Raw genomic sequence first — 48,864 nt, 5'->3', positions numbered from 1 at the left:
TTTTTTTTACCGGGGTATAGCGCAGTCCGGTAGCGCGCCTGCTTTGGGAGCAGGATGTCAGGAGTTCGAATCCCCTTACCCCGACCATATTAAAAATCCTCGTATCGAAAGATACGGGGATTTTTTTTTGCCTCAAGTTTCCTGGTTTCAGGTCACGACACATCAATTGATGTGGGTTGCGGGCCAGCCCGCTCCAGCAAGGTCTGCCGGAGTGGACTGGCCCGTCCTGCCTACGCCATCAATGCAGCTTCAGGCGCGGGTCGGTGCCTCGGCCAATGCGGCTGCCCAACATCAGCATGGCCGTGCGGAAGGCGCCATACAGGGCCATCTGGTGCATGCGATACAGCGACACGTAGAACATCCGCGCCAGCCAGCCTTCGAGCATCACGCTGCCAGTCAGGTTACCCATCAAGTTGCCCACCGCGGAAAACCGCGACAACGAAATCAGCGAGCCGTAATCGGTGTAGCGGTACTCCGGCAGTTTCTGGCCTTCGAGCCGCAGCTTCAGCGATTTGGCCAGCAGCGATGCCTGTTGATGCGCGGCCTGGGCCCGTGGCGGTACGTTGCGGTCTGTACCGGGTTGCGGGCAAGCGGCGCAATCGCCAAAGGCGAAGATGTTCTCGTCGCGGGTGGTTTGCAGGGTCGGTAGCACCTGCAGTTGGTTGATGCGGTTGGTTTCCAGGCCGTCGATGTCCTTGAGGAAGCCCGGCGCGCGGATGCCGGCTGCCCAAACCTTCAGGCTGGCAGGAATGACCTGGCCATCGGCGGTGATCAGGCTGTCGGCGGTCACTTCGCTGACAGAGGCGTTGGTCAGTACGGTGACCCCGAGTTTCTCCAGGGTTTTATGCACCGGGCCGCCAATACGTTCCGGCAGGGCCGGGAGTACGCGTGGGCCGGCTTCGATCAGGGTGATGTGCATGTTTTCCGGCTTGATCTTGTCCAGGCCGTACGCCGCCAGTTCATGGGCCGCGTTGTGCAGTTCGGCGGCCAATTCGACGCCGGTGGCACCCGCGCCGACGATGGCGACGCTGATCTGCTCCAGTTGATCGGTCTGGCCTGCATGGGCACGCAGGTAATGGTTGAGCAGCTTCTGGTGAAAGCGTTCGGCCTGCTTGCGGGTGTCGAGGAACAGGCAGTGCTGGGCCGCGCCCTGGGTGCCGAAGTCATTGGTGGTGCTGCCGACGGCGATCACCAGGCTGTCGTAGCCCAGTTCCCGGGCGGGCAGCAGCTCTACGCCGTTTTCGTCGTAGGTGGCGGCCAGCTGGATCTTCTTCTGCTCCCGGTCGAGCCCGCTCATACGGCCCAGCTGAAACTCGAAGTGGTTCCATTTGGCTTGGGCGACGTAGTTGAGTTCGTCTTCGGAGGAGTTCAGGGAGCCGGCGGCCACTTCATGCAGCAGCGGTTTCCAGATGTGCGTCAGGTTGGCATCGACCAACAGCACGCTGGCTTTACCGCGCTTGCCCAGGGTCTTGCCCAGGCGGGTCGCCAACTCCAGGCCGCCGGCGCCGCCGCCGACGATGACAATACGATGAGTCATAGGGATATCTCGCAAGGCTAAAAGAAATCGGGGCAGTTACCCGAGCGAGCGCGAGGCAGCTCATAGCGTCAGGTAACTGATAAAGCGGCTCAACAGGCCCAGTGCGACAGTGACCGTCACGACCACTACCAGGAGCAGCCAGGGCCTGAAAGGCCGGCGCTCGACTTGGTGCTGGGACAGTTGCAGGTACTCTTCGACATGGCGTTGGTCGTCGGGGTTCAGGCGGCTGCTCATATAAAGCCTCGTCAGGTAGACGTTGCGACATGTGGGGACGTTACAGTGCGGATCGAACCGTCATTGAACGCAGCATAGACGCTGGCCGGAAGGGGCTGCTCGCCTGACCGGGGAATCAGGGGAATGATTGCGCTTTGTATCATTGGTGCAGCGCCTGCGCCATGCCTGTGAGCTCCCTTTTTTGCGGTTTTTGACCGCAGCTTCAGGAGAAAGGAGGGCAGGGCGTCAGAGGCTGATGCCGACGTCGAACAGGATGCTGCGTCCCAGGTTGCTGCGCAGGAAGTCCGGGGCATCGGGATGGGCGAATAACACCCGGGCGAAGGTTGGCCCCACCAAGGACAGCGAACGCCAGCCCTGGCGCAGGTATTCGGTGGGCGGCGGGAAGTGGCTGTTGAGGTCCAGGGCTTCACGCTTCAGGCTGGCGAAGGCAATGATGTCCAACTCGCCCAGGTCCATGCCGCGTTCTTTGTAGTTGTGGGCTTTCTTGCGCAGGGTCGGGGCCAGGCGTAACAGCAACTCGTTGGCGGGAATGCGCTTGGGTTTGACTTCGCGACGTACCAGTTGGCTGAGGGAAAAGGCACTGCGTCGGCGTTGCAGCTCGTCGCGCCACTCGTCGTTCAGGCGTCGCCCTTCATCGAGGACGAAAAAGACTTCGAAGCTGGCATCGCGAAACAGCACGTCGGGCGGCTCCTGGCCGGCCGGGGTGAACTCGTCATTGCGGTAGGGAATGTTCAGGCCTTGCAACAGGCGCTGGCAGACCCAACGCTCACGCTCCCATTTGCGGGCATTGGACAGGAACGCGTTGGCTTGTTCGGCCTGAATGGTGAGCAGGCGCAAATAATCTGATTCATCCATGAGGCAAGCTTAGCGCCCAAATGCCGATTGCTGAAAGAACCGCACGCAGTCGGTCACACAGCGGCGGTGTAGACTGCTGGCCGGTACCCATGAGCGATGAGGAGTTGATGGTGAGATTTTTCGCAATCCTATGGTTGAGTCTGCTGCCCCTGTGGGCCCAGGCCCTTGAAGTCGGTGAGCGGCTGGCGCCGTGGACCTTACTCGATCAGTTCGACCAGGCCTACAGCCTCGATAACCAGACGCAAATCCTCTTGGTGGCCCGCAGCATGGATGGCGCCAAGCTGGTGAACGCAGCACTGGCGGATCGTCCGAAGGGGTATCTGGAGGCACGCCACGCAGTGTTCGTCGCGGATATCCAGCGCATGCCGGCACTGATCGCCAAGATGTTCGCGGTGCCCGCCATGCGTGACTATGCCTACCGCGTGTTACTCGACCGTGACGGACGTGTGGCGCCGCGTTACCCGGGGGCGGCAGACAAGGTGCTGTGGCTGCAACTGAACAATGGCCACCTGCAAGCGCAGCATGAGTACGCGACAGCGGCCGATCTGCGGGCAGCCCTGGATCAGCTCCAGCCATGATCAGCGCGGCGCTGCTGTCGCCGCTCACCCTGGGGGCCGGCTGGCTGCTGTATGTGCCGGTATTGGCCTGGGCAGTGCTGCGGGGGCGTTGGGTTGAGTTGTTTACCGACAGCCGGCGTCAGCATTTGCTGTTCGGCACCGTGTTTGCGTTGTTCATGTTATGGCTGGTGCGTCGGGATTTTGATACTGGGGTGTCTTACCACTTCATTGGCATGACTGCCGTTACCCTGCTGCTGGACTGGCCGTTGGCGATCGTCGGTGGTCTGCTCGCCCAGTTGGGCCTGGTGGCCCTGGGGCGCCAGGACCTGGCGGCGATGGGCGTCAATGGCGCGTTATTGATCCTGTTGCCGGTGCTGGTCACCGAATGCTGCGCGCTGCTGGTGGAGCGGGCGCAACCGCGCAACCCCTTCGTCTATATCTTCTGTTCCGGCTTCTTTGCTGCGGCCTTGTCGGCCCTGTTGTGCCTGCTAATGGGGCTGGCGTTGCTGTGGTTTGACGAGCGTTTCGCCTTGCCGGAATGGCTGGAAGATTTTGTCGGCTACCTGTGGTTGATGATCTTTCCCGAGGCCTTTATCAACGGCATGTTGGTCAGCGCCCTGGTGGTGTTCTGCCCTGAGTGGCTGGAAACCTTCAACCGCACCCGCTACCTCTCTGCGCCCTGGAAGGATGACGATCCTCGTCCTTGATCCATATCAAATACCCGCCCTGTGTACGGTCCCATGCTCTGGAAAATTTTCCGGAGGTCGGTCATGGGTGTCTACCAGTGGGCAAGGCAGGAAGTGTGCAGCAGCCTGGACAAGGCCCAGCAGGAAGGGTTTGACCCGGGGCTGAGCCTGCGCGCCCTGCTCAGCGCCGTGGTGCAGCAGAGCAAGAGCGTGCGCAGTGTCGAGGACCTGGCCGACGAGTTGCAATTTCTCGCGGAGAACCTCGACGACGATCAGGATTACGGCTTTATGCGGCCTTGAGGATCAATGGGCGCGGGGTGGCAGTTCTTCGGAAAACAGCTCGTCTTCGGCATCCGGGCTCACCGGAATCTTGTGTTCTTCCGCCGCCCAGGCGCCCAGGTCGATCAGTTTGCAGCGGTCCGAGCAGAACGGCCGGTTGACGTTGTCGGCCTTCCATTCCACGGGGGCGCCACAGGTTGGGCATTCTACGGTCAAGGGTTGGCTCATGATTGGCCTCCAGGCAAAGTCAGGTAAAAGTGATGCAGGCGTTCGACCTCGCTGTGTAACCAGGCAAGGTCGCGGTCGTTGACCAGCACATCGTCGGCGTGGCGCAGGCGTTCCTCGCGGCTGGCCTGGGCCTTGAGAATCGCCTGGACCTGCTGCTCGCTGATGCCGTCGCGCTGCAAGGTACGGGCGATTTGCAACGGCTGGGGCACATCGATCACCAGCACCCGCTGGGTCATCGCATGCTGTCCGGACTCGATCAGCAGCGGTGACACCAGAATCGCGTAAGGCGATTGGGCACGGGCCAGGTGGGCGACGATTTCCTCGGCAATCAAAGGGTGCAGCAAGGCTTCCAGCCAGCGTCGTTGTTCCGGTACTTCGAAAATCAGCTGGCGCAGGGCCGCGCGGTCCAACTGGCCGTCGGCTTGCAGCACGCCGGGGCCAAAGTGCTCGGCAATCCGCGCCAGGGCCGGGCGCCCGGGCTCGACCACCCAGCGCGCCGCGTGGTCGGCGTCGATGACATGGATACCCAGGTCGATAAAGTGCTGGGCCGCAGCGCTTTTACCGCTGCCGATGCCACCGGTGAGCCCCAGGATCCAGGGTTTGCGTACAGGGTTAGTCATTTGAAACCGACAAACTGCCAATAGAAGTCGGTCATTTGACCACCCCAGAGCAAGGCAATCCAGCCGGCAATGGCCAGAAAGGGGCCAAAGGGAATGGGCGTCGAGCCTTGTGCATTGCGCAAGCGCAGCATGACGGCCCCCAACAGAGCGCCCACCAGGGATGACAGCAGAATGGTCAGCGGCAGGATTTGCCAGCCGCCCCAGGCGCCGAGCATGGCCAACAGTTTGAAGTCACCGTGGCCGATGCCGTCCTTGCCGGTGATCAGCTTGAACAGCCAATACACCGACCACAGACAGAGGTAGCCGCAAACGGCCCCCCACAGCGCGTCATGCAGGCTGACGAACAGCTCGAAACTGTTGGCGATCAGCCCCAGCCACAAGAGCGGCAAGACCAGCGCATCCGGCAGCAGTTGGTGCTCGGCGTCGATCAGGCTCATGGCGATCAGCCCCCAACTGAGCAGCAACAACAGCCCGGCCTGCCAGCCAAAACCGAAATGCCAGGCGACAAAGGCCGAGAGCAGGCCGCAGGCCAGTTCCGTGAGGGGGTAGCGCGGGCTGATGGCGCCTCGGCAGTGGGCGCAGCGTCCCCGCAGCAGCAGGTAGCTGAGCAGCGGAATGTTTTCCCAGGCACGGATGGGCTGCGCGCAATGCGGGCAGTGGGAGTGTGGCAGCAGCAGGTTATAGGTGGGAGCCTGTGGTTCGGGTGGCAAACCGAGGATTTCGTGGGCCTGGCCGCGCCAATCGCGCTCGAGCATCTTGGGCAGGCGCCAGACCAGGACGTTGAGAAAACTGCCCACGATCAGCCCCAGGACCAGGGCGAACAACACAAAGGCCAACGGAGCGTTGGCCAGGACTTCACTCAAAGGCATGTTCAGATCGCTGTACCGAGTTGAAAGATGGGCAGATACATGGCGACGACTAGGCCGCCGACGAGAGTGCCCAGAATGATCATGATAAAGGGCTCCAGCAGGCTGGCCAGGCTGTCAGCCAGGTTATCCACTTCGGTTTCATAGTGTTGCGCGACCTTTTCCAGCATCTGCTCCAGGGTTCCGGATTCTTCGCCGATGGCCGTCATCTGGATGGCCATGCCGGGAAATACACCGCTGCTGCGCATGGCGAAGTTCAACTGCATGCCGTTGGCGACGTTCTGCCCGATGCGTTCGATGGCCTGCTGGAACACGTGGTTGCCGCTGGCTTGGGCCACCGCGCTCAAGGCCTGCAGCAAGGGCACGCCGGCGGCAAAGGTGGTGGCCAGGGTACGCGCATAACGGGCCACCGCAGACTTGTACAGCAAGGTGCCCAGCAGAGGCAATTTAAGCAGGCCGCTGTCCAGGGCATCACGCAGGCGTTTTGAGCGTCTGTGGGCATGGCGCAGGCCCAGCAGGGTACCCAGGCCGCCGAGAGCCAGCATCCACCAGCCGTGCTGCATGAGCTGCGAGAGTGCGATGACCCATTGAGTAAAGGCCGGCAGCGGGGCGTTGATGCCCGCGAACAGGCTCTGGAATTGCGGTACAACCTTGACCAGCAGAATGGCGCTGACGACCGCCGCCACGGCGACTACCGCCAATGGGTAGATCAGACTTTTCTTGACCCTGGCCTTGAGGTTCTCGCTCTTCTCCTTATAGGTGGCCACGCGCTCCAGCAGGGTATCCAGGGCGCCGGCCTGCTCACCGGCCTCCACCAGGTTGCAGTACAACTCGTCGAAGCAGCGTGGGTGTTTGCGCAATGCCGCGGCCAGGCTGTTGCCGGCTTCGATGTCTCGCTTGAGGGCCAGCACTAGAGGGCGCATGCCCGGCGTGTCCAGGCCTTCAGCGATGATGTCGAAGGCCTGCAGCAGCGGCACCCCGGCTTTCATCATGCTGGCCAGTTGGCGGGTGAACAGCGCTATGTCCCGGGCCTTGATCCTGTGCGATGGACGCAGCAGCGGTGCGGATTTGCGCCGGACCCGGTGGGGGGTGATGCCCTGTTGGCGCAGCTTGGCCCTGACCAGGGCTGGAGTCTGGGCACTCAACTCGCCGGCGAGGGGGCTACCGCTGCGGTCGCTGCCTTGCCAGGTGTACACACTGATTCTTGCCGTTCTTGGCGTCATGGTTCGGTCCTGTGTAAAGCCGTGCTCGTCCGTGAGCGCGGGGTGGCGAGCGTGTTTGGCAGACCGCCCGGCGATTGCTTTAAAGCGTAGTTGCAGGCGCCCCCGGAACGGCGCAGCGGGGTGACGGAAATTGTCAGTTTGTGCGAATCCTTGCGTGACACGGCGTCCTTAGAAAACCGTGAAAGCCTTGTTTTACGTGGCTTTCATGGCTGGCACAGGCCGTGCTTTGGCCCCCATGCAACTCATAAAACCTTTGTTTAGGCATGGAGCCTTTCTATGAAGCGTCAGTACGGTTTTACCCTGATCGAGCTACTGGTCGTGGTGGCCATTATCGGCATCCTGGCAACGGTGGCCCTGCCGCTGTATTCCAAGTACCAGGCCCGGGCCAAGGTGATGGCGGCCCTGGCTGAAGCCTCGGCCCTGAAGGTCCACTTTGAGGATGTACTCAACCAGGGCGTCGATCCGACCTTGGAACTGCTGGGCGCTATGGCCCAGAGCGCTAACTGCCTGATGACCGCGACGGGAGCGGCGAGCAGTGGAGAGGGGACGATTGCCTGCACCCTGCTCAATGCCCCTAGCCCGGTATTGAACAAGACCCTGACCCTTACACGCTCGCCGGTGACGGGGTGGGCCTGTGCCACCTCAGTCGCTGTGGATTACGTGCCCAAGGGCTGCAGCGCGGAGAGTGCTTGAAGGCTTCTCAGTCTTGAGGTTCGACCGCTAAAAGGGGGAGCCGCCACAGCGTCTCCACCAGCCCTTGGAGAAACCGCAACTTGCATGCAGGTTGGCAGCCGGTCATGCAAATTGCATGATTCCGATTTTTTGTGTTTTTTATAAGTTATTGATTTATATGTATTTTTATAGCGATCAAAAGTTGGCACAGCGCCTGCAGTATCCCTGGTAACCCTGAAGCCAGGACAACGGCTCAGGTTTTCTAAAAGAACAGGAGTTACTCGTATGAAGAAGTTCGCTATCGCTGCCGCAACTGCTACCGCTCTGACCCTGACCATGGCCAACGCAGCATTTGCGCAGACCACTCAACACACCCAGTCACCTATGGTTGTAGCTGCTGGTGAAGTCGACAAGGCTAAAGAGGCGACCTCTGACACCTGGATCACCACCAAAGTGAAAAGCGATCTGGTTACCGAGAAAGGCATTCCTGGTACCGACATCAAGGTAGAGACCAACAAAGGCGTAGTGTCGCTGTCGTCCACTGTTGCGGTCACCGATGCCCAGAAAGCCACCGCTGTTGCGATCACCAAGAAAATCAAAGGCGTTAAAGCGGTTTCCGCTGACGGCCTGAAAGCCGAGTAAGGCGCACGCTTCTTGCCTGGACAGGGAGAGGTCGCGGTAGGCAATACCGGCCTACCGCTTCTCTAAGGTTCATGCGAAGACCACAAGGATGTGGTCATTACAGGCCCCGGCACCATGTGCCGGGGCCTGTTCTATTGGCGTCGGAAAAGTCCGGGGCCGGCTGGCTGGCCGCTTGGTGACGTCGCTTAGGTTTAATGGGCGTCCCGGTTTTACTCAGCGTCCAAATGCAACGGGGTCACGACGCGACCATCACTTTCCGCTTGCCCCAGGTTGGCGTCGATGAAGTACACACGGTCGTCCGCGAGTTGGCCTTTATCCACCAGGAAGTCCTTGATGCTGCTGGCCCGCTCTTGGCCCAGTTGGCGCAACAGCACGTCACTGGAACTCCAGAACTGAATCACCCCTTCGCGCAGCTTGGCGCTGCGTTCGTCGCGGCCCAGTTGAGCCCATTCGGCCGGCGGTTGCTGCTTCAGGCGGGTGCGGTAGATGCCTTCCAGCAGCGGCGCTTTTTCATTCTCTGGCACTTGCAGCAGGGATGCCTGCGCCGGGACTTTATCGCCACGACGCTGGAGCATCTTGTAGTAGTTGTACTGGTACTCACGCTCAAGGCGTTGTTCGGCGATAAACGGGCCGTCGCTGCTTTGCGCGCTGGTGCCTTCGATCTCCAGGCGCAGGGTTGGCCGTTCCTTCAGGGCTTTGGACAAGGTGGTCAGCGCCGACTCGGATTCTTTACTCAACTCACTGGAACCCGGGGCGAAGGACACGTTGCCAAGGTCTTGCGCACCGCCCCCGCCGATCAGCCCGCCAATGAATTTGAACGGTGCCTGGGCTGCCCGCAGGACCAGGTTGCGCAGGGTCTGCCAGACGATCGGCATGACGCTGAACTGCGGGTTATTGAGGTCGCCGGAAATCGGCAGCTCGATGGAAATCTTGCCATCGGTGTCCTTGAGCAGCGCCACTGCCAGGCGGATCGGCAGGTCCACCGCATCGGGGCTGTCGACCTTCTCACCCAGTTGCAGTTGTTCCACCACCAGCTTGTTTTCAGCTTTGAGCTGGCCCTTGGTGATCATGTAGTGCAGGTCGAGGTTGAGCCGGCCTTTGCGAATACGGAACCCGGCAAACTTCCCCGAGTAGGGGGTCAGGGTGGTCAGCTCGACCCGTTTGAAACTGGTGGCGATGTCCAGCGCTGCCATCGGGTCGAAGGGGTTGACGCTGCCTTTGATGGTGACCGGTGCATAGCGGTCGACCTTGCCCTTGACGTCGACACTGGCCGGTTCGGCCTTGCGGCTGTCGATGGTGCCGATCTGGCCGTTGAGCTGTTGCACGGCGGTGGCGAAGTTGGGCGTCAGGCTAAGGTCGGCAAAGTTCGCCGAGCCGTCGTTGATGGCGATTTCACCGATGTGGATGCCCAGCGGCTTGCTGCTGCCCGACGACTTCTTAGCGCTGGACGAGCTGGCGCCGCCAGCCGGCTGCGGAATCAGCAGGTCATCGACGTTGGTGGTGCGGTCGTCGTTGATGATGAAACGGGCATAGGGCTGGATCAGGTTGACCCGGGTGATGTCGAGGCGGTCACCGTGCTGATAGTTGAGGCCCTCGACCACCACCTGTTTCCACTTCACGAAGTCGCGGGTCTTCAGGGTGTCCAGGGTGTGCAACTGATTGATCTCGGCGCGGCCGGTGATGCTGAAGGTCAGCGGCTCCAGCTTTTTCAGGTCCACCGCAAGGTCGCTGCCGAGCATGCCGCTGCGCAGTTCCAGGCGAATGAACGGGCTGATGTAGGACTGGGCCACCCGCAGGTCGATGTCTTTGCTCTGCACCTTGAGCTTGGCGCTGACCGGCTGCAGATTGACTTCGCCGGTGGCGAGAATCTTGCCCTGCTTGCCCAGGCCGGTATCGAGCTTGAGGGTGAAAGGCGACTGGTTGAGGCTGTCGAAATTTTGCAGGTCGAGGTTCAGCGGCCCGACTTCCAGGGCGACTGCGGGTTTGGCCTGGCGATCGGCCAGGTGCACCTGATAGTTGCGCAGTTGCACATCCTTGAGCAGCACTTGCCAAGGCTTGCTCGGCGCAGCAGGAGCCGGCTTGGGTGAATCGGCAGCGGCCGGGGTAGGCGCCGGGGCCGGCTTGGCCGGTTGGCTGGCGAAGAGCTTCTGCCAGTCCAGCTGACCGTCGGCTTCCAGGGCTGCCCAGGTTTCCAGTTTCTGGCTGCGGACCTTGCCGACGATCACCTGTTGCTTGGCCAAGTCCACCGTGGTTTCACTGACGTCCAGGCGCTCCAGGCGTGCCAGGGGGCGGCCGTCTGGCGCCTTGATGGCGAATGGCGCGACGCTCAGGGAGGTGTTGTCGAGCAGCAGTTCGGTGTTCTTCGACAGGTTGAATTTATAGTGAGTATTGAAATTCAGCACCCCGTCTTCCAGTACCAGCGGCACCGCATCGCGGACGTAGGGCCACCAGGCTTTCATCTTGCCGTCGGTGACCTTCAAGGTACCTTCAGAGGCGATGGGAGCCAGGCTGAAGTTACCGGCCCAATCGATCTGTCCACCTTCGGGGCCGGCCGCCACCAGGGTCATGTCGGCGCTGTCATCGGGCAGGGTGCTGAGGTTTTTCAACTCGAAATCGAGTTTGTCGTAAAGGAATTCGATGGGCTCGCTGGGGCGCAGGTCCTGGAAGTGCACATAACCACCGGCCAGTTTGATGCGCTCGATTCTCAGGGGGAAGGGCTTGGCTTCCGGATCGGCCGGGGTCGGTTCGCTGGCTGGCAGCTTGAACAAGCTCAGCAGGTTGAGCTTGCCAGCCTTGTCGAAGAGGATCTCGGTCTTGGGCTTGTCCAGTTCGACATCCGCCAAGTGCAGTGCGCGGGTCCACAGACTGTCCAACTGCAGGTTGGCGTACAGGCGTTCGAAGGCCACATGTTCCTTGCCCGGTTCGCCCAGGGTCAGGCCCCAGACGGTCAGTTCAAGGCTGAACGGGTTGAGTTCGATGCGTTGGATATGGGCCGGTGTGGTCGCGTAGTTGGCCAACTGCTGGTTGGCCACTCGCAAGGCGATGCCCGGCAAAATCAGAAAGCCCAACAGACTGTAAAGGGCCAGGGCAGTCAACAAGGCGCCGATAGCGCGAATCAATCCTTTGGTCATGCGAGGCTTCATCTGTCTGATATCGGAAGTGCCTTGGAGTATGGCACGCGTTTCCGGTTCCGAAACAATCCCTTGGATCAGGATTGTTCAGATTTCACGGGCCGTATTCACAACTGCAGGATCAAGGTTTTCAAGGGGGGCTGTTGGTCGTTGGAGGGGAAATCCAGGCCCGGGGTCAGCACCTGGCAGTCGCGGACCGGCGCCCGGCTTTTTCCGCACAGCGCAGCACTTGGTCACGCCAATCGTCCATGGCGACTTTTGCCAGGTTGTTGCAGCAGATCAGCACCCCGTCCTCGGCCGTGGCCAGCAGTGCCGGCTTGAGCAGGCTCTGATAGTCACGCAGCAGGTCGACCGTGCCGAACGCACTCTTGGCCCAGGCGGGCGGGTCGAGCAGCACCAGGTCGTATTGGCGCTGCTCCAGGCGTGGATAGCTCGGCAGTTTGTGCCCGCGCCGCTGGGTGATGGGCAGGCCGGCCAATTGGCGAATAGCCGGGAAATAATCGGACTGCACGAATTGCATCTCCGGCAGCGCGGGGTTTAGCGCACCGTTCTCTCGGCCTACTGCCAGGTTGCCTTCGGCGAAGTCCAGGTTGCACACCTCCCGCGCACCGCCGGCCGCAGCACTCAGGCCGACGCCGCAGGTGTAGGCAAAGAGGTTGAGCACGCTTTTGCCGGCGCTGTGTTGCTTGACCCAGCCCCGGGCGTTGCGCAGGTCGAGGAACAGCAGCGGGTCTTGCCCGGCATGGCGGCCGCGGACCCGATAATTCAGGCCCCACTCGTGACCGACCAGGTCTTGCAGGGCCGCGTCTTCAGCGCGGTACACCGTGTCTTCGCGATCGATGCGTGAGTTGCCGCGGGAGCGGTCGTTGTAGACCAGCAGGCTGGGCAGGTCCAAGGCCTGTTCGACCGTGGCATGCAGCTCCAGCAGCGCCTCGCGTTCCAGAGGCTGGTGGAAGCTTTGCACCAGCAGTTGCGGGCCATAGCGGTCGATGGTCAGGCCGCCGGCGCCTTCCTGGCTGCCGTGGAACAGCCGGTAGCAGTCGGTGCCTTGCTGATGCAGCTCGGCGAGCAGGTCCTGGCGATGATCGAGGGCGGCGCGCAGCGCCTGATTCAAGGAAGACATGCGTGGCGCCTTGCGATGGATTGGGCGCGGCAGTTTAACAGCGTCGGCGAGTGGGGCGATGTTTTTGCAGCCCTACAGCCCCATGCGCCGCTTTGCTCGTTGCACCGAACCGTTGCGCACCGCCCAGCGCAGCATCGGCGCACTGCGATTGACGCTGGCGCGAATCAGTTTGCGTTGCAGAGGGCTCTGGGTGATGTCGAGCATGGCGCTGGCCCAATCCGGCAACAGGTCGATACCGGCCTGCATCATCAGGGCGCCGAAGGGCTTGGCCAACTGGCTGGGGGCGGGCGCAGCCAGCAGCAGGCGCAGCACCTCGCGGCTGCGCTCGTCGCACAGCAGTTCGGGGCGCAGGCGTTGCAAGTAGTCGGCCACCTCCCGGCGCGAGCGAGGAACCTCCCGGGCACCCAGGCGTTCGGCAATCAGGGCGATTTCGGCATAGTAACGATCCTGGTCGGCCGCCGATAACTGTGGGTTGCGGTAACGCAGGTGAGCGGCAAGAAAACTGCTGACTTCGGCGACATGCACCCAGGTCAGCAAGTCCGGATCGCTGGCCGCGTAGGGCCGGCCATCGGGGGCCGTGCCGACGATGCGCAAGTGAATGGTGCGCACCTTGTCGATCAGCCATTCGGCGTCCTGGCGCGAACCAAAGGTGGTGCCGGAAATGAACTGGCCGGTACGGCGCAGGCGCCCGAGCATGTCCTGGCGAAAGTTCGAGTGGTCCCAGACACCGGCCAGGGCCAGCGGGTGCAAGGCCTGCATCAGCAGGGCACTGATGCCACCGATCAACATGCTGCTGAAGTCGCCATGCACCTGCCAACTGACCGAGTCCGGGCCGAACAGGCCGGGGTCGCCCTTGGGGTTTTCGAGGTCAAGTTGGCCCAGTGACAGGCCGGACAAACTCATCACCTGGTGTTCGATGCGACTGCGGATGAATTCCATAAGGGTTCGATGCGTGGCTGGAAAAGTAGGCGCGGCTTGCACCGCGCCGCCATCAGATCAGGCGTTCAGGCGTTTGTCGATCAGCCCGTCGACCACGCTCGGGTCGGCCAGGGTCGAGGTGTCACCCAGGGTATCGAGTTCGTTGCAGGCGATCTTGCGCAGGATGCGCCGCATGATTTTGCCCGAACGGGTTTTTGGCAGGGCCGGAGCCCACTGGATCAGGTCCGGTTTGGCGAAGCTGCCGATTTCCCGGCTGACCAGTGCCAGCAGTTCCTTCTTCAGTGCCTCGTCGGGTTCAACGCCCTGCATCGGTGTGACAAAGGCATAGATGCCTTGGCCCTTGACGTCATGGGGGTAGCCCACCACCGCCGCCTCGGCGATGTTGTCGTGCAGCACCAGGGCGCTTTCCACTTCTGCGGTACCGATGCGGTGCCCGGACACATTGATCACGTCGTCAATACGCCCGGTGATCCAGTAGTCCCCATCCTCATCGCGGCGGGCGCCGTCGCCGGTGAAGTAGTAGCCGGGGTAGGGGGCGAAGTAGGTTTCGACCATGCGTTTCGGGTCGCCGTAGACGCTGCGGATCTGCGCCGGCCAACTGGCCTTGATCGCCAGGATGCCGCTGCCGGCGCCCTGGATTTCCTGGCCCTGGTCGTTGAGCAGCACCGGTTGTACGCCAAACATCGGGGTTGAGGCGCAACCGGGTTTGATCCGGGTGCTGCTGACCAGGGGGCTGAGCATGATGCCGCCGGTCTCGGTCTGCCACCAGGTATCGACGATCGGGCAGCGCTGCTGGCCGACGGCATTGAAGTACCACTCCCAGGCTTCCGGGTTGATCGGCTCGCCGACACTGCCCAGCAGGCGCAGGCTGCTGCGCGAGGTTTTTTCCAGCGGCCCGGAGCCTTCACGCATCAGCGCACGCAAGGCGGTGGGCGCGGTGTAGAAAATATTGACTTGGTGCTTGTCCACCACTTCCCAGAAGCGCGAACTGCTGGGGTAGCTGGGCACGCCTTCGAACATCAGGGTGGTGGCGCCATTGGCCAGGGGGCCGTACAGAATGTAGCTGTGCCCGGTGACCCAGCCAACGTCGGCGGTGCACCAGAAGATTTCGCCGTCGCGGTAGTCCAGCACGTACTTGAAGGTCATGGCTGCTTGCAGCAGGTAACCGCCGGTGCTGTGCAGTACGCCCTTGGGTTTGCCGGTGCTGCCGGAGGTATAGAGGATAAACAGCGGGTCTTCGGCGTCCATCGGCTCGGCGGGGCATTGGTCGCTGGCGTCGTTGACTGCCTGTTGGTACCACAGGTCGCGGCCCTGCACCCAGTCCACGGGGTTGTTGGTCCGTGCGACCACCACCACGCTGCTGACATCCGGGCAACTGAGCAGGGCTTTGTCGACGTTGCTCTTCAAGGGCACGAACTTGCCTCCGCGCACGCCTTCATCGGCAGTGATTACGGTCCGGCAGTCGGCATCGCGAATCCGGTCACGCAGGGCTTCGGGTGAGAAGCCACCAAAGACCACCGAGTGCACCGCGCCGATACGGGTGCAGGCGAGCATGGCGTAGGCCGCTTCGGGAATCATTGGCATGTAGATGCACACGCGGTCGCCTTTTTTCACGCCACAGCTTTTCAGTACGTTGGCCAGGCGGCAGACCCGTTGGTGCAGTTCTCGGTAAGTAATGCGCTGGGAGTCGTTTGGGTTGTCACCCTCCCAGATGATCGCAGCCTGATCGCCGCGTTTTTCCAGATGACGGTCGATGCAGTTGTCGCTGACGTTGAGTTGGCCACCGCTGAACCAACTGGCGGCACCGGTGCGCATGTCGTGGCTGTGGACCTGAGTCCAGGGTGTGCTCCAGCGCAGGAAGCGCTTGGCCTGTTCGGCCCAGAAGGTGTCGGGCTGCTCAATCGACTGGCGGTAGAGGCTTTGGTAGTCGTCTTGGCTGAGTTGTGCCGCCTGGCGGACGGCATCGGCGTGTGGAAAACGGCTGATATCGAACATGACGGATCCTTATTCTTGTTTTACGACAAGGCATAAGGGTGCGCAGAAAGGCGGGCAAGGTTCAAGGGGGAGGGTTGCAGGGGGCGGCGGGCCGGCCCCTGCAAAGGCAAAGCGCGGATCAGCCGCGGTGACGACCGCGGAAGTAGTTGATCAAGCCTTGGGTGGACGCATCTTCGGCCGGGGTTTCTTCGCTGCCGGTGAGGCGGCTGTAGACGCCCTTGCCCAGTTCCTTGCCCAGCTCCACGCCCCACTGGTCGAAGGCGTTGATGCCCCAGATCACGCTCTGCACGAAGACTTTGTGTTCGTACATCGCCACCAGCGCGCCCAGGCGCCGCGGGCTGATGCGCTCGACCACCAGGGTGTTGCTCGGACGGTTGCCCGGGATCACCTTGTGCGGTGCAAGTTTCTGCACTTCGTCTTCGCTGAGGCCTTTTTCACGCAGCTCGGCTTCGGCTTCGGCGCGGGTTTTGCCGAGCATCAGCGCCTGGCTTTGCGACAGGCAGTTGGCGTACAGCCATTGGTGGTGATCGGCCACCGGGTTGAAGCTGACGATCGGCACGATGAAGTCGGCCGGGATCAATTGGGTGCCTTGGTGCAGCAACTGGTGGTAAGCGTGCTGGCCGTTGCAGCCGACGCCACCCCAGATCACCGGACCGGTGTCGGTGGACACGGGCGTACCGTCCTGGCGCACGCTCTTGCCGTTGGATTCCATGTCCAACTGCTGCAGGTGCTTGGTGATGTTACGCAGGTAGTGGTCGTACGGCAGGATCGCGTGGGCCTGGGAGCCCCAGAAGTTGCCGTACCACACGCCAAGCAGGGCCAGCAGCACCGGCATGTTCTGTTCGAACGGCGCGCTCTGGAAATGCTGGTCCATGGTGTAGGCGCCGGACAGCAGCTCCTTGAAGTTGGACATGCCGATGGCCAGAGCGATAGGCAGGCCGATGGCCGACCACAGCGAGTAGCGCCCGCCGACCCAGTCCCACATCGGGAAGATGTTCTCTTCGCGAATGCCGAAAGCCACCGCCGCCGCATTGTTGCTGGAAACGGCGATGAAGTGCCGGTACAGCTCGGCTTCTGAACCGCCCTGGGCCAGGTACCAAGCCCGGGCTGCCTGGGCGTTCTTCAGGGTTTCCAGGGTATTGAAGGACTTGGACGAGACGATGAACAAGGTGGTTTCAGCACGAATCTTCGCCGACAGCTCATGGAACTCACTGCCGTCGATGTTCGCCAGGTAGTGGCAGCGCACGCCTTTGTGGGCGTAGGACAACAGCGCCTCGGACACCAGTTCCGGGCCCAGGAAGGAGCCGCCGATGCCGATGTTAACCACGTCGGTGATCGGTTTTTCGCTGTAGCCGCGCCACAGGCCGTCGTGGATGCGGCCGACCAGCTCGGTGATCTGGTTCAGTACCTTGTGCACTTCGGGCATCACGTTGACGCCGTTGACCGACAGCTTGTCGCCCACGGGACGGCGCAGCGCGGTGTGCAGGGCTGGACGCCCTTCGGAGGAGTTCACGGTCTCGCCGGAAAACAGTGCCTTGATCGCATCCTTCAGGCCGACTTCGTCGGCCAGGCCCACCAGCAGGTCGCGGGTTTCGCTGCTGATCAGGTTTTTCGAGTAATCCAGAAACAGCCCACAGCTGCTCAGGCTGAAGTGATGAAAGCGCTGTGGGTCGGCATTAAAGGCCTCGCGCATGCTGAAATCCTGCATGGCTTGGCGGTGGTCATTCAACGCTTGCCAGGCGGGCAGAGCGGTAACGTCGTGAGGAGTGCGGTAGTACGCCATCGCTGCGGTTTTCCTTTTGCTTGAACTGCCTTTTGGACACTGAATAGCCCGGAACGTCCTGCGTGGGGGCAGGGTCCAGGTTCGGTCAACCCTGCGCTGACACGATTCATCACGCAGGGCGATTACAGTAACTCCCGCGTGCCGATCTGTCTTGGCTTTGTCTAACCGCTGGCCAGTACTTTTTTATACCGGTGCAGGCTTCCAGAGCTCCAGGCGGGTTTGCGGATGAAGAAATCGGGGGAAGGGCTCAGGCCAACTGAATAGCAAGCGTGCGGCTGGTGTGGCTCAGTTCGTTGCCGGGGTCCTGTGCAGATGCGCGGCTTGAAGTTGAGCCTGATGGCGTGCCTGAGTGTTCCCGGGGCAGATCCTTGAACGGGGCCTGGCAGTTGTGGCTGCAGGCCCCGGCGGGCGGCAGTTTGCCCGAAGGTGTGACGCCGGGCAATCCGGCGTTTACGCCGGTGTGTCGAGGTTCAGGTGCAGGTTGTCGATCAGCCGTGTGGCGCCCAGGTAGGCGGCCACCAGAATCACCAGGTCGCGATCATCGGCAGTGGCTGGACGCAGGTTCATGGCCTGGCGAATTTCCAGATAGTCCCGACGGAACCCTTGGGCTTCGAGCTGTTGCTGCTGTTCGGCCAAGAGCTTCGGGTAGTCCCGCTCGCCATCGCGAATGGCCTGGGCGATCTGGCTCAGGCTGCGATACAAGGCCGGGGCGATGGCCCGCTGTTCTTCGTTGAGGTAACCGTTGCGTGATGACAGGGCCAGGCCGTCGGCAGCACGCACGGTGGGCTCGCCAATGATCTGGATCGGCAGGTTCAGGTCGTGGGCCAGGGCGCGGATGACCGCCAGTTGCTGGAAGTCCTTCTGGCCGAAGACAGCGAGGTCCGGCTGGACCATGTTGAACAGCTTGCTGACCACCGTGGCCACGCCTTCAAAGTGCCCCGGACGGCTGGCGCCGCACAGGCCTTCGGAGAGCTGGGGCACGCTGACCCGGGTCTGCCCGGCCATGCCATCGGGGTACATCTCTTCAACGCTGGGGGCGAACAGCAAATGGCAGCCTGCTTCCAGCAGCTTTTCCTGGTCGGCAAGCAAGGTGCGCGGATATTTGTCCAAGTCTTCGCCAGCGCCGAATTGCAGCGGGTTGACGAAGATGCTCGCGACCACGAAGTCCACACGCTGGGCGGCCTTGGCCACCAGCGCCGCGTGGCCGCTGTGCAGATTGCCCATGGTGGGCACGAAGCCGATGCGTTTGCCTTCATTGCGCGCACGGGCAACAGCTGCGCGCAGTTCGCGCACGGTTTTTACAGTGTTCATGCGGAAAACCCGTGCTCGACGCCTGGGAAGGTCCCGGCTTTGACTTCAGCGACATACGCGCTGAACGCGGCTTGGATACTGTCTTGGCCTTCCATGAAGTTCTTCACGAATTTTGGCGCACGACCGGTGAGGGACAGCCCCAGCATGTCGTGCATGACCAGCACCTGGCCGTCGGTGGCACTGCCGGCACCGATACCGATCACCGGGATTTTCACCGCTTGGGTAATTTCTGCTGCCAGCTCGCTGGGTACGCATTCCAGCAGGAGCATGGCTGCGCCGGCCTGTTCCAGTGCAATGGCGTCAGCGCGCATCTGCCGCGCCTGGTTTTCATTGCGCCCCTGGACCTTGTAGCCGCCGAGGATGTTCACCGCTTGTGGGGTCAGGCCCATGTGGGCGCACACCGGAACACCGCGCTCGGCCAACAGGCGAATCGACTCCGCCAACCACACGGCACCTTCGACCTTGACCATGTGCGCACCGGCCTGCATCAGCTGGGCGCTGTTGTTCAGCGCTTGTTCGGTGGTGGCGTAGGCCATGAAGGGCAGGTCCGCGAGGATCAGGGCACCCTGGTTGCCGCGTTTCACCGCCGCCACGTGGTAGGCCATGTCGGCAGTGGTCACTGGCAGGGTGCTGTCGTGCCCCTGCAGGACCATGCCCAGGGAGTCGCCCACTAGCAGGACTTCGACGCCAGCCTGGCAGCAGGTGTGGGCGAAGGTCGCGTCATAGCAGGTCAGCATGGTGATCTTTTCACCTTTCTGCTTGAGGCTTTGCAGGGTGGTCAGAGTGATGTCTGGCATGAAAAGGGGTCCTCATTCAGGCGCTTTGGAAACTACTGCGAGTAACGCGCGTGATTCTTCGTTATTCAGGCGCACGGTCTTGTGTCGTGCTTATAGAGCCTGGTTTCAAGCGATGTGCCTCAATGGCAGGCGTTCGGCCTGCGCTGCGTGCACCTGACCCGGTGCTCGGCGCAGCTGTAAACAGCGGGTGCCACCGCCCTTATGCAGCTGTGGATGCCGGTTCTTCCCTGGGGTTGCTACGCCTACACATAGCTTGAATTGCGCCCTGTAACGCCATGACGGCGGCAACGGGACGCCTATAGTCGTGAGGAGAACTCGGGAAGTCAATTAGATGTGTTACCGCCTTGTTACGCCGTGGATGTTACCGCCGTTACTGATGCGATTCAGCTTTCAGGCGAGGCGTTCCAGGCCGACAAATGGGCAGGCAGCAAGCAAATCCTTGAGGTGGCGGCCATCGGCCAGTTGCAGGTTTTCCGGGGCCAGCTCCGCCAGGGGATAGAGGACGAAGGCGCGCGCCTGCATATGGTAGTGGGGGACCTTGAGGCGGGGTTCGTCGATCAGACGATCGCCAAACAGCAAGATGTCCAGGTCGAGGGTTCGCGGTCCCCAGCGTTCAAGGCGCTCGCGGCCTTGATCGTTTTCGATGGCTTGCAGCGCATCGAGCAGTGCCAGGGGCGCGAGGTCGCTGTCCAGGACCGCCACCGCATTGGTGTAGCGCGGCTGGCCGGGCAGCAGGGAGTCGCTTTGATAAAAGGCTGAGGTCCCGACCAATCGGCTTTGCGGCAACTGCGCCAGCGCGTCGATCGCGCTGCGCAGTTGTGCTTCCGGGGCCGCCAGGTTGCTGCCCATGCCGATGTAGATGCGTTCCATCACTTATTCGCCTGATGCACCCGGGGTGCCGGCGGCACGTTTGCGTTTGCTGCCACTGCTGCGGCGACGCTTACGCGGTGCGCCGCTGGCGCCTTCGTCCTTGCCGCTGAGGTCGCGGATCATGTCCCGGCGCCCGGCTTCGTTGGCGTCCTGGTAGTCGGTCCACCATTCACCCAGGCCGTCGGTCTGCTCGCCGGCGCTTTCGCGCAGCAGCAGGAAGTCGTAGCCAGCGCGGAAACGCGGGTTGTCCAGCAACTGGTCGGCCCGTTTGCCGCTGCGCCGCGGCAGGCGCTCCTGCATGTCCCAGATCTCGCGGATCGGCATGGTAAAACGCTTGGGGATGGCGATGCGTTGGCATTGCTCGGCGATCAGTTCGTGAGCCGCTTCCTGCATGGCCGGGATCGGCGGCATGCCGCGTTCCTGCAGGCGCAGTACGCGAGTCGGCAGGGCGGGCCAGAGCAGGGCCGCGAACAGGAAGGCCGGTGTTACCGGTTTGTTCTGCTTGATGCGCAGGTCGGTGTTGGCCAGGGCTTCGCTGATCAGGGTGTGGGTGTACGTCGGGTTGTGCTCCAGCGCCTCGGCACTGGCCGGGAACAGCGGATCGAACAGTTGCAGGTCCACCAGCATTTCGAAGGTGTCGGCGGCATGCCCCGAAAGGAACAGCTTGAGAACTTCTTCGAACAGGCGCGCCGAAGGAATTTCCCGCAGCATGGGCGCCAGTTCACGAATCGGCGTGGCGGTGTGTTTCTCGATGCCGAAATCCAGCTTGGCGGCGAAACGCACGGCCCGCAGCATACGCACCGGGTCTTCCTGGTAACGCTGACGTGGGTCGCCAATCAGGCGCACCAGATGATTGCGGATGTCGTGCACGCCGTTGGCGTAGTCGAGAATGCGCTCGCTGACCGGGTCGTAATAGAGGGCGTTGATGGTGAAGTCGCGGCGCTGGGCGTCCTCTTCGAGGGTGCCGTAGACATTGTCCCGCAGAATGCGCCCGCTCTCGTTGCGCGAGGACTGGTTGCTGTCCTCCTCGTCTTCGTTCTGCGGGTGATTGGCGCGGAAGGTCGCGACTTCGATGATTTCTCGACCAAAGTGGATGTGCACCAGTTTGAAACGACGACCGATGATGCGCGCGTTACGAAACTCGGCCCGCACTTGCTCCGGCGTGGCGCTGGTGGCGACGTCGAAATCCTTGGGGGTGATATTGAGCAGCATGTCGCGCACGCAACCGCCGACCAGGTAGGCCTGGTAGCCGGCGTTCTGCAGGCGCTCGACGATATTCACCGCATAACGGCTGAACTGGGCGCGCTGCAGCGAATGTTGGCTGCTATTAAGCACTTCAGGCGTGCTGCGTGGGTGTTGCGTACGACGCAAGGGAGAACGGAATGACTGGAACAACTTCTTCAGCATGGGATGCACTGTTTGAAGGAATGTTCGGCCAAAACGAAGAATGACCGCATGATGGGCGGGGATTCTAGCATTTAGTCAGAGGATGGTGTAGGAAGCTGCGGCGAGTTGTGCGGGGCGTCTGAAAGGGCCGTGTTACCTGGCGTTCAGAGCTTATGGGGGGGAGTTGCGTGAATGACGGAAACTACAAGGGGAGCCGAAGCTCCCCCAGAAGTAGTTGCGTGCTCTATTTTTATTATTGGTTTCGGGCTTCTTGTTTTTGTTAAACGCCCTTGTCACCCGGTTAACCCGAAGTGACCCTCCCAATCGGGAGCCAAGAGCAAACGGATTGCTTTGATCGCTGTGTTGCAATGATCTATCGATCCAACCAGTTCAGGCTCTGTCTTAGGACAGTTTTTGTTGTTCTCGGCCTGGTTGTGGGGCTAGCCCCAAGTACAACGCCTCTCCAAAAGAATCAGTTAGCTGCGCCTCCGCCGTGTTGTTTTTATTGTGCGTGAGTCGATTCGTCTTATTTTTATTGTCTTGTGCATTGCTTGTTATTGTTTTTGTACTAAGCATATAGCAGATGCCGTGCCAACTTTTTCAAAGCCCAGTAAAACAAGGGGTTAGGGCTAAGAGGGGGTGTTTTGCAGGGCAAAAAAAACCGGGGCTTCGTTACCTTTAGCCCCGGCTTTTGTTACGTGGAATGTTGTGGGTAACAGTTTTTTGCAAAAAATCGAGTGTTACCCACACTCCGGACAGCCCCCATTCAGCTTTCGCTGGCCACCCCGGTCTTGCGCCGTGGAATGCCCAGGCGCTGACGTCGTTCCCACAGGCACTTGCGGCTGACGCCTAGTTTGCGCGCCAGCTCGGTCTCGGTCATGTGGTCCTGATGCTCAAGGACGAAGTGCTGGAAGTAGTCTTCCAGGGACAGGTCTTCGGTGGGTTCGTGGCTGGTGTTACCGGCTTGCGGTGCCAGGCCGATGAACTCCTCGTCCTCCAGATCGCTCAGCTCGATGTCGATGCCCAGCAAGTCGGCGGAGATTTCCGGGCTTTCGCACAGGATGACCGCACGCTCCACCGCGTTCTCCAGTTCGCGCACGTTACCGGGCCAGGAGTAGTGGCGGATCGCCTGTTCGGCATCGGCCGCAAATTTCAGGTCGGTACGGCCTACGCGAGCACTTTGGCGTGCAAGGAAGGCATTGGCGATCTCGTTGACGTCGGCGCCGCGCTCACGCAGGGCTGGCAGTTTCAAGGCGATCACATGCAGCCGGTAAAAAAGGTCTTCGCGGAACTGGCCGATCTTCGACAGGCTCTTCAAGTCCCGGTGAGTTGCCGCAATCAGGCGCACGTCGACTTTCTGCGACTGCACCGAGCCCACCCGACGAATTTCGCCTTCCTGCAGCACCCGCAGCAGGCGGGCCTGGGCTTCCAGGGGCAGTTCGCCGATTTCATCGAGGAACAGGGTGCCGCCGTCCGCCGCTTCGACCAAGCCGGCGCGGCCGGCACTGGCACCGGTAAACGCGCCTTTTTCATGGCCGAACAGTTCGGACTCGATCAGGGTTTCCGGAATGGCCGCGCAGTTCACCGAAATCATCGGTGCCTTGGCGCGTTTGGACAGGTTGTGCAGGGCGCGAGCCACCAGTTCCTTCCCGGTGCCCGACTCGCCCTGGATCAGCACATTGGAGTCGGTGGGCGCCACTTTTCGGATCTTGCTGTACAGGTCCTGCATCGGTGGGCAGGAGCCGATGATGCCGATCTCGCCGTTGCTGTTGTTGGCACCGGCCTTGTCGGCGGTGTTGGCGGCCTTGCCTGCCGGGCGTTCGGCCGGATTGCTCTCGGCGCTTTGCCGGTCACGCAGGATGCGCGCTACGGCCTGGAGCATCTCGTCGTGGTCGAACGGCTTGGCGATGTAATCCACCGCGCCCATTTTCATCGAGTCCACGGCCGAGCGCAGGCTGGCATAGCTGGTCATGATCAGCACCGGCGTGCCTTCGCCGAGTTTGATCAGCTCGGTGCCGGGGGCACCGGGAAGACGCAGGTCACTGACAATCAGGTCGAAGGTGGGGATGCTGAAGCGCTCCTGTGCTTCCTGCACCGAGCCGGCTTCGCTCACTTGATACTGGTTACGCTCCAGCAGGCGACGCAAGGCAGAGCGGATGATGGTTTCGTCTTCGACGATCAGAATATGCGGCATTGATTCAATTCTCTCGACGGTCTCAGTTCACAGCGGACGTCGCTTCGACATGACGCGGTAAGGTCACCCGAATACGGGTGCCGCGTTGGCTGTGTGGATCAGCCGGGCTGTCGATGGTGATTTGTCCATAATGCTCTTCAACGATGGAATAGACCAGTGCAAGGCCCAGTCCGGTGCCTTCGCCAGGGTCCTTGGTGGTGAAGAAGGGTTCGAACAATCGGTCCATGATGTTCTTCGGAATGCCACTGCCTTCGTCCTCCACAATCAGGTCGACCGTGTGTTCGAAAGCCTCGCTCTTGACCCGTACCGCGCTGCCCGCCGGTGAGGCGTCGCGAGCGTTGGACAACAAGTTGATCAGCACCTGGGCGAGCCGTTGCGGATCACCATCGACCCAGTGGTCGGGATCGCACAGGTTGAAAAACTGCACTTCAAAATTGCGCCGGTTCAGGGCCAGCAGACCAATGGCATCTTGGGCGACCTCGGCCAGGCACACCGCTTCGTCATTGTGTTGATGGCTGCCGGCATGGGCGAAGCTCATCAGCGACTGAACGATGCGGGATATGCGCTTGGTCTGCTCGAGGATCTGCCCGCTGATTTCGGTGAGTTCGCCGTCGTCCTCGCGTTCTTCCCGCAGGTTTTGCGCCAGGCAGGCAATGCCGGTCACCGGGTTGCCGATTTCGTGGGCCACCCCGGCGGCTAGGCGGCCAATGCTCGCCAGGCGTTCAGAGTGCACCAGTTTGTCTTCGAGCATTTGGGTTTCGGTGAGGTCTTCCACCAGCAGTACCAGGCCGCTGTTACCCGGTGCCAGGGGCTCGTCGATCGCAGCTTTGTGCAGGTTCAGCCAGCGGGTCTGGCCGTCGAGGGCCAAGTGCTGCTTGTGCAAGTGTTCATCGGGCAGGTTGATAAAACCTTGCAACAGTTCTTTCCAGGGGTTGGCGATGGTGATCAGGCGCGAGCCGACCACGTGCTGGGCCGGGATCCCGGTCAGCTCCTCCATGGCTTTGTTCCACATGAGGATTTCCTGGTCCTTGGCCAGGGAACAGACGCCCATGGGCAGTTCCTGCAGGGTTTGCCGGTGGTAGCGGCGCAGGGCGTCGAGTTCTGCGGCCAGGCCGGTGAGGCGCGAGTGGTAGTCCTCCAGCCGGCTTTCGATGAAGTGGATGTCCTCGGTGACGTAGTTTTCGCCGCCTGCCTTATAAGGCAGGAAGGTTTCCACCATGTCCTGGGCGACGCTTGGGCCCATCAGCCCCGAGAGATTGGCCTCGATGCGGTCACGCAGGCGGCGCAAGGCATAAGGCCGGCGTTCATCGAAGGGCAGGTACAGGTCGCGCAGCGCTTGCTCGACTTCTTTTTGCGCAGCCTTGGCACCCAGGGGCTTGGCCAACTGGGTGGCGAACTCTTGAGGTGACGCCGCATGCAGTTCCCGGCGTTGTGGCCTGCGCACGTTGTCCACCGCGCAGGCTTCGGCAGCACTGGCTTCCTCGGCACTGGCGTTGGTGAACAGTGAGATCAGGGTGAACATCAGCACGTTGGCGGCTAGCGAGGCGATGGCCGCCATGTGCCAACTGGTGTCGTCGAGCACGTAGATCATGTTCAGCAGGGGGATATAGAAGCCCTGCAGGTTACCGATCAGCGGCAGCAGCATGGTCACCAGCCAGACCAGCACCCCCGCCAGCAAGCCGGCGATAAAACCCCGGCGGTTGGCGGTCGGCCAGTAGAGCACCGAAAGCACGCCTGGAAGGAATTGCAGGGTGGCGACGAAGGCGACGATGCCCAGGTTGGCCAGGTCCTGCTCGGCCCCCAGCAACAGGTAAAAGCCATAGCCGGCCATGATGATGGCGACGATCAGCGCGCGGCGGGTCCACTTCAGCCAGCGATAGATGTTGCCCTCTGCCGGCGGCTGGTACAGCGGCAGCACCAGGTGGTTGAGGGCCATGCCCGACAAGGCCAGGGTGGTGACGATGATCAAGCCGCTGGCCGCCGACAGGCCGCCGACATAGGCCAGCAACGCCAGGGCCTTGCTGTTGGCGGCAATGCCGATGCCGAGGGTGAAGTATTCGGGGTTGGTGGTGGCGCCCAGCTTCAGCCCGGCCCAGAGAATCAGCGGCACCGCCAGGCTCATCAGCAGCAGGAACAACGGCAGCCCCCAACTGGCGCTGACCAGGGCGCGGGGGTTGAGGTTTTCGGTGAAGGTCATGTGATACATGTGCGGCATCACGATCGCCGAGGCGAAGAACACCAGCAGCAGGGTGCGCCACGGACCTTCCTGCAACGGCGTGTGCAGGGCGGCGAGGGCCGTCTGGTTTTGCAGCAGCCACAGTTCCAGCTGTTGCGGGCCGTCGAAGACGCCATACAAGGCATAGAGGCCGACACCGCCGATGGCGATCAGCTTGATCACCGATTCGAAGGCAATGGCGAAGACCAGGCCTTCGTGCTTTTCCCGGGTGGCGATATGCCGTGAGCCGAAGAAGATAGTGAACAGGGTGATCAGCGCGCAAAAGCTCAAGGCCACCCGGTGCTGCACCGGTTCATGGGTCAGGATGCTGATGGAGTCGGCCACCGCCTGGATCTGCAAGGCCAACAACGGCAAGACCCCCACCAACATGAAGATAGTGGTCAGGGCACCGGCCCAAGTGCTGCGAAAGCGGAAGGCGAACAGGTCGGCCAGGGAAGACAGCTGGTAGGTGCGGGTGATCTTGAGGATCGGGTAGAGCAGCACTGGCGCCAGCAGAAAGGCCCCGGAGACCCCGAGGTAGCTGGAGAGGAAACCGTAGCCGTACTGATAGGCCAGCCCGACCGTGCCATAGAACGCCCAGGCGCTGGCGTAGACCCCCAGCGACAGGGTGTAGGTCAGCGGGTGGCGAATGATCGAGCGCGGGATCATGCCGCGTTCGCTGATCCAGGCCACCCCGAACAGCACCAGCAGGTAGGCGGCGCTGATCAGGATCATCTGGGTCAGGCTAAAGCTCATCGGCATCTTTTTGGCTCTGCAGGATAAAGGTCACGACGATCAGAATCAGCCAGAGCAGATACGGGCGATACCAGGCGCCTGTAGCATCGATCCACCAATCCATGATGGCGGGGGAGAACAGATAGATCCCCACTACCAGGAGCAGGACCAAGCGATAGATGTACATCTCGGCCTCTCTTTATTGTGTGCGTGCCCGAAAACGTGCGGCGATGGTAACGGATGGGCGCCAAGCTGCAAGGGGCGTCAGCGTATTTGCGCTTCGGGGATGCTCAGTGTGCGTGGAATCTGCGTGGGGGCCCAATGGGCGATGCCCCAACCGAGGACTTCCCGGGGGCTGGCGCCCTCCAGTTCGGGCCCCGGGTTTTGCCCAAGGGCGCGCAGGGCCCTGAGTAACAGTGGGGTGGCTTGGTCTTGCGCCAGCGGCGGCGAGCGGTAGGACTTGCCCAGTTTGTTGCCATCCGGCTGGGTAATCAGCGGCAGGTGCAGGTAGCGCGGTTGCGGCAACCCCAGCAGCTCTTGCAGGTACAGCTGGCGGGGCGTGGAATCGAGCAGGTCGGCCCCGCGCACGATATCGGTAACACCTTGCCAGGCGTCATCCAGCACCACCGCCAATTGATAAGCATAGAGACCATCGCGACGGCGAATCACGAAGTCCCCGACTTCCCGGCCCAGGTGTTGGCGGTACTCGCCCTGTACCCGGTCCTGGAAGTGGTAATCGAGTTCCGGTACCCGCAGGCGGATCGCCGCGCCGTCCTGAGCGTGCCCGAGGTTACGGCACAGCCCTGGGTAGATGCCCTGGTAGGGCTCCAGTTGTTTGCGCGAACAGGTACACGCGTAGGCCAGGCCGTGGTTGAACAGGCGATTGAGCACCTCGGCGTAGGCGTCGTGGCGTTCGCTTTGGCGGACCATCTCGCCGTCCCACTCAAAACCGTAGCGTTCCAGGGCATTGAGGATCGCCGACTGGGCACCGGGTTCTTCACGGGGTGGGTCGAGGTCTTCCATGCGCAACAGCCAGCGGCCGCCCACGGCGCGGGCATCGAGGTAGGACGCAAGGGCCGCCACCAGGGAGCCGAAATGCAAGTGGCCGCTGGGCGTGGGGGCGAAGCGCCCGATGTATGAAGGGGATGTGGAGGCTGTCATGGGGGCGGATGCTATGGGGTCTGGCCCCGGCGTGACAAGCGTGTCGGGGGGATTGCCGTGGCGGGCAAGCTTGCTCCAGCAGGGGAAGGCAAGGATGGCAGAAACAAAAACGGAGCGTTTTCACGCTCCGTTCTGTGTTCAAGGCGGCGATTACTTGCCGACTTGTTTTTCCTTGATTTCCGCCAAGGTCTTGCAGTCGACGCACATGTCGGCGGTAGGACGGGCTTCCAGACGGCGGATGCCGATCTCGACGCCACAGGATTCGCACCAGCCGTATTCTTCGTCTTCGATCAATTGCAGGGTCTTGTCGATCTTCTTGATCAACTTGCGCTCGCGGTCGCGGGCACGCAGCTCAAGGCTGAACTCTTCTTCCTGGCTAGCACGGTCGGCCGGGTCGGGAAAGTTGGCTGCTTCGTCTTTCATGTGGTCAACAGTGCGGTCGACTTCCTGCATCAAGTCCTGTTTCCACTTGTTCAGGATCTTGGTGAAGTGCTCGCGCATGGGTTTGCCCATGTACTCTTCGCCTGCCGTTTCAACATAAGGTTCGAAACCGCTGATCGATTGATTCTGTTGCTTTGCTTGGGTGGGCATGAATGGACCGCCTCTACTCTTGTAATCCATTGCGCAGGATTGCTCCATCTCCGACACTTGCCGGCCCTGCGGCTGCAAGCGGGCGAACTTACCAGATCAAATCCGAGCGCGCTACTCCCGGTTGTCGAGCCTGCGCCTGCCGTGGCCCGGGAAAACGGGCAAAGGCCGATCCGATAAGTTGATGGGTCTGATCAAACGTTGATTTTAGTCAAACTTGATCCAAGTGTTGAGGTTCCTCAGCTCCAGCAAACCGAGGGCTCTGATTGCTTTTGGTTCTCGGGAGTTCCATGGGGTGGGTAGAATCGGTGTTTTGCTCCCTCAATGTAAGGAAGGCTAATGGCTCTGCCCTACAGTGCGCGCAGCCGCGCTATCGAACCGTTCCATGTCATGGCCTTGCTGGCCCGCGCCAATGAATTGCAGGCGGCGGGTCATGACGTTATCCACCTGGAGATCGGCGAGCCAGACTTCACCACCGCCGAGCCGATTATCCAGGCTGGCCAGTCTGCGCTGACGGCGGGCAAGACCCGTTACACCGCAGCCCGCGGGATTCCCGAACTGCGCACGGCGATCTCGGGTTTCTATCAGCAACGCTACGGCCTGGACATCGACCCTGAGCGAATTCTGATCACCCCGGGTGGTTCCGGTGCGCTGCTGCTGGCCAGCAGCCTGCTGGTGGACCCGGGCAAACACTGGCTGCTGGCGGACCCGGGCTACCCCTGCAATCGGCACTTCCTGCGCCTGGTGGAAGGGGCGGCACAACTGGTGCCGGTGGGCCCCGATGTGCGTTATCAACTGACCCCGGATTTGGTCGCGCGCTATTGGGACCAGGACAGCGTGGGTGCCTTGGTAGCGTCTCCCGCGAACCCGACCGGGACCATCCAGACCCGCGATGAGCTGGCCGGCTTGTCCGCCGCCATCAAGGCGCGCAACGGTCATTTGGTGGTGGACGAGATCTACCACGGCCTGACTTACGGCACCGATGCGGCCAGCGTGCTGGAAGTCGATGACAGTGCCTTTGTCCTTAATAGTTTCTCAAAATATTTCGGCATGACCGGTTGGCGCCTTGGTTGGCTGGTGGCGCCACCGGAAGCGGTGGGTGAACTGGAGAAGTTGGCGCAGAACCTCTACATCAGCGCGCCGAGCATGGCCCAATACGCGGCCTTGGCCTGCTTTGAGCCGGCCACCCTGAGTATTCTTGAAGAGCGTCGGGCCGAATTCGGTCGTCGTCGTGATTTCCTGCTGCCGGCCCTGCGAGAGCTAGGGTTCGGCATCGCCGTGGAGCCTGAAGGCGCGTTTTACTTGTATGCCGATATCAGTGCCTTTGGCGGCGATGCTTTTGCCTTCTGTCGGCATTTCCTGGAAACCGAGCACCTGGCCTTCACGCCGGGCCTGGACTTTGGCCGGCATCAAGCCGGGCACCATGTGCGCTTTGCCTACACCCAAAGCCTGCCGCGACTCCAGGAAGCGGTTGAGCGGATCGCCCGTGGCTTGCGGAGCTGGCAAGCTGATGCGTTTCCATCCTCCTCTCGAAGAAGGGCGCTTGTTGCGTCGCTACAAGCGTTTCCTGGCGGATATCGAGACCGCCAGCGGTGAGTTGCTGACCATTCACTGCCCCAACACCGGCTCGATGTTCAATTGCATGGTCGAGGGCGGGCAGGTCTGGTTCAGTCGCTCCAATGACCCCAAGCGCAAATTGCCGGGCACCTGGGAAATCAGCGAAACCCCACAAGGCCGGCTGGCATGCGTTAACACGGCGCGGGCCAATGCCTTGGTCGAAGAGGCGCTACGGGCTGGCCTGATCACCGAGCTCAACGGGTTTGTCGGGCTCAAGCGGGAAGTGCCTTACGGCCAGGAAAACAGTCGTATTGATTTCCGCCTGGACTTCCCCGACGGCCCGGCCTTTGTCGAAGTCAAAAGCGTCACCCTCGGGTTTGCGGAGTCGGCAGTTGCAGCCTTTCCGGATGCCGTGACCCAGCGCGGCGCCAAGCACCTGCGTGAGCTGGCCTCTCTGGCCCGGGAGGGCGTGCGTGCCGTGCAGTTGTACTGCGTCAACCTGACGGGCATCGAGGCGGTGCGGCCGGCGGTGGAGATCGACCCGGGTTATGCCGCCGCCCTGCGAGAAGCTGTGGCCGCCGGTGTTGAAGTGCTGGCTTACGGCGTGCGCCTGACGCCTGAGGAAGTCTGCATCGAGCGTCGGCTCGAGGTGCTGCTCGACGTTTAAAGTTCGACCCAGATTCCCTGGCGGTCTTCGCGGCATTCAAGACTGCTCAGGGCCTGCCCGGCGCACGGGCCTGAGACGCACTCACCGTCTTCGATCAAGAACAATGCACCGTGGGTGGCGCACTGGATCAGGCTGGCACTGGCGTCGAGGAATTGATCGGCCTGCCACTCCAGGGCCACCCCGCGATGGGGGCAACGGTTGAGGTAGACGTACACCTGGCTTTGGCGGCGCACAGCGAAGAGCTTCACGCCGTCGAGTTCAAAACCTCGGCTGCAGCCTTCGGGCAGGTGGTCTGGGGGGCAAAGCAACTTCATGTCTGTCCTTGGTCCGGAGGCTCTAGGCTCGGGTTGTGGTGAATATCACCAGGTGGTTTGAGGAAACATGTCGACCCTTGACGGCCAAATGAAAACAATTATCAAATGACCGCCGCGCCCCATAGCGGCACTCGCTGGTTCTGATGCCTGGGTTGAAGGTTGTGTCACAGCGAACGCGGCTTTTCAGTGGGCCCTTCTTCATTCAAGGAAAGCTTTCTATGCGCCCAAGTGCCAGCGCCATTGCGTTCTGTGTCGCCCTGTTGACGAGCCATTGTGCGAGTGCCGATTCATCGCCGCAGCGCTGGGTGAGCGCGGGCGGTGCGTTGTCCGAGTGGGTCAGTGCGCTGGGCGCCGAGTCGAAGCTGGTGGGGGTGGATACTACCAGCCAGCACCCGTCCTCACTCAAGGCACTGCCGAGCATCGGTTATCAGCGGCAGTTGTCTGCAGAGGGGGTGTTGAGCCTGCGCCCGCAGATTCTGGTGGGCACCGAGGAAATGGGGCCGCCACCGGTGATCTCGCAGATTCGCGGTGCCGGGGTTCAGGTCGAGCTGTTTTCCGCTCAGGCTGACCTGCCGACCCTGCAGGCGAACCTGCAACACCTGGGGCGGCTGTTGGCCCTTGAGGATCGGGCCGGGCAACTGTTCCAGGGTTATCAGCAACAATTGCAGCAACAACAAGCCTGGGTCGCGTCGGCCCAGACTCGGCACGCAGCGCCGGGCGTCTTGCTGTTGCTGGGGCATGCCGGCGGTAAGCCATTGATTGCCGGCCAAGGCACGGCGGCCGATTGGCTGCTGCAACAGGCTGGCGGTCGCAACCTGGCCACGCACACCGGTTACAAGCCGTTCTCGGTGGAGTCCCTGGCCAGTCTTCAGCCTGATGTGCTGGTGTTCTCCGACCGCAGCCTGGCGGGGGAGGCGGCGCGCACAGCCTTGTTCAAGGAAAACCCAATCCTCGCCTCGACGCCTGCTGCCAAAGCCGGTCGAGTCCTGGAGATCGACCCGACTTTGTTGGTGGGCGGGCTGGGGCCGCGCTTGCCGGACAGTATCAAGGCGCTGTCCGCGGCGTTTTATCCCCTTGAGCCAGCCCAGGCCAGCACGACGCAATGAGTCATCAGTTGGCGCCACGCGGGCTGTATCTGGGATTGGGCCTGCTATGCCTGGTGGCGATTTGGTTGTCATTGGCCTTGGGGCCGGTCAGCCTGCCGCTGCTGGATACCCTGCGCGCTGCCCTGCGCTTGCTCGGCGTGCCCATCGATGGGCAGGGGCTGGAGCAGGCTGAGTTGATTCTCGGGCAGATCCGGCTGCCGCGAACCCTGATGGGGTTGGCGGTGGGAGGTGTGCTGGCGCTCTCCGGGGTGGCCATGCAAGGGCTGTTTCGCAATCCCTTGGCCGACCCTGGGCTGGTGGGGGTTTCCAGTGGTGCAGCCCTGGGGGCGGCCGTGGCCATTGTCGGCGGCTCGTTCATGGGCGGTTTGCCGGAGGCGTTCGGTCCCTATTTGCTGTCGTTGTGTGCCTTTCTCGGCGGTCTGCTGGTAACGGCGCTGGTCTATCGCCTGGGGCGGCGCAACGGTCAAACCCACGTCGCCACCATGTTACTGGCGGGGATCGCGCTCACGGCGCTGGCGGGCTCGGCGGTCGGTCTGTTCACTTACCTGGCGGACGATGCCACGTTGCGCACCCTGACTTTCTGGAACCTGGGAAGCCTCAACGGCGCCAGTTATCAGCGTTTGTGGCCGCTGTTGCTGGTCAGCGGCGCTGTGGCCCTGTGGTTACCCCGTCGGGCCAAGGCCTTGAATGCCCTGTTGCTGGGGGAGTCGGAAGCCAAGCATTTGGGGATCAATGTCGAGCAACTGAAGCGCGAGCTGGTCTTTTGCACCGCACTTGGGGTGGGAGCGGCGGTGGCTGCGGCGGGAATGATCGGTTTTATCGGGCTGGTGGTGCCGCACCTGATGCGCCTGCTGGCCGGACCGGATCATCGGACCTTGTTACCGGCGTCGATCCTGGCCGGGGCCAGCCTGCTGTTGCTGGCAGACCTGGTGGCGCGCCTGGCCCTGGCGCCCGCTGAGTTGCCAATCGGCATCATCACCGCGTTTATCGGGGCGCCGTTCTTTCTGTATCTGTTGCTGCGAGGGCGCCCTGATGCTCCGGGCAGAAAACCTGCACATTCGCCGCGCTCGGAAAACCGTCCTGGCGGGGATTGACCTGCAACTCCACCCCGGTGAGGTCCTGGGTGTGCTCGGGCCCAACGGCGCCGGCAAGAGCACCCTGTTGGGAGCCTTGAGTGCGGAGTTGCCTGCTGATCAGGGCCAGGTCTGGCTCGACCAGCGGCCTTTGGCCCAATGGGAAGGGGCTGAGCGCGCGCAACGTTTGGCGGTCCTGCCCCAGGCGTCGAGCCTGGATTTTGCCTTTCGGGTCGAGGAAGTGGTCGCCATGGGGCGTTTGCCTCACCAGAGCGGGCGAGTACGTGACGAGCAGATTGTCGTTGCCGCATTGCAGGCGACTGACGCAGTTCATCTGCTGGGTCGCAGCTACCTGGCGCTGTCCGGTGGCGAGCGTCAGCGGGTGCATCTGGCAAGGGTGCTGGCGCAACTCTGGCCGGGTCAGGCGGGGCAGACCCTGTTGCTCGACGAGCCGACGTCGGCCCTGGACCCCTTGCACCAGCACCTGACCTTGCAAGCTGTTCGGGCCTTTGCCGATCGTGGGGTCGCAGTGCTGGTGATCCTGCATGACCTGAACCTGGCCGCCCGTTATTGTGATCGTCTGTTGTTGCTGCAGGATGGGCGCCCTTACTCGCTGGACACTCCTGCCCATGTACTGCGCGCCGAACCGCTGAAGGCCGTGTTTGGCCTGGACGTACTGGTGCAGGAGCATCCCGAGCGGGGGCACCCCCTGATCATTGATCGCTGACGTGATACCTGGAGCCCGTCGATGCGCGTACTTCTATTGCCGGTGCTGTTGCTGCTTTTTGCCTGCCAAAGCCGGCCCACATTGCCGGTGCTGTCCCAGCTTGAGGAGCCGGGGCAGATTGTTGATCTGCAAACGGGGCAGCGTCTCAGTCCTGATGAATTGATTTCACGCCTTGCCGCCGCGCCGCGGGTGATCGTCGGTGAACAGCACGACCACCCCGATCACCATCGCCTGCAGTTGTGGCTGCTGCAGGCGCTGGCAGCCCGACGTCCCCAAGGCAGCTTGCTCCTGGAAATGCTCACCCCTGAGCAGCAACCCAAGGTCGATGGGCTGCGCCAGGCTATGGCCAGGCAGGGGCTGCCGGCGGACCTGCCCAAGGCTTTGGCCTGGCAACCGGGGTGGGACTGGTCCTTGTACGGCCCCATCGTGAGTTTTGCGTTGGTGCAGCCTTATCCGCTGTGGGCCGCCAACCTCGATCGTCTTGAGGTCCGTGGGATTTACGCCACGGCACCGGTCCTGAGTGGCTCCCATGCGAATGCGCCTTCGGTCAGGCAGGCGTTGCTGGCTCAGGTGCGAACCTCTCATTGCGGGTTGCTGCCGGAGGCGCAGTTGCCGGCGATGCTGGCGGTGCAACAGCAGCGCGACCGGAGCATGGCCCAGCGTTTGCTGGATGCGCCAACGCCGGCACTTCTGTTTGCCGGAGCCTTTCATGCGCGCAAGGATGTCGGTGTGCCTGTGCACCTGGCGGATCTGCCACCGCCCCGGGACGCCGTGGTGCTGATGCTGGCCCAGCGAGGCGCTGAGGTGATGCCTGCAACGGCGGATTACGTCTGGTACACCGCACCGATGGCGGACAAGGACTACTGCGCACAACTGCGCCAGTAAAGGCCTCAATGGTGCTTTTTTCCAGGCAAAAAAAGACCCGGCAAGAGCCGGGTCAAATAACCGTGATTAGCCTGATGAGGAGATAATCTGAGAGCCCGAACCACCGGTCTTCCAGGTTATCAACTGGCCTCGCGACCAGTGGTGATAATCATAACGATTCTCATTTCTAAGTCAATGCGGCATTTTGGCTTTTCTGCGTTTTTCATCAAACAAGTGTTTGAAAGCGCTGGGGCGGGGTTTTAGCGCGCCTGCAGCTGGGTGTTGAGGCGGATGACTTCCTTGTTCAGCAGGTCGATCCGGCGCGCCATGCTTTCAATCAGGCTCTGGGCGATACGCGGATTGCTTCGGGTCAGGCTGAGGAATTGCTCCTTGGGGATCAGCATCAAGGTGCTGGGCTGGCTGGCAATCACGGTGGCGCTGCGCCTCTCCCCGGTGAACACCGCCATGGCGCCGAAGATTTCGTCCTTGGGGACCTCGCCAACTTTATGCCCGTCGACAAACGCCTCGGCGTGCCCCTCGATGATCACGAAAACGTGATCGGCAACGTCGCCCTGGTGGATCAGTGTCTCGCCCTCAAGGACCCGCTTGAAGCTGTTGTTACTGCGAAACTCCGGTTGCTTGAGGCGGGCGATGGCATCCGACAGCAGGGCGGTCTGGCCGATCAGGTACTGCAGGAACAACTCCGAACGCTGCTCATCGGCATACACATGCTGGAACACCGCCGAGCGCAGAAAAGGGATCAGCTTCAGGGGCGTGTCGCAACTGAGGTGCCAGTGAGGCTGTTCCAGCCCTCGACGCAGCCCGAGCAGGTCGCCTTCGTGCAAATAGAAGAGTGGACGCTGATCGATGCTGGCCTGGACCTGGCCGTCTTCCAGCAAGAACAGCCGGTCGCTGGGTAGCGCCTGGGCGAGATCGTCAGTGGGCTCAAGCAATAGAGGGGCGCCCGCCGCCGGCAAACCCGCGAGTAATTGCGCCGGAATGCTTTGCAGGCGATTGATTAAGGTGTCGGCGTATGCCGGTTGCTCCCCCAGTAGATACATGGCGACCTGCCGGATCAGTTCTTGTGGCGTGAGGAAATAGCATCCAGTTGCTTGTTCAGGGCGTCCTTGCGCTCGGCGGGGATATCGTTCCAGTGCACGTCCATCAAGGCGCCTTCGATGGCGTAAAGCAGCACTTTCGAGGCGCGAAAGCCGCGAGTGCGCACTGCTCGATAGGCATCCACCGCCCCCAGGCGGCGCAAATCCGACGCGCTATGGATGCCCACTGCATGCAGCCATTGTGCGGATGTCTTACCGAGGTTCTTCAGGTGTTGCAGTTCATCATTCATCAAGCCTCCTTGCGACGGCCGAATGCTGAGTGGGCAAGCCTCTGAGGAGTGTAGCGCTCAGCAGGAAACGCGCTGTTCGTTGGTCGGTTTCAACGCAAAAGCTTCTAAGGGGAGGGGAAACAGGCATGACGGCGCAGGCTGAAAGCCTGGGCAATCCAGCGCAAAGCGGGGGCGCTGGATTTGAGGCAACGGTGTCGGTTAGCGGGTGCGGTAACGCAGGCGCGTGCCGAAGTTGACCGACATGAGGATTTCGTCGGCGCTCAACTCCGGAGGGAAGTAGGCACCGGAAATCTGCGCGTGGGACAGGCTAGCGCCTTCCAGGGGGACGTCGCGCAGGTCGAGGCCGCGCAAGTCCGCAGAACGGAAATAGGCGTCGGTGAAGTCGATGCCGTCGGTGTTCAAGTCGCGCAGATCGAGGCCACGGAAGTCACCGCCGCGCAAGTCGATGGGCTGACCTTGTGGGCGCTCGCGATTGAAACCGGTGATGTCGTCTTTGCGTAACAGCTCGTACAGCGGGGTGTCGAGTAGCTTCGGTTTGCACATGGCGGCTTTCTCGGTGTTGGTTTTATGGCGCCAGTATAGTGCCACTATTTTTCAGCCGTGAAGTCTTTACACTTCACGGCTGAAAATACCGGTTTAGAGGCCTGGCAGGCGCTGACGGATGTTCGCTACCAGAGCATCCAGGCTGCCACTTTCATTGGTCTCGACCCGCTTGCTGCGCAGCAGTTCTTCGGCGCTGAGCGCTTCGCGGTTGGCTTGTTGGGCTGCGATCACTTCCAAGGTGGCGTCCGACGGGTCATTGCTGTCGGCTTGGCGTTGCGCCAGCCAGCTGGCGATGACGGCTTCGGGGGCGTTGCAGTCGATGATCAGGCACGGGGCGCCCGTGTGCTCTGCGACTTCGGCGGCGGCGTCGCGTTGGGCACGTTTGAGGTACGTGGCGTCGATTACCACCGGGAAGCCGGCACGCAGAATGACGTCGGCGATTTTATGCAGGTGCGCGTAGGTGGCGGTGCTGGCGTCGCTGCTGTAGATGCCGGCGTTGGGATCGTTCTGCACGCTTTGCTCGCCAAACAGACGCTTGCGTTCTACATCGGAGCGCAGGCGGACAGCGCCCAGGGCTTCGACCAGGCGCAGGGCGACGTGGCTCTTGCCTACCGCAGAAACCCCGGAGGTGATGGCCAGGAAGCGCGAAGGGATGGTGCTGTAGCTTTCCGCCAGGTTGGCGTAGTTGCGGTACTGGCGCAGTGAGGTGGCGCGTTGTACGGGGGTGGCATCGGCGGGCATGCTGAACAGGCTGACTTTGGCCCGTACCAGCGCCCGATAGGCCTTGTAGAAGTTCAGCAGTTCCAGGCCTTGATAGTCGCCGGTCAGCTCCAGGTACTGGCTGATAAAGCGCCGGGCCAGGCTCTTCAGACCGCGGTCTTCCAAGTCCATGGCGAGGAAGCCGGTATCGGCGTAGACGTCAGTGAAGCGGAAGGGCTCGTTGAACTCGATGCAGTCGAAAATCACCACGCGACCGTCGATCACCGTGGCATTGCCCAGGTGGATGTCACCGTGGCATTCGCGGATGAAACCGTCGTTCTTGCGCTGGGCGAACAGCGGCTTGAGGCGTTCGAAGCTGCTTTCGGCCCAGGCTTCCAGGGCTTCCAGTTGTTGCAGGTCGGTCTTGTCGCTGAGGAACGGGCGGATCTGTTCGAAGTTCTGCCGCACCGGCGCCATGACGCTGTCCGGGGTGCCTGCGTCGTGGGCAGCGGGCACGCGTGGCGCGTCGAGGTGGAACCGGGCAATCTGCTGGGCCATCTCATCGATGTGCTGGGTGGTCAGTTCCCCATTGGCTTGCAAGGTGCTGAGCAGCCCGCTCTGAGGGAACTGGCGCATTTTCAGCGCGTATTCGATGACCGGGCCGGTGCCGGCCAGCTCCGGGGCCTCGGCGGTACCAGTGATCGGCAACACTTCGAGATACAAATCCTGGGTCAAACGCTGGTTCAGGCGCAGTTCTTCGCCGCAGAAGTGTTCGCGGGCATCCAGGCTGGTGAAATCGAGGAAACCGAAGTTGACCGGTTTTTTCACTTTATAGACGTAGGGGCCGGTGAGCAGCACCCAGGAAATGTGAGTCTCGATGACCTGAAACCCATCGACGGGGTGCGGGTACAAGGCCGGGTTTTGCAATGCGGCGATCAGTGACTGGCTCACAGGCGATCCTTCAGAGTCGTGGAAAATTCAAGGGCGTCATTATGGCCGCTGGCAGGGTCAACGCAAACCTCGGGTGGCTCCTGTTGAGGATGAATAAAGTGCGTATAATCCGCCGCCATGACTCGTACCCGATCCCCCCGTTCCGCTAAAAAAACACCGTCTCGCGGCCTGCGCCCCTGGCTGGGCTGGGCCCTGAAGCTCAGTCTGGTTGGCTTGGTAGTGCTCGCCGGCTTCGCGGTTTATCTCGATGCCGTGGTCCAGGAAAAATTTTCCGGCAAACGCTGGACCATTCCTGCCAAGGTCTACGCGCGCCCGCTGGAGCTGTTCGTCGGACAGAAGCTCAGTAAAGAAGACTTCCTCACCGAGCTGGACGCCCTGGGCTATCGACGCGAAAGCGTGGCCAATGGGCCGGGCGCGGCCTCGGTCAACGGCAACACCATAGATCTCAATACCCGCGGCTTCCAGTTCTACGAAGGCCTGGAAAAAGCCCAGCCGGTGCGCGTGCGATTCTCCGGCGACTATGTGGCAGGGCTGTCTGGGGCCGAGGGCTCGAAAGTCGCCGTGGTGCGCCTCGAGCCGCTGCTGATTGGCGGCATTTATCCGAAGAACCTTGAAGACCGCATCCTGATCAATATCGATCAGGTGCCGCCGTACCTGCTGGAAACCCTGGTGGCCGTAGAGGACCGGGATTTCTACAGCCACTTGGGGATTTCGCCGAAGTCCATTGCCCGTGCCATCTGGGTCAACATTTCGGGCGGCAGGATGAGCCAGGGCGGCAGTACGCTGACCCAGCAGTTGGTGAAGAACTTCTACCTCACCAGTGAGCGTAGCCTGACGCGCAAGCTGACCGAAGCCATGATGGCCATGTTGCTTGAGCTGCATTACGACAAGCGCGAAATCCTTGAGGCGTACCTCAACGAGGTATTCGTCGGCCAGGACGGCCAGCGCGCGGTGCACGGTTTTGGCTTGGCCAGTCAGTTCTTTTTCGGCCAGCCCCTGTCCGAGCTGAAGTTGCATCAAGTGGCGTTGTTGGTGGGCATGGTCAAGGGGCCGTCCTACTACAACCCGCGGCGCAACCCTGAGCGTGCTCTGGAACGGCGCAACCTGGTGCTTGATGTGCTTGAGCAGCAAGGCGTGGCGACGGCAGAGCAAGTGGCCGCAGCGAAGAAAATGCCATTGGGGGTGACCACCCGCGGCAAGTTGGCCGACAGTTCCTTCCCGGGCTTTATCGACCTGGTCAAGCGTCAGTTGCGCGAAGACTACCGCGACGAAGACTTGACCGAAGAAGGGCTGCGGATCTTTACCAGCTTCGATCCGATTCTGCAGATGAAGGCCGAAGCGTCGGTCACTGACACCTTCAAGCGTCTGGCCGGTCGCAAAGGTTCGGATGAGGTCGAAGCGGCGATGGTGGTGACCAATCCGGAAACCGGTGAGGTCCAGGCCATGATCGGCAGTCGCCAGGCGAGCTTCGCCGGCTTCAATCGGGCGCTGGATGCGGTGCGGCCGATCGGCTCGCTGATCAAGCCGGCGGTCTACCTGACGGCCCTTGAGAAGCCAAGCCAATACAGTTTGACCAGTTGGTTGTCCGACGAAGCCTTCTCGGTGAAGGGCGCGGATGGCCAAGTTTGGAAGCCGCAGAACTATGATCGCCGCTCCCATGGCACGATTTTCCTGTACCAGGGGCTGGCCCATTCCTACAACTTGTCCACTGCACGGCTGGGCCTGGAAGTGGGCGTGCCCAATGTGCTCAAGACCTTGAGCCGTTTGGGGGTGACTCGCGAGTTTCCAGCCTTCCCTTCGATGTTGCTGGGGGCGGGTGGTATGAGCCCGATGGAAGTGGCCACCATGTACCAGACCCTGGCCAACGGTGGTTTCAATACGCCGATGCGCGGGATTCGTAGCGTGCTGACGGCCGAGGGTGAGCCGCTCAAGCGTTATCCGTTCCAGATTCAGCAGCGCTTCGATCCGGGTTCCATCTATCTGATCCAAAGCGCCATGCAGCGAGTCATGCGTGAAGGCACCGGCAGCTCGGTCTACAACGTGTTGCCGAAAACCCTGGCGTTAGCCGGCAAGACCGGCACCAGTAACGATTCGCGCGACAGCTGGTTCGCCGGTTTCAGCCAGGACCTGTTGGCCGTGGTGTGGCTGGGGCGTGACGATAACGGCAAGACGCCGTTTACCGGTGCCACCGGTGCCCTGCAGGTCTGGACCAGTTTCATGCGTAAGGCCGACCCGCTGCCCCTGGATATGCCGCAGCCGGATAACGTGGTGCAGGCCTGGGTCGATTCCCGGACCGGCCAGGGTTCCGATGCCAACTGTCCGGGCGCGGTACAGATGCCGTATATTCGCGGCAGCGAGCCACCTCCTGGCCCGGCATGCGGCGGCGAAAGCCCTGCTTCCGGCGAGTCGGTGATGGATTGGGTCAAAGGCTGGATGAACTAAGCAAAGAGGGTTTGACGTGAACAAGTGGTGGGTTCCAGCTATTACAGCTCTGGCTCTGCTCAATGGTTGTGCCAGCGTGCAACGCGGTTCGATCCCCGTGGTGGATGCCGGCACTGCCGTGTCCAACAGCGAGCGGATTTCGGCCAATGGCGGCTTCCGCCAGACGACCATCAAGCGTCCGGCCCAGGCCCAGGCGATTCCGGAAGATTCCGGCGTGGTGGTGATGGTCCCAGGTGGCGGCGCCACGACATCGGCACCGATCAGCACGGCGCCGATCACGCCGGGGCCAATTATCCCGGGCCCGGTGGATGCTGCGCCTATTCAGTCGGCACCGATCAACCAGGGCACCTACAACATGCCTTCCACGTCGGGCAGCATTCCTTCGTCGAGCGTCGGCGGTTTGTCCGCCGATGAGCAGTTGGATGGGCCGGTCCTGGCTTTGCTGACCACCGCACAGCAGCAGCAATCCAATGGCGACCTCAATGGTGCCTCCTCGAGCCTTGAGCGCGCCCAGCGCGTAGCGCCCCGCGAGCCGCAAGTGCTGTACCGCCTGGCTCAGGTGCGCATGGCCCAGGGGGACGCGGCCCAGGCTGAGCAGTTCGCCCGCCGTGGTCTGTCGTTCGCGGGTGGCCGTCCGGACCTGCAGGCCAGCCTTTGGGGTCTTATCGCCCAGGCGCGTGAGAAGCAGGGCGATGCCGCCGGCGCTGCTGCGGCGCGCCAGAAAGCCAAGGTTGCCTTGTGATGGATGGGCGTTTCCTGCAGATTGCCGAGCAATTACTGCTGATCGAGCGGGAGTTGCGGGTGCAGGGCTGGTGGGACGAAGTCGCTCCAAGTGCCGAGGCCTTGTCCAGCCAGGAGCCCTTCAGTGTCGATACCCTGGATTTTGAACAGTGGCTGCAATGGATCTTCCTGCCGCGGATGAAGCACATCATCGAGCAGGATTTGCCCTTGCCCAATGCGTCGGGGATCCTCGCCATGGCCGAGATGGTGTATGCCCAGCGGCCGGGGCAGGGGGGCGAGCTACAGCGCCTGCTGGCGGAGTTCGATCGGTTGATCGGCGAAGCGGCCTGAGTCCGCCGGGTAGAAGCCGTGTGGTGAGCCTGTGAGGGTTCATCGCGCGGTTTCCTTTCGCAGGCGGCAAGTTGCAACAAGTTGTACAGGCCCGTAAGGGTTTTCTCCTGCTTTCTCATGCGCTTAGTTGTAATAAAGCTCAGAGATTACTTGACTTGGGCAGGACGAATCAGAACAATCCAAAGTCCGCTGTAGAGGGACTGCCAGAAGCAGACCCACTCAGCAGATCATGAGGCGCACATCCGCGCCGACCTGCTACACCCGCAACGCGTTACCTCGCGCTGGGTGGGAAACCCCCGCAACACTTTGGGGCGCTCCCAATACTTGCTCAGTCAGTGCTGACGTAGTCGGCGACCACCGTCGCTCATGCTCTGCTGAGAAGTAAACCTATTAAGACCCGCCTCCTTTAATGAGGGCGGTATTCTGGCGTTTTAGAGGTGAACAACGTGGAGCTTTTATCTGGCGGTGAGATGCTCGTCCGCTTTTTGCGTGACGAAGGCGTCAAATATATCTATGGGTACCCGGGTGGTGCTCTTCTTCATGTCTACGATGCCCTGTTCAAAGAACCGGAAGTGACCCATATCCTGGTACGTCACGAGCAGGCTGCTACCCATATGGCTGACGGTTATGCCCGTGCCACCGGTAAAGCCGGTGTGGTACTGGTGACGTCCGGCCCAGGCGCGACCAATGCCATTACCGGCATTGCCACCGCCTACATGGACTCGATTCCGATGGTGATCATTTCCGGTCAGGTGCCCAGCACCATGGTCGGTACCGATGCGTTCCAGGAAACCGACATGATCGGTATCTCCCGGCCGATCGTGAAGCACAGCTTCATGGTCAAGCACGCTTCGGAAATCCCGGAAGTCATGAAGAAGGCCTTCTACCTGGCGCAATCCGGTCGTCCGGGCCCGGTGGTGGTCGATGTCCCTAAAGACATGACCAACCCGGCTGAAAAGTTCGAATACGTTTTCCCCAAGAAAGCCAAGCTGCGCTCCTACAGCCCAGCTGTGCGCGGTCACTCCGGGCAAATTCGCAAGGCGGCAGAAATGCTCCTGGCGGCCAAGCGTCCTGTGCTTTATGCAGGCGGCGGCGTGATCCTCGGTGGCGGTTCTGCACCGCTGACCGAACTGGCCAAAATGCTCAACCTGCCGGTCACCAATACCTTGATGGGCCTGGGTGCCTATCCGGGTACCGACCGTCAATTCGTCGGCATGCTCGGTATGCACGGCAGCTACACCGCCAACCTGACCATGCACCACGCTGACGTGATTCTGGCTGTTGGCGCGCGCTTCGACGACCGTGTAATCAACGGCCCGGCGAAGTTCTGCCCGAACGCCAAGATCATCCATGTCGATATCGACCCGGCGTCCATCTCCAAGACCATCAAGGCAGACGTGCCGATCGTGGGTCCTGTGGAGAGCGTGTTGACCGAAATGGTCGCGGCACTCAAGGACATCGGCGAGACCCCGAACAAAGACACGGTTGCCAGCTGGTGGAAGCAGATCGACGAGTGGCGCGGTGATCGCGGCCTGTTCCCTTACGACAAGGGCGACGGCAGCATCATCAAACCGCAAACCGTGATCGAAACCCTCTGCGAAGTGACCAAGGGCGATGCCTTTGTGACCTCCGACGTGGGCCAGCACCAGATGTTCGCGGCGCAGTACTACCGGTTCAACAAGCCCAACCGTTGGATCAACTCGGGCGGTCTGGGCACCATGGGCTTCGGTTTCCCGGCGGCCATGGGCGTCAAGCTGAGCTTCCCTGAGTCCGATGTGGCCTGTGTCACTGGCGAAGGCAGTATCCAGATGAACATCCAGGAACTGTCGACCTGCCTGCAGTACGACTTGCCGGTCAAGATCGTCAACCTGAACAACGGTGCGCTGGGTATGGTGCGTCAGTGGCAGGACATGAACTACGGTAGCCGTCACTCGCACTCCTATATGGAGTCGCTGCCTGACTTCGTCAAGCTGGCCGAGGCCTATGGTCACGTGGGCATGCGCATCACGTCGCTGAAGGATCTGAAGCCGAAGATGGAAGAAGCGTTCGCCATGAAAGATCGCCTGGTGTTCCTCGATATCCAGGTTGATACCAGCGAGCACGTCTACCCGATGCAGATCAAAGACGGCTCCATGCGCGATATGTGGCTGAGCAAGACGGAGCGTACTTAATCATGCGGCACATTATCTCCTTGCTTCTGGAAAACGAACCGGGCGCCTTGTCCCGCGTTGTCGGGCTGTTTTCCCAGCGTAACTACAACATCGAAAGCCTGACCGTGGCGCCGACCGAAGACCCGACCCTGTCGCGTCTGACCCTCACTACGGTAGGGCATGATGAGGTCATCGAGCAGATCACCAAGAACCTGAACAAGTTGATTGAGGTGGTCAAGCTGGTGGACCTGTCGGAAAGTGCTCATATCGAGCGCGAACTGATGCTGGTCAAGATCAAGGCCACTGGCGCCCAGCGCGCCGAGGTCAAACGCACTACCGATATTTATCGTGGGCAGATCGTTGATGTCAGCGCCAGCGTGTATACCGTTCAACTGACCGGTACCAGCGACAAGCTCGACAGCTTCATTCAATCGATCGGCACCGCTTCGATTCTGGAAACAGTACGCAGTGGCGTCACCGGGATTGCCCGTGGCGACAAAGTACTGAGCATCTAACTCAAATTAGCGAATGGCCTGAACGGCCGGATATAGGGGAAATTCATGAAAGTTTTCTACGATAAAGACTGCGACCTGTCGATCATCCAGGGTAAGAAAGTTGCCATCATCGGTTACGGTTCCCAGGGTCACGCTCAAGCGTGCAACCTGAAAGACTCCGGCGTTGACGTGACCGTTGGCCTGCGCAAAGGCTCGGCTACCGTTGCCAAGGCTGAAGCCCACGGCCTGAAAGTGACTGACGTTGCTTCCGCTGTTGCTGCTGCCGACCTGGTCATGATCCTGACCCCGGACGAGTTCCAGTCCTCGCTGTACAAGAACGAAATCGAGCCGAACATCAAGAAAGGCGCCACCCTGGCCTTCTCCCACGGCTTCGCGATCCACTACAACCAGGTTGTGCCGCGCGCTGACCTCGACGTGATCATGATCGCGCCGAAAGCCCCGGGCCACACCGTGCGTTCCGAGTTCGTGAAGGGCGGCGGTATTCCTGACCTGATCGCTATCTACCAGGACGCTTCCGGCAACGCCAAGAACGTTGCTCTGTCCTACGCAGCTGGCGTGGGCGGCGGCCGTACCGGCATCATCGAAACCACCTTCAAGGACGAGACTGAAACCGACCTGTTCGGCGAGCAAGCTGTTCTGTGTGGCGGTACCGTTGAGCTGGTCAAAGCCGGTTTCGAAACCCTGGTTGAAGCTGGCTACGCGCCGGAAATGGCCTACTTCGAATGCCTGCACGAACTGAAGCTGATCGTTGACCTCATGTACGAAGGCGGTATCGCCAACATGAACTACTCGATCTCCAACAACGCCGAGTACGGCGAGTACGTGACCGGCCCAGAAGTGATCAACGCCGAATCCCGTCAAGCCATGCGCAACGCTCTGAAGCGCATCCAAGACGGCGAGTACGCCAAGATGTTCATCAGCGAAGGTGCTACCGGCTACCCATCGATGACCGCCAAGCGTCGTAACAACGCTGCGCACGGTATTGAAGTCATCGGCGAGCAACTGCGTTCGATGATGCCGTGGATCGGTGCCAACAAGATCGTCGACAAAGCCAAGAACTAAGTTCGAGACTTGTCAGGGAAAACGCGGCTTCGGCCGCGTTTTTTCGTTTGGGCGGACAGGTTCTGGTATAAAGCTGCATCCCTTGTGGCTGAGTCAGGCCCTTGGGTGCCGTCGAAATTTTTCACACCCGTTGCAAGGTAATGTCCATGAGCGAACGTCCCGAAGAGCCAAACCAGGCCTCTGACGCCGAAAGCCTGCTGCCCATCGATGAACATGTCGAAGAAGGGCATGACGCGGAAGGCCGTAAAGTCCGGCATCGTGGTATCTATCTGCTGCCGAATCTGTTCACCACTGCGAACCTGTTCGCGGGGTTCTATTCCATCATCAATTCCATGAGTGCCCAGAGTGCCTTGAGCGCCGGGGACTCAGCGTCTGCGAGCAAGTACTTCGCGTTTGCTGCGATCGCGATTTTCGTCGCCATGGTGCTCGATGGCCTGGACGGGCGCGTCGCTCGGATGACCAATACCCAGAGCGCCTTTGGTGCCGAGTATGACTCGCTGTCTGACATGGTTGCGTTCGGCGTCGCGCCAGCACTGCTGGCTTTCGGTTGGGCCTTGGGCGACATGGGTAAGGTCGGCTGGATGGTCGCCTTCATCTATGTAGCAGGCGCGGCGCTGCGTCTGGCGCGCTTCAACACTCAAGTGGGGACGGCGGACAAGCGCTACTTCATCGGCCTGGCCAGTCCGGCTGCAGCGGGTGTGGTGGCCGGTATTGTCTGGGCGTTCAGTGACTACGGTATCCAGGGTTCGAAGATGTCATTCCTGGTGGCGCTGATGGTGGCGGCTGCGGGCATGCTGATGGTCAGCAATATCAAGTACAACAGCTTCAAGGATCTGGATCTGAAGGGGCGTGTACCCTTTGTTGCGATCCTGGCGGTGGTATTGGTGTTCGCCGTGGTGTTCAGCGATCCTCCGCGTATTTTGCTGCTGATCTTCCTGGTCTACGCGGCTTCGGGTCCTATCCAGTATTTATTGCACCTGCGTCGTCGCAAAAGCGTCGAGTGATGTAATTTCCCCCATACTCCGCAGTCTATTGGTACATCTGTCCTCCAATACTGCGGAGTTGCCATGTTGATCAAAGTCTCCAAATCGTCTGACTGTAAAGAGTCGGATGTCACGCCAGAATCCCTCTATTTTTCTCGTCGCAGTCTGTTGGGCGCGCCGTCGCCGGTTTGGCACTGGGCAGCGTTCCAGGGTGGGCGATTGCCGACGAAGTGGCGCGCTATGCCGACGTCGAGCCGGGCAAGGCGCCTGCATGGTTCACCGAAAAGCTGCCGGCCACTCAATGGCAGGCTGTTACGGTCAAGAACGAGGCAATCACGCCGTTCAAGGATGCGACGCACTACAACAACTTCTATGAGTTCGGTACCGACAAAGGGGACCCGGCGGCTAACGCGGGTTCACTAAAGACCGAGCCTTGGAGTGTTGTTGTCGATGGGGAGGTGGGTAAGCCCGGTCGTTATGCGTTGGAAGACTTCATGAAGCCTTATCAACTGGAAGAGCGGATTTACCGTCTGCGCTGTGTCGAGGCGTGGTCAATGGTGATTCCCTGGATCGGCTTCCCCATTTCGGCGTTGCTCAAGCAAGTGGAGCCAACGTCTAAAGCCAAGTTCATTCGTTTTGAAACGCTCCAGGATCCCAAAAGCATGCCGGGCCAGCGCTCGGGTTTCGCCTTGATTGATTGGCCTTACGTAGAAGGGCTGCGGCTGGACGAGGCGATGAATCCGTTGGCGATTCTTGCGGTGGGTATGTATGGGCGTGAACTGCCTAATCAGAATGGGGCGCCCCTGCGTTTGGTTGTTCCGTGGAAATATGGCTTCAAGAGCGTGAAGTCCATCGTGCGTATCAGTCTGGTGGCCGAGCAACCCAAGACCACTTGGCAAAGCATTGCTGCCGATGAGTATGGGTTCTACGCCAACGTGAACCCGACAGTCGATCACCCTCGCTGGACCCAGGCGCGCGAACGTCGGCTGCCCAGCAGTCTGTTTAGTCCTAACGTGCGTGAGACGCAGATGTTCAACGGCTACTCGGATGAAGTGGCTGCTTTATACAGTGGGCTGGATCTGCGGAAGAACTACTGATGCGTTATCCACTTTGGCGTGTGGGCGTTTTTATCGCGGCAGCGATATGGCCGTTGTTTTGGTTGTTTCAAGCCTTGGCGTCTGCTTTGGGGCCGGACCCGGGGAAGGTGCTGGTCGATCGTCTGGGGTTGGGGACGTTGATCCTGTTGTTGGTGACCCTGAGCATGACGCCGTTGCAAAAGCTAACGGGGTGGGCTGGGTGGATCGCGGTGCGGCGCCAAGTGGGCTTGTGGTGTTTCGCTTATGTGGTCCTGCATTTGAGCGCTTACGCGGCGTTTATTCTTGGGTGGGATTGGTCGCAGCTAGGCGTGGAGTTGCGTAAGCGGCCGTACATTATTGTCGGTAGCCTCGGTTTCCTTTGTTTGCTCGCTTTGGCGGTAACGTCCAATCGTTACAGTCAACGTCGACTTGGAGTGCGCTGGAAGAAGTTGCATCGACTGGTTTACTTGATTCTCGGGTTGGGGTTGCTGCACATGCTCTGGATTGTTCGGGCTGATCTCAAGGAGTGGGCTATCTATGCCTTTATAGGAGCCTTGTTATTGCTGTTGCGTGTGCCGCCAGTGACTCGACGAATTCCTCGTCTGATCGCTAAAAAAGCATCTTCTGCAACAAAAGTGTAATTAGGTGTTGACGGCAGATTCTATGGGCCTATAATTCGCCCCACTTCCGGCGTAGTCGAAACGGAAAACTCCTTGAAACTCAACGAGTTACGCAGTTTTCGACAGCGACTTGCTTCAGTTCATCGAAGCTCAGAAGGGGTTGGTAGAGCGGTTTAGTTGGGCTCTATTAACGTTTCGATCTTCTCGGTCGAAAGCGGAGATAAAGAGGTGTTGACAGCAAGCGTGTAACGCTGTAGAATTCGCCTCCCGCTAACAGTGATCGGAAGCGCAAGTGGTTAAGTTGTTAAGGAAATCCTTGAAAACTTCTGAAAATATCACTTGACAGCAAATGAGGCTGCTGTAGAATGCGCGCCTCGGTTAGACGAAAGATCTTAACCAACCGCTCTTTAACAACTAATCAAGCAATTCGTGTGGGTGCTTGTGAGTCAGACTGATAGTCAACAGATTA

42 protein-coding genes, 1 tRNA gene and 4 pseudogenes are annotated in these 48,864 nt (G+C 61.1%); 21 read left to right on the top strand and 26 right to left on the bottom strand.

The genetic code is table 11. The features are described 5' to 3' along the window. The first annotated feature begins 10 nt into the window (after nt 1–10). A tRNA-Pro gene (locus M1B34_RS09145) sits at nt 11–87 on the top strand. Between the two features lie 151 nt (nt 88–238). Here M1B34_RS09145 and M1B34_RS09140 read toward each other — a convergent pair. From M1B34_RS09140 to M1B34_RS09130, 3 genes are all read right to left on the bottom strand, one after another. Then, nucleotides 239–1,537 (bottom strand): NAD(P)/FAD-dependent oxidoreductase, encoded by a 1,299-nt coding sequence (locus M1B34_RS09140; protein ID WP_123334917.1) that lies wholly within the window; start codon nt 1,535–1,537, stop codon nt 239–241. Nucleotides 1,538–1,597: 60 nt separating this feature from the next. Continuing rightward, on the bottom strand, nt 1,598–1,771 hold the full coding sequence (locus M1B34_RS09135; protein ID WP_123334919.1) for a DUF3094 family protein: 174 nt from the start codon (nt 1,769–1,771) through the stop codon (nt 1,598–1,600). Nucleotides 1,772–1,996: 225 nt separating this feature from the next. Continuing rightward, nucleotides 1,997–2,626, bottom strand: coding sequence for a DUF1780 domain-containing protein (locus tag M1B34_RS09130; protein ID WP_123334921.1), 630 nt, complete (start codon nt 2,624–2,626; stop codon nt 1,997–1,999). Nucleotides 2,627–2,733: 107 nt separating this feature from the next. Here M1B34_RS09130 and M1B34_RS09125 point away from each other — a divergent pair, with 107 nt between their 5' ends. The 3 genes from M1B34_RS09125 to M1B34_RS09115 all read left to right on the top strand — a co-directional run bounded on the left by M1B34_RS09125 (nt 2,734) and on the right by M1B34_RS09115 (nt 4,169). Continuing rightward, on the top strand, nt 2,734–3,204 hold the full coding sequence (locus M1B34_RS09125; RefSeq protein WP_425273503.1) for an FAD/FMN-containing dehydrogenase: 471 nt from the start codon (nt 2,734–2,736) through the stop codon (nt 3,202–3,204). After that, nucleotides 3,201–3,890: an energy-coupling factor ABC transporter permease gene (locus M1B34_RS09120; RefSeq protein WP_268264906.1), complete on the top strand. Its 690-nt coding sequence runs from the start codon at nt 3,201–3,203 to the stop codon at nt 3,888–3,890. Before M1B34_RS09125 ends, M1B34_RS09120 begins: the two co-directional genes overlap by 4 nt. A 63-nt stretch (nt 3,891–3,953) precedes the next feature. Continuing rightward, on the top strand, nt 3,954–4,169 hold the full coding sequence (locus M1B34_RS09115) for a hypothetical protein (RefSeq protein WP_268264905.1): 216 nt from the start codon (nt 3,954–3,956) through the stop codon (nt 4,167–4,169). 3 nt (nt 4,170–4,172) lie between these two features. On the opposite strand, the gene yacG is transcribed toward M1B34_RS09115, so the two are convergent. Genes yacG through M1B34_RS09095 form a run of 4 tightly spaced genes read right to left on the bottom strand, consistent with a single transcriptional unit; the run spans nt 4,173 to nt 7,085 of the window. After that, a complete protein-coding gene (gene yacG, locus M1B34_RS09110; protein ID WP_123334927.1) occupies nt 4,173–4,376 on the bottom strand; it encodes a DNA gyrase inhibitor YacG in 204 nt (67 codons plus the stop codon). Next, complete coding sequence (gene coaE, locus M1B34_RS09105; RefSeq protein WP_268262788.1) at nt 4,373–4,996, bottom strand: dephospho-CoA kinase; 624 nt, start codon at nt 4,994–4,996, stop codon at nt 4,373–4,375. Before coaE ends, yacG begins: the two co-directional genes overlap by 4 nt. After that, nucleotides 4,993–5,865, bottom strand: a complete 873-nt coding sequence (locus M1B34_RS09100) for a prepilin peptidase (protein ID WP_268264904.1) — start codon at nt 5,863–5,865, stop codon at nt 4,993–4,995. The genes coaE and M1B34_RS09100 overlap by 4 nt, the downstream gene beginning before the upstream one ends. Before the next feature lie 2 nt (nt 5,866–5,867). Beyond that, on the bottom strand, nt 5,868–7,085 hold the full coding sequence (locus M1B34_RS09095) for a type II secretion system F family protein (RefSeq protein WP_123334933.1): 1,218 nt from the start codon (nt 7,083–7,085) through the stop codon (nt 5,868–5,870). A gap of 276 nt (nt 7,086–7,361) precedes the next feature. Here M1B34_RS09095 and M1B34_RS09090 point away from each other — a divergent pair, with 276 nt between their 5' ends. Beyond that, complete coding sequence (locus tag M1B34_RS09090) at nt 7,362–7,778, top strand: pilin (RefSeq protein WP_123334935.1); 417 nt, start codon at nt 7,362–7,364, stop codon at nt 7,776–7,778. 264 nt (nt 7,779–8,042) lie between these two features. After that, entirely contained in the window at nt 8,043–8,399 is a 357-nt protein-coding gene (locus M1B34_RS09085; protein ID WP_123334937.1) for a BON domain-containing protein, read from the top strand. 209 nt (nt 8,400–8,608) lie between these two features. Here the strand turns inward: M1B34_RS09085 and M1B34_RS09080 are convergent, their stop codons facing one another. The 14 genes and pseudogenes from M1B34_RS09080 to dksA form a co-directional block, all read right to left on the bottom strand. Then, a complete protein-coding gene (locus M1B34_RS09080; protein ID WP_268264903.1) occupies nt 8,609–11,530 on the bottom strand; it encodes a DUF748 domain-containing protein in 2,922 nt (973 codons plus the stop codon). Nucleotides 11,531–11,637: 107 nt separating this feature from the next. After that, nucleotides 11,638–12,653, bottom strand: a pseudogene (locus M1B34_RS09075) (class I SAM-dependent rRNA methyltransferase). A gap of 72 nt (nt 12,654–12,725) precedes the next feature. Beyond that, on the bottom strand, nt 12,726–13,592 hold the full coding sequence (locus tag M1B34_RS09070) for an oxygenase MpaB family protein (protein WP_123334942.1): 867 nt from the start codon (nt 13,590–13,592) through the stop codon (nt 12,726–12,728). Between the two features lie 57 nt (nt 13,593–13,649). After that, nucleotides 13,650–15,587 (bottom strand): acetate--CoA ligase, encoded by a 1,938-nt coding sequence (acs, locus tag M1B34_RS09065; RefSeq protein ID WP_268264902.1) that lies wholly within the window; start codon nt 15,585–15,587, stop codon nt 13,650–13,652. Between the two features lie 118 nt (nt 15,588–15,705). Beyond that, on the bottom strand, nt 15,706–17,370 hold the full coding sequence (pgi, locus tag M1B34_RS09060; protein ID WP_123334947.1) for a glucose-6-phosphate isomerase: 1,665 nt from the start codon (nt 17,368–17,370) through the stop codon (nt 15,706–15,708). Between the two features lie 450 nt (nt 17,371–17,820). Continuing rightward, on the bottom strand, nt 17,821–18,681 hold the full coding sequence (panC, locus tag M1B34_RS09055; RefSeq protein ID WP_123334948.1) for a pantoate--beta-alanine ligase: 861 nt from the start codon (nt 18,679–18,681) through the stop codon (nt 17,821–17,823). Next, complete coding sequence (gene panB / locus M1B34_RS09050) at nt 18,678–19,478, bottom strand: 3-methyl-2-oxobutanoate hydroxymethyltransferase (protein ID WP_123334950.1); 801 nt, start codon at nt 19,476–19,478, stop codon at nt 18,678–18,680. The genes panC and panB overlap by 4 nt, the downstream gene beginning before the upstream one ends. A gap of 390 nt (nt 19,479–19,868) precedes the next feature. Continuing rightward, nucleotides 19,869–20,348 carry a 2-amino-4-hydroxy-6-hydroxymethyldihydropteridine diphosphokinase gene (gene folK, locus M1B34_RS09045; protein WP_268264901.1) on the bottom strand — a complete coding sequence of 160 codons (480 nt, stop codon included), beginning with the start codon at nt 20,346–20,348 and terminating at the stop codon, nt 19,869–19,871. Nucleotides 20,349–20,351: 3 nt separating this feature from the next. Further along, on the bottom strand, nt 20,352–21,755 hold the full coding sequence (locus M1B34_RS09040; protein WP_268264900.1) for a polynucleotide adenylyltransferase PcnB: 1,404 nt from the start codon (nt 21,753–21,755) through the stop codon (nt 20,352–20,354). Between the two features lie 745 nt (nt 21,756–22,500). Continuing rightward, complete coding sequence (locus M1B34_RS09035) at nt 22,501–23,928, bottom strand: sigma-54-dependent transcriptional regulator (RefSeq protein WP_123334957.1); 1,428 nt, start codon at nt 23,926–23,928, stop codon at nt 22,501–22,503. 22 nt (nt 23,929–23,950) lie between these two features. Further along, complete coding sequence (locus M1B34_RS09030; RefSeq protein WP_185039332.1) at nt 23,951–26,905, bottom strand: sensor histidine kinase; 2,955 nt, start codon at nt 26,903–26,905, stop codon at nt 23,951–23,953. Then, entirely contained in the window at nt 26,889–27,065 is a 177-nt protein-coding gene (locus M1B34_RS09025; protein ID WP_003176118.1) for a hypothetical protein, read from the bottom strand. Before M1B34_RS09025 ends, M1B34_RS09030 begins: the two co-directional genes overlap by 17 nt. A gap of 77 nt (nt 27,066–27,142) precedes the next feature. Continuing rightward, complete coding sequence (gene gluQRS / locus M1B34_RS09020; RefSeq protein ID WP_268264899.1) at nt 27,143–28,039, bottom strand: tRNA glutamyl-Q(34) synthetase GluQRS; 897 nt, start codon at nt 28,037–28,039, stop codon at nt 27,143–27,145. A gap of 150 nt (nt 28,040–28,189) precedes the next feature. Then, nucleotides 28,190–28,630: an RNA polymerase-binding protein DksA gene (dksA, locus tag M1B34_RS09015; protein ID WP_007924645.1), complete on the bottom strand. Its 441-nt coding sequence runs from the start codon at nt 28,628–28,630 to the stop codon at nt 28,190–28,192. Between the two features lie 336 nt (nt 28,631–28,966). Here dksA and M1B34_RS09010 point away from each other — a divergent pair. Next, a pseudogene (locus M1B34_RS09010) lies at nt 28,967–30,133 on the top strand (pyridoxal phosphate-dependent aminotransferase); the annotation flags it as partial. 4 nt (nt 30,134–30,137) lie between these two features. Continuing rightward, nucleotides 30,138–30,851 (top strand): DNA/RNA nuclease SfsA, encoded by a 714-nt coding sequence (sfsA, locus tag M1B34_RS09005; RefSeq protein WP_268264898.1) that lies wholly within the window; start codon nt 30,138–30,140, stop codon nt 30,849–30,851. Here sfsA and M1B34_RS09000 read toward each other — a convergent pair. Beyond that, nucleotides 30,848–31,165 carry a Rieske (2Fe-2S) protein gene (locus M1B34_RS09000; protein WP_123334967.1) on the bottom strand — a complete coding sequence of 106 codons (318 nt, stop codon included), beginning with the start codon at nt 31,163–31,165 and terminating at the stop codon, nt 30,848–30,850. The two genes, sfsA and M1B34_RS09000, sit on opposite strands and share 4 nt — an antisense overlap. Before the next feature lie 218 nt (nt 31,166–31,383). On the opposite strand from M1B34_RS09000, the gene M1B34_RS08995 reads away from it, so the two are divergent. From M1B34_RS08995 to M1B34_RS08980, 4 genes and pseudogenes are all read left to right on the top strand, one after another. Beyond that, complete coding sequence (locus M1B34_RS08995; RefSeq protein WP_268264897.1) at nt 31,384–32,271, top strand: heme/hemin ABC transporter substrate-binding protein; 888 nt, start codon at nt 31,384–31,386, stop codon at nt 32,269–32,271. Nucleotides 32,272–32,321: 50 nt separating this feature from the next. Next, nucleotides 32,322–33,299, top strand: a pseudogene (locus M1B34_RS08990) (FecCD family ABC transporter permease); the annotation flags it as partial. 4 nt (nt 33,300–33,303) lie between these two features. Continuing rightward, the gene (locus M1B34_RS08985) at nt 33,304–34,071 is read left to right on the top strand and encodes a heme ABC transporter ATP-binding protein (protein WP_268264896.1); all 768 of its coding nucleotides are present in this window, start codon (nt 33,304–33,306) and stop codon (nt 34,069–34,071) included. 21 nt (nt 34,072–34,092) lie between these two features. Beyond that, a complete protein-coding gene (locus M1B34_RS08980; RefSeq protein WP_268264895.1) occupies nt 34,093–34,956 on the top strand; it encodes a ChaN family lipoprotein in 864 nt (287 codons plus the stop codon). Between the two features lie 239 nt (nt 34,957–35,195). On the opposite strand, the gene M1B34_RS08975 is transcribed toward M1B34_RS08980, so the two are convergent. The 4 genes from M1B34_RS08975 to M1B34_RS08960 all read right to left on the bottom strand — a co-directional run bounded on the left by M1B34_RS08975 (nt 35,196) and on the right by M1B34_RS08960 (nt 38,476). Then, nucleotides 35,196–35,996, bottom strand: coding sequence for a Crp/Fnr family transcriptional regulator (locus M1B34_RS08975; protein ID WP_268264894.1), 801 nt, complete (start codon nt 35,994–35,996; stop codon nt 35,196–35,198). A gap of 14 nt (nt 35,997–36,010) precedes the next feature. After that, the gene (locus tag M1B34_RS08970) at nt 36,011–36,283 is read right to left on the bottom strand and encodes a TfoX/Sxy family protein (RefSeq protein WP_064392505.1); all 273 of its coding nucleotides are present in this window, start codon (nt 36,281–36,283) and stop codon (nt 36,011–36,013) included. A gap of 198 nt (nt 36,284–36,481) precedes the next feature. After that, nucleotides 36,482–36,826: a pentapeptide repeat-containing protein gene (locus M1B34_RS08965; RefSeq protein ID WP_123334978.1), complete on the bottom strand. Its 345-nt coding sequence runs from the start codon at nt 36,824–36,826 to the stop codon at nt 36,482–36,484. A gap of 93 nt (nt 36,827–36,919) precedes the next feature. Beyond that, complete coding sequence (locus M1B34_RS08960; RefSeq protein ID WP_268264893.1) at nt 36,920–38,476, bottom strand: bifunctional aminoglycoside phosphotransferase/ATP-binding protein; 1,557 nt, start codon at nt 38,474–38,476, stop codon at nt 36,920–36,922. Nucleotides 38,477–38,593: 117 nt separating this feature from the next. Between M1B34_RS08960 and mrcB the strand changes: the two genes are divergently transcribed. From mrcB to msrQ, 9 genes and pseudogenes are all read left to right on the top strand, one after another. Further along, entirely contained in the window at nt 38,594–40,918 is a 2,325-nt protein-coding gene (gene mrcB / locus M1B34_RS08955; RefSeq protein ID WP_123334982.1) for a penicillin-binding protein 1B, read from the top strand. Nucleotides 40,919–40,934: 16 nt separating this feature from the next. After that, nucleotides 40,935–41,660 carry a tetratricopeptide repeat protein gene (locus tag M1B34_RS08950; RefSeq protein WP_123334984.1) on the top strand — a complete coding sequence of 242 codons (726 nt, stop codon included), beginning with the start codon at nt 40,935–40,937 and terminating at the stop codon, nt 41,658–41,660. Then, nucleotides 41,660–41,989, top strand: a complete 330-nt coding sequence (locus tag M1B34_RS08945) for a YqcC family protein (RefSeq protein WP_123334986.1) — start codon at nt 41,660–41,662, stop codon at nt 41,987–41,989. Before M1B34_RS08950 ends, M1B34_RS08945 begins: the two co-directional genes overlap by 1 nt. 446 nt (nt 41,990–42,435) lie before the next feature. Continuing rightward, entirely contained in the window at nt 42,436–44,160 is a 1,725-nt protein-coding gene (locus tag M1B34_RS08940) for an acetolactate synthase 3 large subunit (protein WP_123335004.1), read from the top strand. 2 nt (nt 44,161–44,162) lie between these two features. Then, a complete protein-coding gene (ilvN, locus tag M1B34_RS08935; RefSeq protein ID WP_123334988.1) occupies nt 44,163–44,654 on the top strand; it encodes an acetolactate synthase small subunit in 492 nt (163 codons plus the stop codon). Between the two features lie 45 nt (nt 44,655–44,699). After that, nucleotides 44,700–45,716 (top strand): ketol-acid reductoisomerase, encoded by a 1,017-nt coding sequence (gene ilvC / locus M1B34_RS08930; RefSeq protein ID WP_007909969.1) that lies wholly within the window; start codon nt 44,700–44,702, stop codon nt 45,714–45,716. Nucleotides 45,717–45,862: 146 nt separating this feature from the next. Next, nucleotides 45,863–46,720 (top strand): CDP-diacylglycerol--serine O-phosphatidyltransferase, encoded by an 858-nt coding sequence (gene pssA / locus M1B34_RS08925; protein ID WP_123334990.1) that lies wholly within the window; start codon nt 45,863–45,865, stop codon nt 46,718–46,720. A gap of 63 nt (nt 46,721–46,783) precedes the next feature. Beyond that, a pseudogene (gene msrP / locus M1B34_RS08920) lies at nt 46,784–47,796 on the top strand (protein-methionine-sulfoxide reductase catalytic subunit MsrP). After that, entirely contained in the window at nt 47,796–48,416 is a 621-nt protein-coding gene (msrQ, locus tag M1B34_RS08915) for a protein-methionine-sulfoxide reductase heme-binding subunit MsrQ (RefSeq protein WP_123334994.1), read from the top strand. Before msrP ends, msrQ begins: the two are co-directional and overlap by 1 nt. Nucleotides 48,417–48,864 lie beyond the last annotated feature (448 nt).

It is taken from the genome of Pseudomonas morbosilactucae (genome assembly GCF_023241715.1).
Taxonomy (GTDB): domain Bacteria; phylum Pseudomonadota; class Gammaproteobacteria; order Pseudomonadales; family Pseudomonadaceae; genus Aquipseudomonas; species Aquipseudomonas morbosilactucae.
The sequence above is the reverse complement of the archived record's forward strand: the minus strand, read 5'-3'. Positions and strand labels throughout refer to the sequence as shown.

Coding starts and splice junctions, on each gene's coding strand:
- M1B34_RS09130 (WP_123334921.1), bottom strand. CDS start 2,626: ATGGATGAATCAGATTATTTGCGCCTGCTCACCATTCAGGCCGAACAA.
- M1B34_RS09120 (WP_268264906.1), top strand. CDS start 3,201: ATGATCAGCGCGGCGCTGCTGTCGCCGCTCACCCTGGGGGCCGGCTGG.
- ilvC (WP_007909969.1), top strand. CDS start 44,700: ATGAAAGTTTTCTACGATAAAGACTGCGACCTGTCGATCATCCAGGGT.
- M1B34_RS08965 (WP_123334978.1), bottom strand. CDS start 36,826: ATGTGCAAACCGAAGCTACTCGACACCCCGCTGTACGAGCTGTTACGC.
- sfsA (WP_268264898.1), top strand. CDS start 30,138: ATGCGTTTCCATCCTCCTCTCGAAGAAGGGCGCTTGTTGCGTCGCTAC.
- M1B34_RS08970 (WP_064392505.1), bottom strand. CDS start 36,283: ATGAATGATGAACTGCAACACCTGAAGAACCTCGGTAAGACATCCGCA.
- M1B34_RS08995 (WP_268264897.1), top strand. CDS start 31,384: ATGCGCCCAAGTGCCAGCGCCATTGCGTTCTGTGTCGCCCTGTTGACG.
- M1B34_RS09070 (WP_123334942.1), bottom strand. CDS start 13,592: ATGGAATTCATCCGCAGTCGCATCGAACACCAGGTGATGAGTTTGTCC.
- mrcB (WP_123334982.1), top strand. CDS start 38,594: ATGACTCGTACCCGATCCCCCCGTTCCGCTAAAAAAACACCGTCTCGC.
- M1B34_RS09080 (WP_268264903.1), bottom strand. CDS start 11,530: ATGACCAAAGGATTGATTCGCGCTATCGGCGCCTTGTTGACTGCCCTG.
- M1B34_RS09125 (WP_425273503.1), top strand. CDS start 2,734: ATGGTGAGATTTTTCGCAATCCTATGGTTGAGTCTGCTGCCCCTGTGG.
- M1B34_RS09000 (WP_123334967.1), bottom strand. CDS start 31,165: ATGAAGTTGCTTTGCCCCCCAGACCACCTGCCCGAAGGCTGCAGCCGA.
- ilvN (WP_123334988.1), top strand. CDS start 44,163: ATGCGGCACATTATCTCCTTGCTTCTGGAAAACGAACCGGGCGCCTTG.
- M1B34_RS09030 (WP_185039332.1), bottom strand. CDS start 26,905: ATGCCGATGAGCTTTAGCCTGACCCAGATGATCCTGATCAGCGCCGCC.
- M1B34_RS09140 (WP_123334917.1), bottom strand. CDS start 1,537: ATGACTCATCGTATTGTCATCGTCGGCGGCGGCGCCGGCGGCCTGGAG.
- panC (WP_123334948.1), bottom strand. CDS start 18,681: ATGAACACTGTAAAAACCGTGCGCGAACTGCGCGCAGCTGTTGCCCGT.
- msrQ (WP_123334994.1), top strand. CDS start 47,796: ATGCGTTATCCACTTTGGCGTGTGGGCGTTTTTATCGCGGCAGCGATA.
- yacG (WP_123334927.1), bottom strand. CDS start 4,376: ATGAGCCAACCCTTGACCGTAGAATGCCCAACCTGTGGCGCCCCCGTG.
- M1B34_RS09135 (WP_123334919.1), bottom strand. CDS start 1,771: ATGAGCAGCCGCCTGAACCCCGACGACCAACGCCATGTCGAAGAGTAC.
- acs (WP_268264902.1), bottom strand. CDS start 15,587: ATGTTCGATATCAGCCGTTTTCCACACGCCGATGCCGTCCGCCAGGCG.
- pssA (WP_123334990.1), top strand. CDS start 45,863: ATGAGCGAACGTCCCGAAGAGCCAAACCAGGCCTCTGACGCCGAAAGC.
- M1B34_RS09040 (WP_268264900.1), bottom strand. CDS start 21,755: ATGCTGAAGAAGTTGTTCCAGTCATTCCGTTCTCCCTTGCGTCGTACG.
- M1B34_RS09085 (WP_123334937.1), top strand. CDS start 8,043: ATGAAGAAGTTCGCTATCGCTGCCGCAACTGCTACCGCTCTGACCCTG.
- M1B34_RS09100 (WP_268264904.1), bottom strand. CDS start 5,865: ATGCCTTTGAGTGAAGTCCTGGCCAACGCTCCGTTGGCCTTTGTGTTG.
- M1B34_RS08980 (WP_268264895.1), top strand. CDS start 34,093: ATGCGCGTACTTCTATTGCCGGTGCTGTTGCTGCTTTTTGCCTGCCAA.
- M1B34_RS08985 (WP_268264896.1), top strand. CDS start 33,304: ATGCTCCGGGCAGAAAACCTGCACATTCGCCGCGCTCGGAAAACCGTC.
- gluQRS (WP_268264899.1), bottom strand. CDS start 28,039: ATGACAGCCTCCACATCCCCTTCATACATCGGGCGCTTCGCCCCCACG.
- panB (WP_123334950.1), bottom strand. CDS start 19,478: ATGCCAGACATCACTCTGACCACCCTGCAAAGCCTCAAGCAGAAAGGT.
- M1B34_RS08975 (WP_268264894.1), bottom strand. CDS start 35,996: ATGTATCTACTGGGGGAGCAACCGGCATACGCCGACACCTTAATCAAT.
- M1B34_RS09095 (WP_123334933.1), bottom strand. CDS start 7,085: ATGACGCCAAGAACGGCAAGAATCAGTGTGTACACCTGGCAAGGCAGC.
- folK (WP_268264901.1), bottom strand. CDS start 20,348: ATGGAACGCATCTACATCGGCATGGGCAGCAACCTGGCGGCCCCGGAA.
- M1B34_RS09025 (WP_003176118.1), bottom strand. CDS start 27,065: ATGTACATCTATCGCTTGGTCCTGCTCCTGGTAGTGGGGATCTATCTG.
- pgi (WP_123334947.1), bottom strand. CDS start 17,370: ATGGCGTACTACCGCACTCCTCACGACGTTACCGCTCTGCCCGCCTGG.
- M1B34_RS08945 (WP_123334986.1), top strand. CDS start 41,660: ATGGATGGGCGTTTCCTGCAGATTGCCGAGCAATTACTGCTGATCGAG.
- dksA (WP_007924645.1), bottom strand. CDS start 28,630: ATGCCCACCCAAGCAAAGCAACAGAATCAATCGATCAGCGGTTTCGAA.
- M1B34_RS09035 (WP_123334957.1), bottom strand. CDS start 23,928: ATGCCGCATATTCTGATCGTCGAAGACGAAACCATCATCCGCTCTGCC.
- M1B34_RS09090 (WP_123334935.1), top strand. CDS start 7,362: ATGAAGCGTCAGTACGGTTTTACCCTGATCGAGCTACTGGTCGTGGTG.
- coaE (WP_268262788.1), bottom strand. CDS start 4,996: ATGACTAACCCTGTACGCAAACCCTGGATCCTGGGGCTCACCGGTGGC.
- M1B34_RS09115 (WP_268264905.1), top strand. CDS start 3,954: ATGGGTGTCTACCAGTGGGCAAGGCAGGAAGTGTGCAGCAGCCTGGAC.